This window comes from Pseudomonas fragi, assembly GCF_900105835.1.
In the GTDB taxonomy this organism is placed as follows: domain Bacteria; phylum Pseudomonadota; class Gammaproteobacteria; order Pseudomonadales; family Pseudomonadaceae; genus Aquipseudomonas; species Aquipseudomonas fragi.
In genome coordinates, this window is sequence record NZ_LT629783.1 from 3,050,597 (window position 1) to 3,107,513 (window position 56,917).

The following is a 56,917-nucleotide window of genomic DNA, read 5'->3' on the forward strand; positions in this document are numbered from 1 at the left end:
CGAATCTGGCTAGGCGAGACGTAGATATCGTCCGGGCCGGCCAGGTAAGAAGCGTCAGCGGAGCGCAGGAAGCCGAAGCCGTCCTGGAGAATCTCCAGCACGCCATCACCGGAGATTTCCTCGCCGCTTTTCGCGTGCTTCTTGAGCAGGGAGAAAATCACGTCCTGCTTGCGCGAACGGGCCATATTTTCTATGCCCATCTGTTCGGCCAATTCGAGCAGTTCGGTAATCGGCTTTTGCTTGAGTTCAGTCAGGTTCATATAGGAATGACGTAATCATTTATGGGGAGGGAAATTAAGCTTTGGGCTTAATGAGGCCGCGCCGCAGAGAAGGCGACAGGATCGCGTACTAATTCGATAAGGAGTGCGTCGGCGACGGCTTGCAGGGGGCAGTGGAGAAACCAGTGCGGGGCCGAATGTACCACTTGAGTTTCATAGCGTCTAGTCCTTGAGCCATGAAAAAGCCCCGCATTTAGCGGGGCTTTTATCGACGCTTAGATATTGGCGTCGAGGAATGCAGCCAACTGCGACTTCGACAGCGCACCGACCTTGGTGGCTTCAACGTTGCCGTTCTTGAACAGCATCAGCGTAGGAATACCGCGTACGCCGTGCTTGGCCGGGGTTTCCTGGTTTTCATCAATGTTCAGCTTGGCAACAGTCAGCTTGCCTTTGTAAGTCTCTGCGATCTCGTCCAGAACCGGCGCGATCATTTTGCAAGGGCCACACCATTCAGCCCAGTAGTCGACCAGTACAGCGCCTTCAGCCTTGAGAACATCGGCCTCAAAGCTAGCGTCGGTGACGTGTTTAATAAGATCGCTGCTCATGGAAGTCTCCGTGGTTGTAAGCAAAAACGTAGCACATCATAGCCGTCATCACCGCGTTCAGGAAGGTGAGGGGCGATTGACTCTCACTATAGTGGTGCATGAGAGCGGATATCGCCCGTTTCAGGTCACCTGAAAAGCCGGGTTGAGGGAGAACAGCTAACGTCATTGCTTTGATGCTCCATATCAATGCATCTGACATCGCGCGTTGGCGCGAGCCTTTGATCGTGGCACGATGATCAGGTTATCGACCGAGACCCCTCAACCATGCCCCAATCCCAAGCAAGGAATCCGTCCCTGATCGCCGCCATTGATCTGGGTTCTAACAGCTTTCACATGGTGGTGGCCAAGGCCCAGAACGGCGAAATCCGTATTCTCGAACGTCTTGGTGAAAAGGTGCAGTTAGCTGCCGGCATCGACGAAGAGCGCAAACTCACCGAAGAATCCATGCAGCGCGGGCTCGATTGCCTCAAGCGCTTCGCCCAGCTGATCAACGGTATGCCACTGGGTGCCGTGCGCATCGTGGGTACCAACGCCTTGCGTGAAGCACGCAACCGCAACGAATTTATCGTGCGGGCCGAGGAAATCCTGGGCCACACCGTTGAAGTGATTTCCGGTCGTGAAGAAGCGCGCCTGATCTACCTGGGTGTGTCCCACACCCTCGCCGACACGCCGGGCAAACGCCTGGTGGCCGATATCGGCGGCGGCAGTACCGAATTCATCATTGGCCAGCGCTTTGAACCGCTGCTGCGCGAAAGCCTGCAGATGGGCTGCGTCAGCTTCACCCAGCGCTACTTCCGTGACGGCAAGATCACCCCGGCGCGCTACGCCCAGGCCTACACGGCGGCGCGCCTTGAGATCATGAGCATCGAGCACGCCCTGCACCGCCTGACCTGGGATGAAGCCATCGGCTCCTCGGGCACCATCCGGGCCATTGGCCTGGCCCTCAAGGCCGGCGGGCATGGCAATGGCGAGGTTAACGCCGAAGGCCTGTCCTGGCTCAAGCGCAAACTGTTCAAGCTGGGTGAAGTGGACAAGATCGACTTTGAAGGCATCAAGCCTGACCGTCGCACCATCTTCCCGGCCGGGCTGGCGATTCTTGAAGCGGTGTTCGATGCCCTTGAACTGCAGCGCATGGACCACTGTGATGGCGCACTGCGCGAAGGCGTGCTCTACGACCTGCTGGGCCGTCATCACCATGAAGACGTGCGTGAGCGCACCTTGAGCTCGCTGATGGACCGCTACCACGTCGACCGCGAGCAGGCAGCCCGGGTTGAACGCAAGGCCTTGCGTGCCTTTGATCAAGTGGCCAAGTCCTGGGATCTCAAGGACGGCATCTGGCGTGAACTGCTCAGCTGGGCGGCCAAGGTGCATGAAGTGGGGCTGGACATTGCCCACTATCATTACCACAAGCACGGCGCCTATTTGATCGAGCACTCCGACCTTGCCGGCTTCTCACGCGAAGACCAGCTGATGCTCGCGCTGCTGGTGCGCGGCCATCGACGCAATATTCCCAAAGACAAGTTCGCCGAATTTGGCGCCGACGGCATCAAGCTGATCCGCCTGTGCGTGCTGTTGCGCTTTGCGATCCTGTTCTACCACATCCGTGGCAACCAGGAAGCCTCGCAGGTCAAGCTGCGCGCCGAGGGCGATCACCTTGACGTGATCTTCCCCGAAGGCTGGCTGGAACAAAACCCGCTGACCCAGGCCGACTTCGAGCAAGAAGCGCAATGGCTGACCCGGGTGGGTATCGTGCTGACGGTGTCCTGACCGGGCACCACTCAAACCACTTGTGGGAGCGGGCTTGCCCGCGATTCAAACGGTGCGGTGTTTCAGGAACACCGCATCGAACCAATCGCGGGCAAGCCCGCTCCCACAGTCGTTACCGCGTTATACCGAAGGCCCGGTGCTCACCGTCAGGACAGGCAGGCTCAGACGCTCCAGCAAGGTTGCCTGGGCGCTGCGCGGGTTCTGGTTGCCGGTTGGCGTGTTACGAATGTAACGACCGTCCGACTGCAGGCTCCAGCTGTGGGTGTTGTCGGTCAGGTAGCACTCCAGCTCTTTCTTGACCCGCAAAATCAGCTTTTTGCCCTCGACCGGGAAGCACGTTTCAACGCGCTTATCGAGGTTGCGCTCCATCCAGTCAGCACTGGACAGGAACATCTGCTCTTCGCCGCCATTGAGGAAGTAGAAGACCCGCGTGTGCTCCAGGAAGCGGCCAATGATCGAGCGCACATGAATATTGTGCGAAACCCCCGGAATACCCGGACGCAGGCAGCACATTCCGCGCACCACCAGATCGATACGCACGCCGGACTGGCTGGCCTTGTACAGCGCGCGAATGATTTTCGGGTCGGTCAGCGAGTTGAACTTGGCAATGATATGCGCCGGCTTGCCCTCAAGCGCAAACTGGGTCTCGCGGGCAATCATGTCGAGCATGCCCTTCTTCAACGTGAACGGTGCATGCAGCAGTTTTTTCATGCGCAGGGTTTTACCCATGCCGATCAACTGGCTGAACAGCTTGCCCACGTCTTCGCACAGCGCATCATCAGAAGTCAGCAGGCTGTAGTCGGTGTACAGGCGGGCGTTGCCGGCGTGGTAGTTACCGGTGCCCAGGTGGGCGTAACGCACGATCTCGCCCGCCTCACGGCGCAGAATCAGCATCATCTTAGCGTGGGTCTTGAAGCCGACCACACCATAGATCACCACCGCACCGGCCGCTTGCAGGCGGCTGGCCAGCTGCAGGTTGGACTCTTCGTCAAAACGCGCACGCAGCTCGATCACTGCAGTCACTTCCTTACCATTGCGCGCGGCATCCACCAGCGCATCAACGATCTCGGAGTTGGCACCGCTGCGGTACAGGGTCTGGCGCACGGCCAGTACATGCGGATCCTTGGCCGCCTGGCGCAGCAGGTCAACCACCGGGGTAAACGACTCGAACGGGTGCAGCAGCAAGATGTCCTGCTTGCTGACCACGCTAAAAATGTTCTCGCTGTTCTGCAACAGCTTGGGGATCGCCGGGGTGAACGGCGTGTATTGCAGCTCCGGGTGACTGTCGAGGCTAGTGATGCTGAACAGACGCGTCAGGTTGACCGGGCCATTGACCTGGTACAGCTCGGTCTCATGCAGGCTGAACTGCTTGAGCAGGTAGTCGGACAGGTGTTTAGGGCAGGTGTCGGCCACTTCCAGGCGCACGGCATCGCCGTAACGACGCGAGAACAACTCGCCACGCAGGGCACGGGCCAGGTCTTCTACATCTTCGGTATCGACCGCCAGATCGGCGTTACGGGTCAGGCGGAACTGATAGCAGCCCTTCACCTTCATGCCTTGAAACAGGTCATCGGCGTGGGCGTGAATCATCGACGACAGGAACACATAGTTGTCCCCTGCTCCGCCCACGTCTTCAGGCAGCTTGATCACACGCGGTAACAGGCGCGGTGCCGGGATGATCGCCAGGCCCGAATCGCGGCCAAAGGCATCGATGCCTTCCAGCTCGACGATAAAGTTCAGGCTCTTGTTCACCAGCAACGGGAACGGGTGCGTCGGGTCCAGGCCAATCGGGGTGATGATCGGCGCGATTTCGTCGCGGAAGAACTTGCGCACCCACGCCTTGATCTTGGTGTTCCAGTGCCGGCGGCGGATAAAGCGCACCTGATGCTTTTCAAGCTCGGGCAGCAGGATCTCGTTGAGGATCGCGTACTGGCGATCGACATGGCCGTGCACCAGCTCACTGATGCGGGCCAGCGCCTGGTGCGGCTGCAAGCCATCGGCACCGGCCTGTTCACGGGCGAAGGTGATTTGCTTCTTCAGGCCCGCGACACGAATTTCGAAAAACTCATCCAGGTTGCTGGAAAAGATCAGCAAAAATTTCAAGCGTTCAAGCAGCGGGTAGGACTCGTCCAGCGCCTGCTCCAGCACGCGAATATTGAACTGCAACTGCGACAGCTCGCGATGAATATACAAGCTGCTGTCATCAAGGCCAGGCACAACAATCGCCGGATGCGCCGCCGCGTGCGCCTCGGCCACGGCGGGCGCGGGCTCTTGCGATACAGGCGGGGTTTCTGGAACTGGCTCGGCAATCGGCTGAGCTTCAGTGGCAACGATTTCTGCAAGTCCTTCGGTATTCATTGATTGTTCCTGTAAGAGCGGGTTTGACTCTCGTAACAGTTAAGCGACACCAGCAGTCAAGTTGCCAGAATGCCATCAACGCCTGTGGGTTTAAACCGCTCCAAGGCGCTTTATGTGGGCCAGAGCTTGGTTAGAGGGCTATTTATTAAAATTGTTTCCAAAGGCACCGGCATGTGGGAGCGGGCTTGCTCGCGATGGCATCACCCGTGCTTGCCTGCCAGGTCGCGTAGCCCCCATCGCAGGCAAGCCAGCACCAACAGATTTTAGGCAATAATCTCCACGCGCACGGTTATAACGCCTCGTCATGAACACTAGATGACAACGCCAATGATGTAGGTCAAATAGACGTCAATTGTAGGAATTGTTAACGTCAAGACACATTTCGATACTTTCCCGAACGTCCCTTAAGGCGTAGGCTGCGCGTTCATTTCGCCAGCATCCAGACAATGCTCCAACAATTTCTTCAAGAATTTGGCTACTTCGCCCTGTTTCTAGGGACGTTCTTTGAAGGTGAGACCATTCTGGTTCTCGCAGGCTTCTTGGCGTTCCGCGGATACATGGACCTCAAACTGGTCATGATCGTGGCGTTCCTCGGCAGTTATGCCGGTGACCAGCTGTGGTATTTCCTGGGGCGCAAGCACGGCCGCAAACTGTTGGCGCGCAAACCGCGCTGGCAACTTATGGGCGACAAGGCACTGGAGCACATTCGCAGGCACCCGGATATCTGGGTCCTGAGCTTCCGCTTCGTCTACGGCCTGCGCACCGTCATGCCTGTGGCCATCGGCCTGTCGGGTTACCCGCCGGGTCGCTACTTGCTGCTCAACGGTATTGGTGCTGCGATCTGGGCCATTGCCCTGGCCACCGCCGCCTACCACTTTGGCGCCGTGCTCGAAGGCCTGCTGGGCAACGTCAAGAAGTATGAGCTGTGGGTACTCGGTGCCTTGCTGTTGATCGGCCTGTGCCTGTGGGCCAGACGCCGCTTCAAAAATGCGCGCCTGGCCAGACAGACCGCACTTGAAGAAAAGAACAAGCGCAGCATCGAGGTCAGCAACCCGCCAGCCGAGTGATGCGGTCTCTGCTCAAGTACAGGCCCATCACGCTCAACACCGTGTAGCTGAACAGGCCGACCCAGCCCAATGCGCTGGCCGGCCACAGCCCCGCCACAGGGGCCAGCCAAACCAGTGGCACGTTGAGCGCCAGGCGCAGCCACTCGAGTTTCAACGCCCAGGGCCGGTTCTCCAGGCCCGCCCCCAGCACAAACAACCCCAACGCCATATACCCCCAGCCCAGCATCAGCGCCTGGGGCGACAGGCTTTCGCCCAGATTCAGCAAATAACTGCCCAGCGCCACATAGACTGCAAATTGCGACGCGAGATACACCTGCTGGCGAAACGGCAAAGGTACTTCGAATTTCTCGAACCGGCTCAAATCCGGCTTGCTCATCGGGTACTTCGCTGCCACATCCGCCGGGCGCCAGCCTGTGGGCATAAACCAGATTCGCAGTTTGTCGCGCCAGCGTTCGGTGCGCTGTGCATCGGCCAGCAACTGCCCATAGAACTGCCAGTTGGCCCACAGCGGGTTCCAGCTGTGCAGCGGTGTGGTCACTCCGAAAATCACCGGCTCGGCATCGTCTTCTTCCTGAAAGGTGCCAAACAAACGGTCCCAGATAATGAACACTCCACCGTAATTGCGATCCATATACAGAGCATTCTGTGCATGGTGAGCGCGATGATTGGAAGGTGTCACAAAGCACCACTCGAACCAGCCCAGCTTGGGTACATGGCGGGTATGGACCCAGAACTGATAGAGCAGGTTGACGGTGGCCACCGTGACAAATACCAGCAGTGGCACCCCCAGCACTGCCATCGGCAGGTAAAAGACCCAGCAGAACACAAACCCGGTGCTGGTCTGGCGCAGGGCGGTGGACAGGTTGTAGTCCTCGCTCTGGTGATGCACCGAATGCGCGGCCCACAGCACGTTGCGCTCATGCCCCAGGCGATGGTGCCAGTAGTAGCAAAAGTCATAGAAGACAAACGCAAACAGCCACACCCACAGGCTGTTATCGGGCAGTTGCAACAGCGCCAAGTATTTCAGCGCCAGCGCGTAGGTGATCAGCCCCACGCCTTTGGTCAGCAAGCCGGTGGTGGTCGACAGCACACCGGCGCTCAGGCTGCTGATGGTGTCAGCCAGGCGATAGGTGCGCATCCCGCGCCAGCGGTCGACCAGCAGCTCGACAGCAATCAGCACAAAGAAAAACGGCACTGCATACAGAATCAGCTTCATGGCACACCCCGAGCGGCATTCCATCAAGCGTAGGCGCACTTGCAGCGAAACCCTATGGCATCAAGCGCCAAATCAGGCGACATTAACGCCATGTACAAGGAGAGCGATATGACCACAAAAAATGTTGCCGTGATTCTTTCCGGTTGCGGTGTCTATGACGGCGCCGAGATCCACGAAAGCGTGATCACCCTGCTACGCCTGGACCAGCGCGGCGCCAAAGTGCAGTGCTTTGCCCCCGACATTGCGCAACTGCACGTCATCAACCACCTGACCGGCGAGCCAATGCCCGAGACCCGCAACGTGCTGGTGGAATCAGCGCGTATTGCCCGGGGCGAGATCAAGGACATTCGTGAAGCCAGGGTCGAGGATTTTGACGCCCTGATCATTCCGGGCGGGTTTGGCGCCGCCAAAAACCTTTCCAGCTTTGCCACCGAAGGCGCTGCGTGCTCGGTCCAGGCGGATGTGCTGAACCTGGCCGAGGCCTTTGCCGAAGCGGGCAAGCCCATAGGCCTGATGTGCATCTCACCCGCCATCGCCGCCAAGATTTATGGCCCTGGCGTCATTTGCACCATCGGCACCGACGCAGACACCGCCGCGGCGGTCAGCAAAATGGGCGGCACCCACCAGGAGTGCGAAGTATCGGAAATTGTCGAAGACAAGGCCCGCAAACTGGTCAGCACCCCGGCCTACATGCTCGCCCAATCCATCAGCGAAGCGGCGTCGGGGATCAACAAGATGGTGGACCGGGTACTGGAGCTGACTCAAAAAAGTTGATCAGCCCCGCGCCAGTCGGGTCAGAATCCGGTCCAGGGCATTGGCGAACGCCTGCTTGTCGCGTTCGCCATAGGCACCCTGCCCGCCGCTGACCTGGCCCTGTTCGCGCAGATCGGTAAACAGATTGCGCACCGCCAGGCGCTCACCCATGTTCTGCGGGTCAAACTCCTTGCCCCGCGGATCCAGCGCCGCGACGCCCTTCTTGACCAAGCGGTCGGCCAGCGGCACATCGCTGCAAATCACCAGCTCGCCGGGCACGGCGTGTTCCACCAGATAATCATCCGCCGCATCCGGGCCGCTGGGCACCACAATCAGTTTGACCAGCGCATAGGTTGGCTTGATCTGGCTCTGCCCTGCCACCAGCACCACTTCAAACTGGCGCTTGAGGGCGAACTTGATAACCTGATCCTTCGCCGCCTTGGGGCATGCATCTGCGTCGATCCAGACACGCATAAAGAATAGCTCCTGAGGGTTGCCGATCCTGTGGGAGCGGGCTTGCTCGCGATGGCATCAGCGCGATGCTTCAGATGCACCGCGCCGCCTGTATCGCGAGCAAGCCCGCGCCCCCAAAGGGGAGGTGTATAACGATTTACGAAGCCTGCACCCGACGTTTTTCCGCCAGCTTGCTACGGCTGTACAACACGATGATCGCCATAATCGCTACAGCCTGCGCTGTCAGCGAGTACGCATCGGCGTGAATGCCCAGCCAGTCGAAGTCAAAGAACGCCACAGGCCTTGTGCCGAAGATACCCGCCTCTTGCAGCGCTTTCACACCATGCCCGGCGAAAACCACCGACAAGGCGCACAGCAGCGCGGCATTGATGCTGAAAAACAGCGCCAAAGGCAACTTGGCCGAGCCCCGCAGGATGATCCATGCCAGCCCCATCAGCAGCACCAGCGCCGTGGCACCACCCGCCAGTACTGCGTTGTGCCCGGCCGGGCCGGCTTGCAGCCACAGGGTTTCGTAGAACAGGATCACTTCGAACAGTTCGCGGTACACCGAGAAGAACGCCAGGATCGCAAAACCAAAACGCCCGCCTCCGCTGACCAAGCTGCTTTTGATGTAGTCCTGCCAGGCCGCCGCGTGGCGCCGGTCGTGCATCCACACACCCAGCCACAGCACCATGACGCTGGCAAACAAGGCCGTGCAGCCTTCCAGTAGCTCGCGCTGGGCACCGCTGACGTCAATCACATAGGCCGCCAGCGCCCAGGTCGCGAGCCCCGCCACCAATGCCAGGCCCCAGCCAATATTGACGCTGCGCACCGCCGATTGCTGGCCGGTATTGCGCAAGAAAGCCAGGATCGCAGCCAGCACCAGAATCGCTTCCAGACCTTCACGCAACAAAATCAGCAGGCCCGAGACGTAACTCAAGGTCCAGCTCAGGCCATCGCTGCCCAGCAGCCCGGCCGACTCTTTCAACAAGGCTTTGGCAGCCTCCAGGCGCTGCTCGACCTGCTCGATCGGCAAGCCGTCCTGCAACGATTGCCGATAGGCCATCAGGGCTTTTTCGGTGCTTTTGCGCACGTTGGCGTCGACGTTATCCAGCGAGCTTTCGACCAGTTCAAAACCTTCCAGATACGCTGCTACCGACAGGTCGTAGGCTTGTTCACGGTCGCCGGCGCGGTACGCCGCGAGGCTTTTGTCCAGGGTGGCGCTGGTGTAGTCGAGCAACTGCGCCGGGCCGCGTTTGACTTGCGGCGGTTGTGCCCGCTGGGCACGGAACGTGGCCGTCGCCTCGGGGCCTTCAGCCGCCAGCACTTCATTGGGGGTTTGACGGGCAAGGTCCGCCAGATTGTAGGTTTTGTCTGCCTTGGCGGCCTGTGGATTGGCACTCAGCCCGGCGATATAGGTGGCCAGGTCCCAACGCTGGCGTTCGTCCAGCTGGTCGGCAAACGACGGCATATCAGTGCCTTCAACGCCCAGGCCAAGGGTGTTGTAGATCGCGTAGAGGCTCAGGCGGTCCAGGCGCTGGGCATCGCGCAGGTTGGCTGGCGGTGGCGTCATGCCCACGCTTGCCGGGCCATCACCGGCGCCGGTTTCACCGTGGCACACCGAGCAATGCTGGGCGTACAGGGGTGCACCGCGGGTGGGATCGGGGGTAATGGCAGGCGCTTGGCTGACCTCGTAGGCCACGGCCAGTTTGGCCCCCAGCTGGCGCGCTTCACGCGCAACGGCGGTGCCGTCTTCGCGCTGTTCGATGGCGGTTTGCAGGGCATTTACGCCCTGCACCAGCTCGTCACGCTCAGGGCGTTGCGGCAAGTCCGCGATCAGGCCCTTGAGCACCGCCAGAAATTCGAGTTGCTCGCGGTATTCGGTCTCGTCGATGACCTTGCCGTTTTCAACCGTGGGCGGATAGTCCGCGCCAATGTAGTCAATCAGGTGCAGCGCTTGTGAGGCGCCTTCCGGGGTGTTGGCAGAAGCAACAAGGCTGCACAACGCGAGCACGGGCAGCAGTAGCCATGCCAAAAAACGCGAGCGGGAGGTCATCGATCAATCCGGATGGAAATGAGAAGTAACATATTGTTCACTTCCCATCATCCCGACTCAAGGCCTTTAGGTGGTGGCGCGATGCAACGTCGCCAGAAAACCCGCTGCACCGACAAACAGGCCAGCAAAGGTGCGGTTCATGCGCCGCTGTTGTTTGGGGGTACGCAGCAGGCGCAGGACCTTGGACGCCAGCCCGGTATAACCGGCCATGACGATCAGGTCGACGCAGATCATGGTCACGCCCAGCGTCAGGTATTGGGACACCAGCGGCGCGGCCGGGTTTACGAATTGCGGCAGTACCGCGAGCATGAACACCAGCGCCTTGGGGTTGCTGACATTGACCAGAAAGCCACGGAACACCAGGGCCAGCGGCTTGCCGATGGGGCGTACGGCCGCGTCATCGCTCAGGTCTGCTGGCAGCGCGCGCCACTGCTTGACCGCAAGGTAGATGAGGTAGGCGACGCCAAACCATTTGATCGCGTAGAAAGCGGTGGACGATGCGGCGAGGATGGCGCCAACACCGGCAGCGACAATGGCGATTTGCAACGCAAGGCCCAGTTGCAGGCCCAGGGCGTTCCAGTAACCACGCCAGAAACCGTACTGCAGACCGCACGACATCGAGGCAATCGCGCCGGCGCCGGGGGACAGGCTGATCACCCAACAGGCAGCAAAAAAGGCCAACCACGTTTCCAACGACATCGCACACCTCGGACAAGATCTGTAACAAGTCCCTTAAGCTAATGCGCTGGTTGAAAATTGACCACCGTTTTTTGAGGTGACGGCTGATTCTGTGGGAGCGGGCCTGCTCGCGATACAGGCGCCGCGGTGCATCTGGAGCATTGCGGTGATGCCATCGCGAGCAAGCCCGCTCCCACAGGATTGGCAACACTCAGGAGCTACTCTCTGCACAGTTACCGTTACAGGTCGCTTTCGCGCCAGCGGCGCACCGAGCGCTGGAAGAACAGGCTGTTGGGCACTTGTACCATGCTGCTGCCACTGCCCGATTCCGCAGGCTCGATCAGGGTGGTGTACAGCAGGTTGATGGCCACGACGCGGCCTTTGACCCCGGGCTTGTCCAGCGTGTCGAGCAGCTCCACCACATCGCCGATGCGAAACGGCCCCACGGTGAAGATCAGCACCGCGCAGAGCAGGTTGGAAAGCACGCTCCACATGGCGAAGAAGGCAATCGCCGCCACCGCCACAAAGCCCGACAGCGCCGTCCACAACACCGTGGCCGAAACACCCAGGCGCTCCAGCACCACGATCACTGCGCTGCCCATGATGAACCAGCGCAAGCCCCCGCGCAGCGGCATCATCAGTTGCGGCGGAAACGGGTAACGCTCGCTGAGGCGCGTCAGAAAACGCGCCACCACACGCTGGGAAAAGTAACCCGCCAGCAGGATCAGCAGAATCTGCACACCAATCCACAGGGGGGCGATCAGTTCTGCGGGCACAGGCAAGTGCAGGGCTTCCATCAGGACAGGGCTTCCAGTTCTGCTTGCATGGACTCAAGCAATTCCAGCGATTCCATCCAGCGCTCTTCCAGCTGGCTTTCGAGCACTTTGAGCTTGGCCTGTTCCGCCAGCAGATCACGCAACTCATCTTTGCGCGCCGCCTCGTAAACAGCGCTGTCGCCCAGACTGGTTTCGATTTTCGCCAGCTTTTCGTTGATCTTGCCCAGTTCGCTCTCAAGCTTGTCGGCTTCGCGCTTGTGCGGTGCCAGTTGCTGACGCAACGCCGCCGCGGCCTGACGCTGAGCCTTTTTATCGGTCTTGTCAGGGTTGACCGGCGTGTTGCTCACCGGCGCGTTGCGCAAGCGGTAGTCGGCCAGCCAGCGCGCGTAGTCTTCGAGGTCGCCGTCGAATTCCTGCACCTTGCCGTCAGCGACCAGCATGAACTCATCCGTGGTGCTTTTGAGCAAATGCCGATCGTGAGATACCACCAGCACCGCACCGCTGAACTCTTGCAAGGCCATGGTCAGCGCCAGACGCATTTCGAGGTCAAGGTGGTTGGTGGGTTCGTCGAGCAGCAGCAGGTTCGGCCGGCCCCAGGCGATCAACGCCAATGCCAGGCGAGCTTTTTCGCCGCCGGAGAAATTAAGTACCGGCTCGTCAATACGCGCACCACGGAAGTCGAAACCACCGAGGAAGTCGCGCAGGGTCTGTTCACGCTCGGTCGGCGCCAGGCGCTGCATATGCAGCAACGGGCTGGCCTTGGAGTCCAGTGAGTCAAGCTGGTGCTGGGCAAAGTAGCCCACCACCAGGTTCTCGCCACGGGCCAGGCGGCCCGACAGCGGCTCCAGCTCGCCTGCGAGGTTTTTGATCAGGGTCGATTTACCCGCGCCGTTTGGCCCGAGCAAGCCGATACGGGCGCCCGGAACCAGCTGCAGCTTGACCTTCTCCAGGATGGTTTTGTCGCCATAGCCCAGACGGGCATCGGACAAGTCCAGCAACGGGCTGGAGAGTTTGACCGCCTCGCGGAACACAAAGTCGAACGGCGAGTCCACATGGGCCGCACTCAGTTCTTCCATGCGCTCAAGGGCCTTGATCCGGCTTTGCGCCTGACGGGCCTTGGTGGCCTGAGCCTTGAAGCGGGCGATGTAACTTTCCATGTGCGCACGTTGCGCCTGCTGCTTCTCGTAGGCCTGCTGTTGCTGGGCCAGGCGTTCGGCACGGGCACGTTCGAATGCGCTGTAACCACCCCGGTAGAGGGTGATCTTGCGCTGGTCGACGTGGGCGATGTTGTCGACCACGGCATCGAGAAAGTCCCGGTCGTGGGAGATCAACAGCAGGGTGCCGGGGTAGTTCTTGAGGAAGTCTTCCAGCCACAGGATGGCGTCGAGGTCCAGGTGGTTGGTCGGCTCATCGAGCAACAACAGATCCGACGGGCACATCAGGGCCTGAGCGAGGTTAAGGCGCATCCGCCAGCCACCGGAGAAGTCGGCAACCGGGCGATCCATTTGCTCATTGGTAAAGCCCAGCCCGGCGAGCATTTTGCGTGCCCGTGCATCGGCGGTGTAGCCGTCGGCGCTGTCCAGCTCGGAATGCAGGCGCGCCTGTGCGGCACCGTCCTCGTCGGCTTCGGCCCTGGCCAGATCGGCCTGCACCTGGCGCAGGCGCTGGTCGCCATCGAGCACATAGTCGATGGCAATGCGGTCGAGGGTGTCGATTTCCTGGCGCATATGAGCGATCCGCCAGTCGGCCGGGAGCAGACAATCCCCGGAATCAGGCGTCAACTCACCCAGCAGCAAGGCGAACAAAGTGGATTTACCGGCGCCATTGGCGCCGACCAGACCGGCTTTGTGGCCGGCGTGCAGGGTCAGCTCGGCGTCTTCTAGCAGACGTTGCGGGCCACGCTGTAAAGTCAGGTTCTGAAGTCGGATCATAATGGCGGCGGAGTCTACCAGCTTCCCTCTCAACTGGCGCGAATTGCACTATGCAGACTGACCTGTGGAATTACTGTTTGAACCTCTACGCCCGGCCCGGGGTGGAGCAGGCCTGCCTTGACCTGCAGAGCCGGGGCATGGATGTGTGCCTGCTGTTGTGCGCCGCCTGGCTTGAAACGCGTGGCGTGGCCTGCGATGAATCGCGCCTGGGGCAGTTAAGCGCCTGTGCCGGGCCCTGGCAGCGCGAGGTGGTGCAGCCCTTGCGACAGCTGCGCACCCAATGGCGAGAAGCGGCCGCCCACGACGATGTACTGGCAGCGCTGCGCGTGCAGGTCAAGGCATTGGAGCTGGAGGCTGAACGGACATTGTTGCGACGCCTGGAGTCAGTGACTCAAAGCTGGGAGCAATCGCAAGGCGCTTGCGATTGGCTGCAGAGGATGGCCAGCGATGCCGGTCACCCTGATTGCGACGCGCTGCAGACGCTGCGCGTCGCAATCAATGGCGCTTAGGAAGCGCTGGCTGGGGTCGTAGCCGAGTTTGTTGCGGTGGCCGGGGTTGGCGCAGGGGCTGTAGCCGGTGCGGCGGCTGCGGATGCCACAGCGGGCTTGGCAGGTGTGGCAGCCGGTTTGGCGGCAGGTTTTGCGGCAGGTTTTGCGGCGGCGGGCCTTTTCACGGCAGGCTTGGCTGCTGGCTTGGCGGCAGGCTTGGCTGCTGGCTTGGCGGCAGGTTTGGCCGCGACAGGTTTAGCAGCAGGCTTGGCCGCTGCGGTTTTAGCTGCAGGTTTTGCCGCGACTTTTACCGGGGCTTTGACGGGCGCTTTTACCGCTGCCTTGACCGGTGCCTTGGCGGCTACCGGTTTGGCTGCTGCGGGCTTGGCGGCAGGTTTGGCCGCAGCCGTTCTGGCCGCTGCAGGCTTGGCTGCCGGCCGGGCTGCTGCAGGTTTTGCTGCCACGGGTTTGGCTGCAGGTTTAGCCGCAGCTACTTTGGTGGCGGGCTTGGCGGCGGCTTTTGCCGGAGCCTTGGCAGCCGCTTTGGCAGCCGGTTTTTTTGCCGCGGCTGCAGGCTTGGCATCACGGCTCGACAAAGCCTTGCCAACGGCTTCTTTCACTCGACCGATACCCTGGGCCAGCTTCAGGCTTTCTTGCGCATCGCGCTTGAGTTGCAGGATATAAGTGCGTGTTTCGGTCTGGCGATCCTTGAGCGAATCGAGCAATTGCTCAAGCTCTTTGACCCCGGCCTTGGCCTTGGCCTGAGCCTTGGATTTACCAGCATTGGCGGCGTCCTGCAGTTTGGCGCGGGACTTGTGCAGTTTTTCCTGTGCTTTGCCACGCTGTTTTTCAAGCTTGGCGAGCAGTTTCTCAGCATCAGCCAACGCTTGGGAGCAAGCGTTTTCCAAATGCTCAAGCAGGCTGCCTGAGAGCTGTTGGAGCAAGTGCAACGGCGTATTAACGGGCTTCTTATTGGCCGACATGGTTTACCTCCTGGCTGAAGTGAGTGCGGCTCATACTAGACCTCTGCAACTACCGCCGCTAGAGCATGTTGACACTAAGGATAGCTGCGCGTTGCATGACGTCGAAAAACTTGTGCTGGATCAATCTTTAACGGCCAATACCGCTAAATTCAATGAGTGCCCAAACGTCTTCCAGGCCCTCGAATTAAACCATCGGCGCCGCTCGGGCGCTGGCATAATCGCTCGCACATCACGCCGGAGAACCCCCATGCCGCGTTACTTGTTTTTGCCGTTGTTGTGCCTTGTGCCTTTGGCCCATGCCGCCCCGCCCTCGACCCCCGGCGACGCTCACGACCTGGCCTACAGCATGGGTGCAAGCCTGGGCGAACGCTTGCGCCAGGAAGTCCCCGAGCTGCAGATCCAGGCCTTGATCGATGGCCTGAATACCGCCTACCAAGGCAAACCGCTGGCCCTGACGAATGAACGCATCGGGCAGATTCTGGCGCTGCATCAGGCTCAGTCAGACCCCGGGCAGGCGCAGCCAGGCATCAATGCGGCCCTTAGCGCTGAAGATGTTTTCTTGATGGTCGAAAAACAGCAGCCGCAAGCTCGCGAATTGGCGGACGGCATCATCCTCACCGAACTCAAGCCCGGCAAAGGGGCCAAGCCCGGCCCGAAAGATTCGGTGTATGTGAGCTATGTGGGGCTACTGCCTGATGGCAGCGTGTTCGACCACAGCAGCCAACCTCAATGGTTTCGCCTGGACAGCGTGATCGCCGGCTGGCGCAGTGCCTTGGTGCAGATGCCAGTAGGCGCCAAATGGCGCCTGGCGATACCTTCCAGCCAAGCCTACGGCGCCCAGGGTGCCGGGGATTTGATTGCGCCCAATACGCCACTGGTATTTGAGATCGAACTGTTCGCTACGCGAAAATAACCGCTCAAAAACGAAAAACGGCGCGCCATTGCGCACCGTTTTTTAAATGGGTTGCGGCCTACGCCTGGGCGGCTTCTTTCTGCTTGTGCGCGCTGTGCAGCACTTCGATCAGGCAGTCCTCAAGCTCAAAGCGCTCATCGAGCAGAGCGCCCAACACCTTGATCTCTTCTGCCAGCTTGTCGCAGTCAGGGCGATGGGCCTTGCCGTCACAATGATCGTTGAACGCCAGGGCGGCTTCGGTAATCACATTGATACGCGGGTAAATGGTCTCGGCCAGGGCAAGCCCGCGCTCATCATTAAAGGCCTTGGCCTCCTGATTGAGCTGCTCGTAAATCTCGAAATGACCTGCGGAAACGTAGTCGACCAGCAACTGGCAAAATTCTTTTTGCGGCCCACGCTTGGGGTTGTTTTGCTGCTCTAGCAGAGCGGCATAAGCCTTCACAAGTTTACGACGCTCATGCAACCAGCGGTCTACCAGCTGGTGGACGCCGTTGAAACGTTCCTGAGCACTCTCGCATCTTTCGAGCATGATGATCTCTCTTCCCTTGTGGGCCCATGCCACCCGACATCAGCCGGGCCTGTGTGAACCAAAACCTGCGCGATGGCACGGGCATTGGGCGGCATAACTCCGTGATACGTGCGGGCCAGATTATGCCCGCTCGGCTACTGCTTCAAGGTACGCACGAGAGAAAATTCATACAAGTGTTTAATCCCAAGTGCTACTTCACGTCGCAGCCACGCGGTAATTTGTAGCAATTAAGCGAGCGACTTATCTGAAAGAGACCAAGAGCAATGAGCACGAGAAAGGCCAGCAGGCTCAACTCGGGAATACTCAAGTCAAATACAGTCCAGTGAACATGCGCACAGTCTTCACTGCCGCGATAAATCATCGAAATGATTTCCCACGCCGACATGTCGTGCCAACTGCACGCCACTTCCGGCGGGCAACCCACCAACTGATCGGGCTCCAGCTGTTGCAGCCATACCTGGCGCAAGGCACTCGCCGCGCCGCCCAGCGCAAACAACGAGGAGGCAAGGGAGTAACACCACAGGCCAACCCTTTTGGGGGCATGGGCATAAGCCATCAAGTTGACGAAACAGAAACCCAGCAAGAAAAAGCGCTGCACCTGACATAACCAACAAGGTTTAAGCCCCGGCCCGTACTCCAGGTAAAAAGTAGCGCCCAGCACCAAGGCACCGACTGCAAAGGCCAAAAAGAAAATGAAACGTGAGCCTGCCAAAAACATGGCTTTTCCGTAACAAAATAGACAGCTGGTTACGGTAGATGAAAGCCATTGACCCTTTCAAGGTGGCCTTAAGGGGATACGTCCTGAAGGAAGCGGGGAAAAACCTACAGAAGCGTGAAGTATTCAGAACTTGCAGAGTAGGAAATACCAACTCATGCAGCATTCACGGACGACTCAGCCCAGCCTGACGCGTGCCGAAACACACGCCAGGCTGACGCTGTCACAGGCTTGTGGCAGTGGCCGGCAAAGGCGAGGCCAGCAAACGCTCATCGAGCAAATTCAGACCCTCCTGGAACAATTGGTTGCTGCGCGCCGTATCACCCAACTGGGCAAGCAACCGCGCCAGCTCGGCACAGGTTTCCGGGTTGCGTTCAACCTTCAGGCTGCTTTCAAGGTAGTCCCGCGCCTTGCCCCACAAGCTGTTTTGCAGGCACAGGCGGCCCAAGGTCAAGAGCAGGCTGGCGTCGCCTTGATGGCTTTTGAGCCAGCCTTCGGCAGTCTGCAGCTGCTTGACCGGGTCGCTGCCGCGCAGCAGGCCGTAGAGGCGCACCAGGTGGCTGTCGTAACTGCGCTTGAGCGCCCCACGCAGTACTTCTTCGGCTTCGGCTTGTGCGCCCAGCTGGCGCAATTGCTCAGCATAGGCCAGCACCAGTGCGGGCTCCTGGCGCTGGGCCGAGGTAAGCTGTTGCCAGGCGCGCTGCAGCGACTGCAGCCCCGCCTCGCCCTCCGTTTCACGCTGGGCCGCCAGGCTCAGGTTCTGCCCCCAGGCGCGACGCTCCAGCTCTGCCAGTTCCTTGGCCGGCAATACCTTGTCCTTGCGCAGCTCCGGCAGCAGGCGGATCAACGCCGTCCAGTCGCCCCGCTGCTGGTGCAGGCGCTGCAACTGACGCAGTACCTGGACGTTATGCGGATGGCGCTCGTGCATGGCTTGCAAGGTCGCCAGCGCGCCATCTGTGTCGGCGCGGTCCACCTGCAACTGGGCATGGCTCAGGGCAATTGCCAGTTCGGCCTGGGGCTGACGCTCCAATGCACGCTCCAGCAGGTTGTCGCTTTCTTCGTAGTGCCCCTGCTCATTGGCCGCACGCGCAGCACCCAGGTAGTAGAGCAATGGCTGTGGTTCGGCTTCGGCGGCACGGGCCAGGTGCTTCTGTGCGCTGGCCCAACGGCCCTCGGCAAGGTCCATCTGGCCTTGCTCGATGGCGATCTGTACCCGACGGCTGCGGTTGCGCCGCGACCACGGGTTCACCAGCCCGGTAGACGCCGTAACCAGCTCCACCAGCAGCTTGATGCCCCATACCAGCAACCACAGCACGGCCAGCAGGGCGAGGGTTGCCCACACGCTGGATTCGTAGCGGAAGTTTTTATAGGCGATCAGCACATAGCCCGCGTCTTCAGCGATTGCCAGGCCGATGCAGGCCGCAGCTGCAATCAACAAAAACACAATCACATAGAAACGCTTCATGGATGGGCCTCCTGCGCAGGGCTGGCGGCCGCTTTGCCCGGCTCGTCGGCACTCACATGCCGACGTTCGAGGTAAGCCTGCACCGCACTCAAGGCCCCGGCGAGATCCGGGGTCTTGACCGTGACCGGCTGCTTGCTGAGCTCGATCACTTGCTCAAGGATTTTTTTGCTCTGCGGGTTATCCGCATTGAAGTTGCCCTTGAGGACGTCTTGCGCCTGCTCCAAAGCCCGGGTGTAAACCGGCTCCTGACCATTGAGCGCGGCCCACTGGGCTTGCTCCAGCGCCAGGCTCAAGGCCAGGCGAACCTGGGTCAGACTCTGGCCGGCCAATAGCGGGCGCACATTTTTATCGGCATTGAAATCAATGCGGATGTAATGCGAGATCTCCTCCCACCACTGGGCCCAACGGCTCGCGCCATCGCCATCAGCGGTGAGGCTTGCCAGCGAATCACCCTGGTTCTGATAGGCCGGGGCCAGGGCACTGAGCTGCGCCACTTGATCACGCAAGGCCGCCAGCTGCAAAAACAGGCCGGTACGGTCCGGTTGCTCAACGCTGCGCAGGGCCGTCAGGCTTTTGGCCAGTTGTTCACGGGCGGCATAAGAGCCCGGGTCGTTTTGCTCGCGCAAAATCGCGTCTGCGCCCTGCACCAGGGCCTGGGCGCTGCTGATGTCTTGCAGGGCCGACAAGCGCAAGGTGGCCAGGCGCAACAAGTGCTCGGCCTCGGCCAGACGCCAGTCCTTGCGGCTCTCGCCCAACACGGTTTCAAGGCGCTGGTTCAGGCGCTGCTGATCGCCTTGCAGTTGCACGACCAATTGGCGCTGATTATCCAGCTCACTGGCCGAAGGCAACTGGTTGAGCCGGGTCAGCAGTTGTTGCTCGCCCTGCTTGATCGACAGCGTTTGCGCGGCCAGGGCGGGTACGTCGCTCAGTTGCTCAGTGGTGGCAGCTTGCAGTTGACGCACCTGCCACACCCCCCAGCCACCCACGGCTACACCGGCAGCGCCCAGCAACAGAGCGACAACGGCCAGACCATTGCCCCGCCCTTGCGGTGCAGGTTCGGCTTGTTTAACCGGCGCTTCTGGCGCGGGCTGTACGGGTTCTTTGGACAAGACTGTTTCGCTCACGAATCCATCCTTTGCATTAGAAAGCAGGTGCGGGATGTTCCCGCAGCGCCGCCAGCAAAGCCGCAGCGCTCGCGCCACGACAATCCACAACATGTTGCGCCCCGGCGCTGCGTGCCAGCTCAGCAACCCGGGGGCTTGGAACAAACAATGGCAGGCGTGCAAGCTGCGGCCAGTCATCCCCTGCCAAGTGGTGTAAATGTTCAAGACCCTGCCCACTGCTGACCACCAGCGCGTTCAGGCGTTCCCCTGTAACCCGCTTATGCAGGGTCGCAGGCGGGTATGACGGCAGCTCGCGACGATAGAGTTCAAGGTAGTCGACCTGCGCGCCGAGGCTGCGTAGACGCTCAGCCAGCATCTCGCGACCGCCCTCCCCGCGCAGAATCAGCACCTTGGGCTGCACGCCCCTCACCGCCGAGGTGAACGCGGGCATTGCCAGCAGCGCCTCACTGTCATCGCCCCATTGAGGGTAGCTAACATCGAGGCCGTGGGCGGCGAGAATCTGCGCCGTCGCGGCGCCTACAGTGAACCACTTCTGCTGCGGCGCCTGCGGCCAGTACTGGCGCATCAGCTCAAGCCCCAGGCGCGCCGCCGGCTTGCTGACCACAATCACCGCGCAATAACGGTCAAGGCCGGCCATCAGCGCACGCTGGGCGTCGCTCATGGCCAACGGGGCAATCGCCAGCAATGGCAGGCTGCTGCTGAAGATACCGGCAGCCGCCAGCTCATCGGCCAGGGCTGCGGACTCCTCGGCAGGCCGGGTCAGCAGCAGGCGCCAACCGGTCACTCGTGACCTGCCTCACCATAAACGGCTTTGAGAATGTCTCCGGCACCCTGGGCCAGCAGCGCCTCGGCCACCTGCACCCCCAGCTCGCTGGCAGCCGCACGCGGCGCACGGGCGTCAGCACTGAGCAACACACCACCGCTCGGCTCACCGACCAGGCCACGCAACCAGAGCTGCTCGCCTTCAAGCACGGCATAACAGGCAATCGGTACTTGGCAGCCGCCATTGAGGTGCTTGTTCAGCGCACGTTCGGCCGTGACGCGCACGGCCGTATCGGCGTGATGCAACGGCGTCAACAAGGCATGAATTTCGCTGTCCGCGCTACGGCATTCGATGCCCACTGCGCCTTGGCCACCGGCGGGCAAGCTGTCTTCGATGCTGATCGCCGACGTGATGCGGTCTTCAAAACCGAGACGGATCAGGCCGGCAGCCGCGAGGATAATGGCGTCGTATTCACCGGCATCGAGCTTGGCCAGACGGGTATTGACGTTGCCACGCAGAAAACGGATTTGCAGGTCCGGGCGACGAGTCAGCAACTGGGCCTGACGGCGCAGGCTCGACGTGCCGACAATGCTGCCCCGGGGCAAATCGTCGAGGCTGGCATAGGTATTGGAAACGAAGGCGTCACGCGGATCTTCGCGCTCGCAAATGCAAAACAGACCCAGGCCTTCAGGGAAGTCCATCGGTACGTCTTTCATGGAGTGCACGGCGATATCTGCTTCGTTGTCGAGCAGGGCGGTTTCCAGCTCCTTGACGAACAGGCCCTTGCCGCCGATTTTTGACAGCGGCGAGTCCAGCAGCTTGTCACCACGGCTGACCATGGGCACCAGCGTCACCAAAATACCGGGGTGAGCCTGCTCTAAACGGGCTTTGACGTATTCGGCCTGCCACAGAGCCAGGGCGCTTTTACGGGTAGCGATGCGGATTTCGCGAGAGGACATGGATCAATCCGTACTGAAAAGATACGGCTGATAATAACAGCTCAGCCAAAACAGCTTTGACTTGTATCAGAAAGTCCTCGGCCTCCCTGGCCCAAAACGGCGCGCCCGCGCCTTTTTAGAACGCGAATTACAGCTGCTGCATCATCTTGCGCACACCCGCCACATGCCTGCGGCTGACGATCAGCGCATCACCGTTGAGCCCGCGCAGGAACAGCTGAAAATGCCCCAGCGGCGTGCGTTGCAAACGCTCGATACGATCACGCGCCACCAACGCATTGCGGTGGATACGCACAAAGCGCTCACCAAACTCGTCTTCAAGGGCTTTTAGCGGTTCATCCAGCAACACCTCACCGCCCGCGTGGCGCAAGGTCACGTATTTGTGGTCGGCAATAAAGTAGATCACCTGGTCGATGGGGATCAGTTCAATGCCTTTTCGGGTTCTGGCACTGATATGACTGCGCGGGCCACTACCGGTTTGCGCAGCCGGCCGGGTAAGTGCGGCCAGTTGCACGCGATTGGGCCGGTGCGCCTCCTTGAGGGCAGCACTCAGGGCCTGCGCGGTGACCGGCTTGAGCACATAGCTGACACCGCTGTCTTGCAGGGCCTGCACGGAAAACTCATCAGGGGCCACGCAAAACACCACCGAAGGCGGTAGCTCGCGCTCGCATAATTTGGCTGCAACCTGCAACCCGTCGAGGCCTGGCAGGCGAATATCGAGCAAAACGACATCCGGCTTCAGGTTTTCGATCAGGGTAAGTGCCTCTTCGCCATTGGTGGCGCCAGGCTCCAGCAACGTATAACCCCCGAGCGTGCTGAGCAAATGGCTCAAATGCTCGCGGGCCAGGGTTTCGTCATCAACGATCAGGACATTCATATAGCGCTGTATTCCTGCGTGAGTCTCGCACAAGGATAGCGTAGACAGGTGATGTGACGACTGTCACGGCGATCCACGCTAAGACTAGCGCGAAGGCCAAAAAGTGCCGCAAACCTGGCAGCTAAATTCACCCGTCTCGATTGCTCGATTTAATACCGGATACGTCTGGCAATCTACAAAGACCTGCTATGACTGATCCATACGACCAACTGTAGACGGTTGCCAAGGCGAAAGTATTCAAACGATACATTTCGTTTCGGAAATTTATTTATACCGCACTTCACACAAAAACCTGCCGAGCTGCGTCAACGCCATGAATGGCAACCCTGTTATGATCCGCGGTAACTATTTGTGTAACTCCCCTCAGCCGATTACGAGCGAATCCATGAGCACCGACAAGACCAATCAGTCCTGGGGCGGCCGCTTCAGTGAACCCGTCGACGCCTTCGTTGCGCGTTTCACCGCCTCCGTCACTTTCGACCAGCGCCTTTATCGCCACGACATCATGGGCTCCGTGGCTCACGCCACGATGCTGGCCAAGGTTGGCGTGCTGACCGATGCCGAGCGCGACAGCATCATCGACGGCCTCAAAACCATCCAGAGCGAAATCGAAGCCGGTCAATTCGACTGGCGCATCGACCTGGAAGACGTGCACATGAACATCGAAGCGCGTCTGACCGATCGCATCGGCGTGACCGGTAAAAAACTGCACACCGGGCGCAGCCGTAATGACCAGGTCGCGACCGATATCCGTTTGTGGCTGCGCGACGAAATCGACCTGATCCTGGCTGAAATCACCCGCCTGCAAAAAGGCCTGCTGGAACAGGCAGAGCGTGAAGCCGAGACCATCATGCCCGGCTTTACCCACCTGCAGACCGCACAGCCGGTGACGTTCGGTCACCATATGCTGGCCTGGTTCGAGATGCTCAGCCGCGATTACGAGCGCCTGGTCGACTGCCGCAAGCGCACCAACCGCATGCCCTTGGGCAGCGCGGCACTGGCGGGCACCACCTACCCGATCGACCGCGAATTCACCGCGCAACTGCTGGGCTTTGACGCCGTAGGCGGCAACTCGCTGGACAACGTGTCCGATCGCGACTTCGCCATCGAGTTCTGCGCCGCCGCCAGCATCGCGATGATGCACTTGTCGCGTTTCTCCGAAGAGCTGGTGCTGTGGACCAGCGCGCAATTCCAGTTTATCGACCTGCCCGACCGCTTCTGCACCGGCAGCTCGATCATGCCGCAAAAGAAAAACCCCGACGTGCCGGAGTTGGTGCGCGGCAAAAGCGGCCGTGTATTCGGCGCGCTGATGGGCCTGCTGACCTTGATGAAGGGCCAGCCTCTGGCCTACAACAAGGACAACCAGGAAGACAAGGAGCCGCTGTTCGACGCCGCTGACACCCTGCGTGACTCGCTGCGCGCCTTTGCCGACATGATCCCGGCGATCAAGCCCAAGCACGCGATCATGCGTGAAGCCGCCTTGCGCGGTTTCTCCACCGCGACCGATCTGGCCGACTACCTGGTTCGCCGTGGCCTGCCGTTCCGTGATTGCCACGAAATCGTTGGCCACGCCGTGAAGTATGGCGTTGAGACCGGCAAGGACCTGGCGGAAATGAGCCTTGAAGAACTGCGTCAGTTCAGCGATCAGATCGAAGACGATGTGTTTGCCGTGCTGACCCTTGAAGGTTCGGTCAATGCGCGTAATCACATCGGCGGCACCGCGCCGGCGCAAGTGAAAGCAGCAGTTGTGCGCGGCAAGGCGTTGCTGGCCAGCCGTTAAGCGTCAGGCAATACAAAAAACGGGCACCCTGGGGTGCCCGTTTTTTTATCCAGCGCCGACGCGAGGGTTATTTCTTGCTGCTGATCCAGGCCAGGAACTGTGGCATGGCGGCGTCTTTGTCCGCGGCGATTTTTTGCACATGCGGGTTTTGCTTCAGACGTTCCAGCAAGGCCGCGGCCCCCGGCATGTCTGCCAGCAGGTCGAGGCCAAACACCTTGTGCGCCACCGCACAGGCCAGGTCAACGCTGAAGGCGAAGTAGATATCCGCCACGCTCAGGGTGTCGCCCGCCACATAAGGCGCAAACTTGCCGTGACGGCCCAGCGAAGCAATACCCTCGAGCAGCTCGGTGCGCGCCTTTTCCTTGATCACGTCGGGCACTTGCATGCCGAAGAACGCCTCGGGGTAGCAAGCACGGGCCGGCAGTTCGATATACAGCTCGATTTCCTTGGCCAGCGCCAGCACCTGGGCGCGCTCGAACGGGTCAACCGGCAGCAGTTTCGGGCCTGTTTGCGTTTGCTCGATATATTCGAGGATCACGCTGGTTTCGTTGATAAAACCTTGCGCAACGCCCAGGGCCGGGACTTTGCCACGGGGGCTGATGGCCAGGGCCTCCGGGGTCTTGCCAGCGAAAAACGGCACCTCTTCAAAGGGCACGCCCTTTTCCAGCAGCGCCAGCTTGACCATGTTGTAGTAGTTGCTGACTGCGAATCCATAAAGCTTGAGCATTACAAAGCCTCCAGGCCGTGTTGGGGTTGGCTGCAGCTGTTATAGAGCTTCGCCGTCAGGCTGGCTAGCAGCATCACTGGCTTGAATGCAGTTAGACTGGCCGCCTTTACTTGAGGAGCCTGCCATGAGCGAGCCAACCGATATCGACAACGAAGAAGAAGAATTCGCCGAATCCACCCTGATCCAGGCGATTGAAAACCAGATTGAAAGCGACAACCCGCCTGCCGCCAAGGCCACGTTCAACAAACTGACCCTGGTTGGCTACGAGCGCGACGATATCCTGCAGATGATGGCCCATGTGCTGGCCGTGGAAATTGACGCGATCCTCGAAGAAGACCGCGCCTTTAACACCGAGTGGTACGAAGCCGCCCTGCGCGCGCTGCCGACCCTGCCGCCAGAAAAGGACTGAACCCGGTTCAGGGGCGAATCGCCGGCGCCCTTTGCCAGTCCAGATCCTGGGCAGGCATCGGGCGCCCGAACCAGTAGCCCTGGCCCAGGTCGCAGTCAAGGTCGAGCAGGAACTGCGCCTGCCCGACCTGCTCTATGCCTTCGGCATGCACCTGCAAGCCCATGCTTTGACCCAAAGCGATAACGGCACGCACGATTGCCACATCATCATTGTCCCCGGGCAAGCCGGCGACAAAGCCCTGATCGATTTTCAGCTTCTGCACGGGCAAGCGCTTGAGGCGCAGCAGCGATGAAAAGCCGGTGCCGAAATCATCGATAGCCAGGCGCAAACCCAGAGCCCGCAGGCGATGCATCTGCTCCAGGGCCACTTGCGAGTTGTCCATCACCGCACTTTCGGTCACTTCCAGTTCCAGCAGGGCCGGGTCCAGGCCGGTATCCGCCAGCACCGTGGACACCAGCGCGAACAGCTCGGGCCGGGCAAACAGGCGGCTGGAAATGTTCACCGCCACAAACGCCAGCTCCACGCCCGCCCCCTGCCACTGCACCATCTGCCAACAGGCCTGCTCCAGCACCCAGGCGTCAATTTCGGCAATCAGCCCGGTGCGTTCCGCGATCGGGATAAACTCTCCCGGCGCCAACAGCCCGCGCTGCGGGTGCTCCCAGCGCACCAGAGCCTCAACGCCAATCAAGCGGCTGGTTTTAAGTTCATGCACCGGTTGGTAATACACGCGCAGCTCTTGCTGCTCCAGGGCACGGCGCAAATCGCTGGCCACCTCGACCCGGTACTGGGCGTGGGCCGTCAGCTCTTCGGTGTACAAGGCATACCCCTCGCGCCCCGAGCTTTTGGCCTTGAACAGCGCCGAGTCGGCATTGCGCAGCAATTGCTCGGCGTTCAACGCATCGCCGGGGAACACGCTGATGCCAACGCTGGCGCTGATAAACAGCTGATGCTTGTCGACATCAAACGGGCCTTTCATGATCTCCAGCACCTGCTGCGCAAGCCCGGCGGCCTGGCTCGCTTGCGCACAGCTGTCGATCAGCACGGCGAACTCATCGCCGCCCAGCCGGGCCACGGTAAAGCCCTTGCCAAACACCCTGAGCAAACGCTCGGCCACCGCCTTGAGCAGCAGGTCGCCGACGTTGTGGCCCAGGCTGTCATTGATGATCTTGAAGTGGTCGAGATCAATCATCAGCAGCGCGCAGCCGGTCTGGTGGCGTTGTGCAGAAGCCAGAGCCTGCTCGGTACGGTCGGTGAACAGCAGGCGGTTGGGCAGGTCGGTCAGGGGGTCATGGTGAACCAGGCGCGCCAGCTCGGTCTGGGAGTTCTTGATCGCGGAGATATCCGAAAAAACCGCGACATAGTGGCTAACCAGGCCCTTGTCATCGGTAATCGCACGCACGGTTTGCCACTGCGGGTAAACCTCGCCACTTTTGCGCCGGTTCCAGATTTCGCCGTGCCACTCGCCGTGCTCGTCGATGGTCTTGAACATTGCCTGGTAGAACTCGGGGCCGTGACGGCCCGACTTGAACATGTTCGGGCGGCGACCAAGCACCTCTTCGGCCGGGTAGCCCGTGATCTCCACCAGGGCACGATTAACGTGAACGATCACCCCGCGGCTGTCGCTGACCAGCACCCCTTCACGGGTGCAGTCAAACACCACTGCCGCCTGGCGCAAGCGCTCCTGATCCTGACGCTGGCGCTTCAGGCCGGGGTTCATGCCCAGAAAATCGAATAAACGGGCCCGGGCGAAAAAAATCAGTACGGCGCTGAACAAGGCAAAAACATAGCCATTTATCTGCTGCCACCTCACCAATTGTGCTGAATCATCGAAATAACTGCTCAATAAATGATCAGTTACCAGCAGCCAGAAAACCGCTAGCAGCCCGTATAACAAGGCCGTACGCAAGGCATCGCGAGAAGAAACAGACATAAGAAAGTTAATGCACCTACAAAAAAATGGGAATTATAGTGTAAGAAACATCCCGGCACTCTTATCTGAAAGGCCGACTGGTTTTATCTGGCTGCATGGTGATAATGCGTGTTGCAGTTTTTTTCATCTTCCCGAGGGCCAAACAGCCTATGTGGTACAACGGTTTTCTCGACTTGTCAGCCTGGCAACTGGTGGCAGTCACTCTGTTGATGACCCACGTGACCATTATCGGTGTCACGGTTTATCTACACCGCTACTCAGCCCACCGCTCATTGGAGCTCAATGGTGGCCTGAAACACTTTTTCCGCTTCTGGCTGTGGCTCACCACCGCGCAGAACACCCGCGAGTGGACAGCCATCCACCGCAAACACCACGCCAAATGCGAAACCGTCGATGACCCGCACAGCCCGGTGATCAAAGGGTTATCGACCGTTTTGCGAAAAGGTGCAGAGCTGTATCGCGAAGAAGCGCAAAATCCTGAAACACTGCGCATTTACGGCAAAAACTGCCCTGAAGACTGGATTGAGCGAAATCTTTATTCGCGTTACAAAATGCTCGGCGTGGCCCTTATGCTGGTCATCGACCTGCTGCTGTTCGGTGCCATCGGCCTGACCATCTGGGCCATCCAGATGATGTGGATCCCGGTGTGGGCGGCAGGCGTGGTCAACGGTTTGGGTCACGCGGTGGGTTATCGCAACTTCGAGTGCCGCGACGCGGCCACCAACCTGGTGCCGTGGGGCATCATCATTGGCGGTGAAGAGCTGCACAACAACCATCACACTTACCCCAACTCGGCCAAGCTGTCGGTCAAGAAGTGGGAGTTCGACCTGGGTTGGGCCTGGATCAAGGTCTTCAGCTTTTTGCGTCTGGCCAAGGTTCAGCGTGTTGCGCCGATTGCCCACCGGGTGGAAGGCAAGGGCAACCTGGACATGGACACCGCGATGGCGATCCTCAACAACCGTTTCCAGATCATGGCCCAGTACCGCAAGCTGGTGATCGCGCCGCTGGTGCAGCAAGAGCTGGCCAAGGTCGATCATTCGGTGCGCCACCAGTTCCGCCGCGCCAAGCGCCTGCTGTCGCGCGAGACCAGCCTGCTTGAAGATCGCCATCATCAGCGGATCGAGAAGATGCTGGAGCACAGCCAGTCGCTGAAAGTGATTTACGAGAAGCGCCTGGCCCTGCAACAGATCTGGGTCAAGACCAGCACCAACGGTCACGACATGCTGGCGGCGATCAAGGAATGGGTACACGAGGCAGAGGCCAGCGGGATCCAGTCGCTGCGCGACTTTGCCCACCAGCTCAAGACCTATTCGCTGAGGCCTGCAGCGGTTTAAAGACGGGCCTCGCCTCCACCGATCAGGTGGGAGCGGGCTTGCTCGCGATGCAACCACCGCGGTTTGCCTGACCACCCGCGGCGCCTGAATCGCGAGCAAGCCCGCTCCCACCTTTACGGTTTATCGATCAGTTGCAAGAGCTGCGACATACCCACCCGCAAAAAGCGCGCGGTCTTCCCGCCCGCCACCTCGGCAATCCCCTCTTCTGTTTCCAGATTGGCCACTTGCGCCGCCAGGTTCATCACCAGCGCTTCACGCGAATACACCCCGCCGCCCAAGTGATACATGGCCGCAATCAGCTCCCGCAGCTCCAACGGCAAGCGCCAGCGCGTGCGTAACGCCGAGCCATAGGCTGCGCCAAACTCGGCCAGAGAGGCATCGATCGCCGGCGTATCCAGCTCACCACCCGCCTGGCGCCATTCCTGCAAGCAACGCAACACGGCCAGATCACCCAGGCAGTGCAACAACCCGGCGCAGTAACAACGCTCCTGATCCAGATTGAGCATGCCTGCCAATGTGCGGCCGTAGTCTGCTGCCCGCTGTGACAAGGCCCAATAACCCTCGGCGTAGTCCGCCAGGCACGCATCGCTTAACTGCGCGCCGGGCTTTAGGGTCAGCCCCTGTATCAAGTTCATGCTTTGCGCAGGCCCCAGCCGCTGCATGGCTTGTGCAAGGGTCTGGGCCGGGCTCGCAAGGTGCTGCGCCGCGCTGTTGGCGGCCGCAATCAGCACCGCAGTAATGTGTGGATCGGTACGCATCTGCTGCTCAAGCTGCGCAAGATCAAGCCCATCAGGACCCAGGCTGTTCCTGAGCGCCGACTGCGCATCAACCTTGAGCGGCGCGCCATCTGAAGACGCACGGTGCTGTTCCAGATAACGCTTGAGGGTCATGCCGGGCGCCAGCGCCGGCACGTCACACAAGATCTCTTGCCCCGCCTCAAGCAATAACCCCGTGAGGCGCTTGGTCAGCCCGGCAATGTCCAGTGGCATGGTCAGGTAGGCCGTAGGCGCCAGGGGCAATGCTTCACGCACACTGGCGCTGTCATTGCGTGCACTCAGCAAAATAAAGGGCTGCGCGGCAACTGCGCGACGCTGGCGAACACTGCGCAGCAGATCCAGGCCACCGATGCCCGGCAGATCACGGTCAGCAATCACCAGGCCGTAGGTTTGCTTGCCCAACTGTGCAAGCGCCTGCTGGCCGTCGCCACAGACATCCAGTTGAGCGTCGCAACGTACAGTCAGCACCACTTGCTTGAGCAAGTCCCGGGTCCAGGGGTCGGCCTCGGCAATCAATACAGTGGGTGCTGCTTTTAAATCTACAACCGTCATCCAATTTGCTCCCCGTGCGATACAGGCACCTTAGTCAAAGGGCGCACGCGGATACAGGCAAAAACACCCATTTCGATGGATCAGACGCAAAAAAACCGCCGAAGCGGTTTTTTTGTCTATCAGGTCACAGCGTCAAGCGCGGGGCTTACACCAGTTCGGCGAAGCACTCTTCGATGATAGCCAGGCCTTTGTCCAGCTGCTCGTTTGGCGAGGTCAGCGGCACCAGCACGCGCAGGACGTTGCCGTAAGTGCCGCATGACAGCAGGATCAAACCCTTGTCGCGCGCCTTGGCAACCACTTGGGCCACGGCTGTCGGGTTCGGCTTGTGCGAGTCGCCGCCTTCGAACAGCTCGACCGCGATCATCGCGCCCAGCGCACGCACATCACCAATCACCGGGTGCTTGGCCTGGATAGCCTTGAGGCCTGTTACCAGGCGCTCGCCGACTTCCTTGCAACGGTCCAGCAGGTGCTCTTCTTCGAACACATCCAGTACCGCCAGCGCTGCTGCGCAAGCAATCGGGCTACCGGCATAGGTGCCGCCCAGGCCGCCTGGAGCGATGGCGTCCATGTACTCGGCCTTGCCGCACACACCGGCCAGCGGGAAGCCGCCAGCGATGGATTTGGCGAAGGTGGTCAGGTCGGCAGTCACGCCCATCTGTTCCATGGCGAAGAAGGTGCCAGTACGGCCAGCGCCGGTTTGCACTTCGTCCGCGATCAGCAGGATGCCGTGCTTGTCACACAGCTCGCGCAGGCGGGCCATAAACGCTTTCGGTGCCACATAGAAGCCACCTTCGCCCTGTACCGGCTCGATGATGATGGCGGCGATGTCTTTAGGCTCGGCGTCGTTCTTGAAGATGCGCTCGATGCTGGCGATGGAATCGTCAACGCTCACGCCGTGCAGCTCGCACGGGTACAGGGCACGGAAGATACCGCCCGGCATCAGGCCCATGCCGGCCGAGTACGGCACGACTTTGCCGGTCAGGCCCAGGGTCATCATGGTGCGACCGTGGTACGCGCCGGTGAAGGCGATCACGCCAGCACGGCCAGTCGCGGCACGGGCGATTTTCACGGCGTTTTCAACGGCTTCGGAACCGGTGGTGACCAGCAGGGTTTTCTTGTCGAAATTGCCCGGGACCTTGGCGTTGATCTTTTCGCACAGCTCAACGTAAGGCTCGTACGCCAGCACCTGGAAGCAGGTGTGGGTCAGCTTGGTCAGTTGCTCTTGCACCGCGGCAATGATTTTCGGGTGCAGGTGACCGGTGTTCAGTACCGCGATACCGCCTGCGAAGTCAATGAACTCACGACCTTCAACGTCGGTAACGGTGGCGTTTTTCGCCGATTCGGCAAAGATCGGGTGGATCTGGCCAACACCGCGCGGAACAGCGGCTTCACGGCGTTTCATCAGGGATGCGTTGGTCTTGTTGCTCATGGTGTTCCTCATTCGCCGCTGATCAAGCGGCGTGGTTCAAGGCTGACGCGCCAGGCAGACACCCATGCCAGCATGCGATGATCGACTGGCATGGCGCTCCCGGCCACAAAAATTAACAGTTTGAAACGCAGGGGAAGCATCGCTCTCGTGCCCCCTCTGCTTGAACCACCCGCCGGGTTAGATACCCAGGCAGAGATATTTGATTTCCAGGTAGTCTTCGATGCCGTACTTGGAGCCTTCACGGCCCAGGCCCGACGCCTTGATCCCGCCAAACGGCGCGACTTCGTTGGAGATCAGGCCGGTGTTGACGCCCACCATGCCGTACTCCAGCGCCTCAGCCACACGGAACACACGGCTCAGGTCGCGGGCATAGAAGTACGACGCCAGGCCGAACTCGGTGTCGTTGGCCATCGCGATCACTTCGGCTTCGTCTTTGAAGCGGAACAGTGGCGCCAGCGGGCCGAAGGTTTCTTCCTTCGCCACGGCGGCGTTTTTCGGCACGTTCACCAGGATGGTCGGTTCGAAGAAGCTGCCTTCCAGGCTGTTGCCACCGGTCAGCAGGGTCGCGCCCTTGCTCAGTGCGTCAGCGATGTGCTCCTTGACCTTGGCCACGGCCTTGTCGTCGATCAACGGGCCAGTGGTGGTGCCTTCATCCAGACCGTTGCCGATCTTGAGCTTGCCCACCGCCACTTTGAGTTTTTCAGCGAAGGCATCGTAGACCGAGTCCTGAATGTACAGGCGGTTGGCACATACGCAGGTCTGACCGTTGTTACGGTATTTGGAGATGATTGCGCCTTCGACGGCCTTATCCAGGTCCGCGTCGTCGAACACGATGAACGGCGCGTTGCCGCCCAGTTCCAGCGACACTTTCTTGATGTCCTTGGCGCATTCGGCCATCAGCTGGCGACCGATTTCGGTCGAGCCGGTGAAGGACAGTTTGCGCACGATCGGGTTGCTGGTCAGCTCGCCACCGATATCGCCGGCACTGCCGGTTACAACGCTCAACACGCCTTTAGGGATGCCAGCACGGTGGGCCAGTTCAACCAGGGCCAGGGCCGAGAACGGGGTTTGCGAAGCTGGCTTGATCACCATGGTGCAACCGGCGGCCAGGGCCGGGCCAGCTTTACGGGTGATCATGGCCGCCGGGAAGTTCCACGGGGTAATGGCAGCGGTTACGCCGATCGGCTGCTTGATCACGATCAGGCGCTTGTCCGGCTGATGGCCCGGGATCACGTCGCCGTAGATACGCTTGGCTTCTTCGGCAAACCACTCGATAAACGAAGCGGCGTAGACGATTTCGCCCTTGGCCTCGGTCAGCGGCTTGCCCTGCTCCAGGGTCATCAGGCGGCCGAGGTCGTCCTGGTTTTCGATCAGCAGCTCAAACCAGCGACGCAGCTTGGTTGCACGCTCTTTGGCGGTCAGGGCACGCCAGGCCGGCAACGCTTTGTCTGCGGCTTCAATGGCACGACGGGTTTCCACCGCGCCCATTTTTGGCACGGTACCGATGATTTCACCGGTCGCCGGGTTGTTGACCTTGATGGTCTGGCCACCGTCGGCATCAACCCAGGCACCATCGATATAGGCTTGCTGGCGGAACAACTGTGCGTCTTTGAGCTGCATGTGGGCTTTCCTTAACAGCACCGCGCAGGCGCGGAGCGAATTATTTAAGTAGAAAGGCGCCGTAGAAGGCTGCCGTCAGGAAGTCATTCACTGCCAAAGTATCTAAATGACGCACAAAAAACAGGACGTGCGATTCAGCACTCAGACAAGAGCGTTTGAAATCTCAAACGAATCCTAGGGTCAAAGGGGGTAAAGGACAATAGTCTGTTCGAAAAAAAGAACAAGGCATCAGACTTCACCGTTTTATCACCCGGCCCCCATTAATAGCCCATAACGCGCCAGGAAACACCTGACGAATCAGCGGCATGGACGGCTGACACGCAGATGAGTATGATGGCGCCGCGCTGCACCAGTAGCTCAGCTGGATAGAGTACTGCCCTCCGAAGGCAGGGGTCGTGGGTTCGAATCCCGCCTGGTGCGCCATCTCCTGTAACTGCTTGTCCGGTATACATTTATCGACAAGCAGAGGGTCTGAAAGGCTAGTGGGGCATTTCACAGTGCCTTCAGGTGGGGCATCGCAAAGGTGCCAGCAATGCCAGCCCAACCCTCTTACATCACACTCAATCGCCACCGCACCTACTATTTCCGCATAGTAGTACCACTTCGACTGCGCGCCGCATTCGGTCTTCAGCGGGAGATTCGTCGTTCGCTCAAAACCGACAGCTTACGGCTGGCGCTTCGCCGCGCCCGGCAATACGCTGCACGTTTCGAAGCTGCTTTTGACAAGGTGCTAGTTGTGGCCGAACAAGACGATTACGAGCCTACTGATGAAGATTACGAAATCTACCTCAGCGAAATAGCGAAAGCTGAAGCCCCAGGCATTTGGGCTTCTCACTCTGTAGATGCCAAGAAACCGCAAAGCTCTCCGTCCGCCCTTTCCGACGACGAATGGCTTGAAATCGATGAGCAGCAGCGCCGAAATCTCATAACGACGGCTCTGACAGGTAACAGCGCAAGGACCATCCCCGTAAGTATGCAAAGGCTCGCTGAGCAGCTTCAAGCTCAAGGCAGTATTTTGCCGTTACCTCAGTTCAAAAAGCTTTTACCAGTGCTCATAGAGCGGCTGACGCTGCAACCGATCCAAAGCACCGGCGTATTGGCTGAAGTAGTTATGGCGACTCAACCTGACGGACCAACGCTGCACAAACTATGGGAACTGCACTGGGAAGCCCTCGCAAAGCTTGCCAAAAACAACAGAAAGTCGGAGCGCACCAAAGAGGATGAGCAGGGGCATGCTTGCAGGCTGAACATCTTGAGTGGCAATAAACCAATCAATCGCCTGACGCTTGAAGATTTCGAGCGTATCTACTCGCAGATTTTTGATATCCGAGTCAGCCGAGGCGCAAAACTCCCAAGTCCCGACTCCCCGAGCGAGTCAATCCTTGCAAATAAGGGCGAGCCGCGAATTGGATCTGGAACAATTGAAAAAATAACTATTAGGCTCGGAGCTCTCCACAACTTCGCATTTCGAAAGGGGATGACCAAAATCCACCCCAACTCACCGGACAGACCGCCAATTAACCATCACCCCGCAGGCGAGAAAACTGTCGAGAAGGCATTCTCCAAGAACGATCTGAAAGCGATCTTCTCTGGTTATCTGTACACCGGCATTGCTTTAGATCGAAGTAATGCCATTTATCCGTATCAATTCTGGCTCCCCATGCTGGGTCTTTTCACCGGAGGGCGACTTAACGAACTTTGTCAGCTCGACACAGAAGACGTAAGCAAAACAAGGGCTGAAGGCATATGGACTATCAGCATGATGGACGACGAATTGGATCGACCACTACCTAAGTCATTGAAGAATCAGTCCAGCCGTAGGGTTTTACCCATTCACAGCGAGCTTATTCGCATGGGCTTTCTCTCTTTCGTAGATCAAGCTGTCAAGGAAGGACGCGAAAAGTTGTTCTCAGACGGCCTGACCTACAACCCCAAAAAGGGGTGGGCTAGCAATGCCACTCATTTCTTCTGCCGCTTCCCTAGCGCGAGCACCCCAGCATCCGGATACTTTTTTAAGTGCGGTATCCGCGAAAGAGATACTGACGGCAAGACCGACCGGAAGAATTTTCATAGCTTTCGTCACACCTTTACCGATCTTGCCCGTGAAGCTGGGGGAGAGGCGTATCTCGTACTACCCGACCTTACGGGACATTCAAGAGGCAAGGAAGGTCAGGTAGCTAAGTACGGCAACGGGTTTAGCCAATTGAAGAAGCAGGAAATCTTGGAAAGTCTTACCATTCCTGTCGATTTCTCTAACGTCACATACGAGGACTTTGAGGCGCGCCTTGGATACAAGCTCAAGCCATCTATTCAGCGACATCGAGAGGCCTACAACCTTAACCAAACTGAACGGCCAGCCTGATTTGAGCGAGACGTTCCAAGTCTGCCCTTCACACGGCAAGAGTAAGAGATAGCTCAGAAAGAGTATATTTTGAGAGCGAGTGGGCACTGCCAACTGTATAAAAAGAGCTGGCTGTGCCTGTTGCACCTTTTAGGAGTTACTTATGCAGATGTCACGAGTATTTATAAACAAAGATGAAAAGCGATATTGAGCAGCACCGTGCGAACCATGGACTTGTCAGAAAACAATCATAGTTAGATAGGATGCAGCCAGTGGGGCCTAGGATCCTAGGCCCCACTATGCTAATGGTCTTCTAGCGGAGGCAATGGTGCCAATAAGGAAAACTGATCCCCTTTTGCAAGCCCGTCGAAACGCGGCTCCTCGCTTTGATCAGATGTTGCATCCTGAGCGGTCGCTAGCAATCCGATAATGGCGCGAGAGAATCCGATATCGAGAGAATTGCTTTTCACGAACAAAGCAAGGATATCTGATGCCATCTTCGCAGAAAGCTTAGAGTCACTACCACTCAAGTGGCGAGGTAATGTCCCGGCACCAGCAGCAAAGTAGTGCAATGCTAGATCAGTGATTCGGATTGCGTCGTTAAGAGCATATCGCCTGATTAGAAGTCGGTTTACCTCTTCGAGAAGACTTGAGAAGTCTTTGTGATCAAGCGCTTGATCATTATCGCTTTCGCCGGTCAAACGCTGAATCGCAGACGCAAAGCGTTCTTTTTGCGCAAGAGATTCAGCGCCCCCATGGAGTTCTTCGCGTAATCGCTCCTCAACTCTCAATACATCCACAACATTCAAATTACTAACCAGAAGACCAAGGCTTATTGCAAGAGCTCTTGCTGCCAACAGAACTAGACACGTATGCGCTGGATCATCAGGCCTCAGTTTCTGATATAGGTTTTTTTGATGCCCTACACTCAGCAGAGTCAAAACCCGGTTAGCCGGCTTTAGCATCCAGATGCCAGTAGTAAGGAACTGGGTTAAGGCGCGATACTCGCTGCCCTTCGAGAAAGCCAGCAGTGATTCGATACTTTTATAACCAGTACCATCAAAATAGGGTCCCTTCAGACGACTCAGCCCTAGCCTGGCATCGAGCTCGTTAAGCTCTGCTTCGTCAACACAGTTTACTGTCAGCTCATGGGCTAGCCAGCGAGCGCTGTTAGGGATTTTCTTTTTAAATAGGTAAAGTTCCTCAACGTTCAATACACTTTGCAGCCCTTTCACCCACAGCACGCGATCAACCGCGCGACCACTGGTAGTTTTGCAGTCAATCAGCAGCCGAGAGACACTTCCGCTTGCACTGAAACGAAAGCCAAAAACGTCCGCATCGGTCAGATCTGTTCCAGCTCGTGAACTCGTATCCGCTGGGAGGGTGACTGGAACGTTAATCAATGGCACATAACCTAATGCCCATGCCATCCGCTTACCTAAAAGCTTATAGGAATGATCTTTATCATTAGATGACACGATGAATTCCTCGCAAGTCGTCAAGTAATGCCCGCCCGAGTCTGGCGGCGGTTTGCGTATTTGGATCGAGCTTGCGAGTTGCAATCACATCGCGTGCCCGAACCCTATTCGCCTCTGGCAGCAATAACCCTCCTGGTTCAGATCGCGAGAAATGCTGCCTCACTTCATTAGGTAAAAGTATCGAAGACGCAACATCCTCACTCCGGCCCGCACACATCGCAATAGCCAAATCAACCGCAGCGAGATTATCTTCGGTGTCATATAGTCTGAAGCGAAAACGGCCTCCCTCAGGCTCGATCCAACCAACCCCCATATTCGCCGCCGCAGCATACTGAGATTGAATATTAGAATGCGGTGTTCGGCCAATCATCTTACGGTCTCGCAATCCTTTGAGAATCGCACTTGGATCTGCAATTTGGGTGATGGATGAATAGCCTTCACCGTAACGAACACACGCTAATATAATCCGAGCTTTTTCAAGAATGGCTCGCGGTTGGGTAGTTTTGTAGGGTGCGAACGCGAAAGACTGTGCGCCACCTGACGAGATGATCGCAGGTGCTCGAAGTATATTTTCATTCACCAACTCAAGAACTAAAGGGTTGCTTACCTCTAATGCACTAATCGGCGCGCCCGGATGAGACCTAGCGGCCTGAAAAACTGACTCGATAGCGCTGTGGCTACCTGGATTTTTGGCGATAAAATTCAACAGCGTTTCGGGATTTTCTTCAGTGAAGAGAGGAGCGTACAAAATAGGAATGTTGTCCTTGGGCGAATCATACTGCCTTAGGTAGCCGCCAAGATCACCAATATCTATAACCGTCTGAATATCAACGGGCTTTAATCCGAGTTCCAACGCTAGTGTTTCAAGCGGCACGGGGGCGACCGTCAGTCGGTCGATGATTGCCATAGTCGCTTGTTCCAGCTCACCAGGCTTACGCTCACTCCATTGCTCACCAAGCAAGCCATAGAGTTCCTGAAAAAAAGGAATGTTTTCTTCAATTCGCTTAGGAGCAAACACGTTTGGCACAACGCGAATCCACCCGATCTGTTCCAAAGTCCCCAGTACTGTCGGCAACGAGTCAGAGGTAATCCCGAGGTTGTTGCAAAAATGGTGGAAGCCAACGATGTTTTCTATGGTATCCAAACCACGAATGTGTACAGCAAGCTGCGCAGCCATACCGATCTGCCGCGTGACCGGTATCGTAGCCGAAACGCGCAAGTCCGAAACATCACGCAAGCCTGACTGCACATCTTGCGAGCGTCGGCCGATAATTTCACGATCCATAATTGCTCCAGTTTTTGTGTCCATTTTCTTCCTAGAATTTCCAACGGCGATATCGGCTTGCGCAGCCTAACTCCCTGCTGGTGCTGTAGCGCTCTCTACCTTGAACGCACTGAAGCAATAACCTCAAATAGATAGCTTTGGTCAAGAGAGATAGCCTTTAGCCACTAAAAAATTTTTGGAACACACCATCAGCGACATGACAGAAGCCTATAGCTCTAGCAAGCATCCCTCCTACGCCACACCCCCCTACCACTATCAAAAAAGTAGACAAGTCTGATAGCTCGACGACCTCCACCCGAGCACTATCAAATACCTATTGTTAATAGCTATAGAATAGAATTATCATAGATCTATCGAATTTAACTTAAAAGGATAGATCGCAATGAAAGCCCACCTTTATCTGCGAGCGTCTACCAAGGATCAGGACGCGAATAGAGCCAAGATCGCACTGGAAACATTCGCAGCTGAAAAAGGGCTAACCGTCGCGGGTATCTACGCAGAGAACATCAGCGGGACAAAGCTTAATCGACCCCGATTACTTGCCATGCTTGAAGCCGCAGAACCAGGTGATATTTGCCTATGCGAATCCGTGGATAGACTCACGCGACTCTCTCAGTCCGACTGGAAGTCCCTGAAAGCTACGATTGAAGCCAAAGGTTTACGACTGGTCATTGCCGACCTGCCAACCAGCCACCTACTGGTGCAAGATACCGGCATCACTGGCCAAGTCATGGAGGTTGTCAACGGCATGCTGATTGACCTGATGGCGACAATGGCGCGCCTCGACCAGGAAAAACGCGTGGAGCGTATCCGGCAAGGTATCCAGAACAAGCAAGCGGCTGAACCTGGCTGGAAACCCACCGGCAAGAGCAAGGACGCGGATAAATGGAAGAGGGTTGAAAGCATTCTGACAAAGTATCCACAGGCTTCCGCTGATGAGGTTGCCAAAATGGCCGAGTGCGGCGTCGCGACTGTCTACCGTATCAAACGCACACTTAGCGCCTGATAAATATTTTCGAACACATGAGCCCGCCTAAACGCGGGCTTTTTGCTTCCTGCCATGTACCCGGACGCCTTACCTCTACCGCCGACAACTGGATTCAGTCCTTAGGACGCCGAACTACCTGAGCGCGACCAGAACCATCTGAACCATAGAAAAATCTAGGCAAACGCTTGCACATTTACAAAATGTATGAATCTAACTCTAGGCGCTAAATATTCAACTCCATATGATCCTCCTGCTGCTCGTAGAAGCAGATCAACCATAAACAAACGAGAGAAGTACCTATGAACATTTACCAACGATCCAAAAGAAGGAAAAGCCGTAATGAGTACCTTAGAAGAGAACGCTCGTGACTATCTCAGAAATCCCATCAGCTCCTACAGACGCCTAGCGCAGCATCTGAACAACAGTAATCCTCGGACTGACGGTGTTCGCTGGACGAAAGACTCTGCTTATCATCTGTGCCGCAAGAATGGCATCAGTTCTCCTAGGCCTTGCAGGAGCCAACCCGCAGCAAGCATCACCCAACGTAGCCATACGCGCCAAGCCATCACCTTGGCCCTGAGAGACGCCTTGATAGCATCCGGCACCATGCTGGACACGCTTGCCCCGTTTAAAATCAACGACATCGCCTACTTGTCCGGCTTCCCTCTTGCCACAGTTGCAGGTAACTGGGAGAGACTAGAAAGCGAGTTGCTTGCTATAGCTAAACTTCCGCCAAAACCGCGAGCACTTCGCATCCTTGAAGACGAGGTGTGAGATGCCCGGTAAAAAAGCCACTCCAAACCAAAGTGCTCAAGCAGTCATTCTCAGAGAAGCTGGGTATAGCATTCCCGCGATTGCACTTCAGCTAGAGATCAGCGTGAGCACTGCTCAACGCATTTTGAAAACGAATAAGGCAGTCGCTGGCGCTACCCAGCAGAAGCTAATCACAAAGGCCAGGGAGGACATGCTAAACACAGCGTTCGCTCTGGATAAGGTTCAATTGATTGCAGCGTCCCACGTGATAGACGACCTCGCAATCAGCCAGCAAATAAGAAACAAGCTCTCGATGGCTGTCGAGCAACTTGATTTGACTGATCCCACATCTTTTAGAGCCCTAGCTGCAAGCGCCACCACTCTCAAGCTAACCCAAGATGTCCAGCGCCGAGCACTCCCTTTAGAAAAGATGAACATGGCCCTCGACGTAGAGGAGATGCCTGTACTCCAGATCCATCTCATGACGGACTTTGACGTCGCCAAACTCAGAGCAGAGCAACGCCGACAGGATGCGGAGCAAAAAGGAGATACAGAAGGCATGGAAGGAGAACTCGAAACATTGCGCTACCTCGAGTCAAAAGAGGAAGAAGCCTGGAATGAAACGCTAGCAAATGAAGAGGATGACATCGTCCTCCTAGGCTTTGACAGTGAGATGACCTGATGATGACCGGCCAAGTGTCAAACTCTTAGATCGTCGCGTAAGTAGCGAACACCATCGCGGCATCCAGGATGCCGCAAATATGAAAATAGGCCCGACCTCATAGCTCGGGCTTTCGAGCCCGCCATGACAGCCCATCAAGAAACCTCAGCCAGAGCAACATCAAACCCGGAGCGCCTCGCAACCGAGCAGCAGGAGTCGCACAGGGTAGTGCCTACAGAAGCCGTCAATGCAAGTAACGGCGATCCAGCATCTGATCGAGATTTCTCAACCGCTAGGAAAAAACCCGTAAAAAAGCCACCCATAAAAAAGCCTTCAAGCGTAGTTGGGGCGGCCTATGCAAAGGTATTAGCCATATCAAAGAGAAGTATATTAGGTAAACACACTTCCTCCTTCCCAGGATCTGTATACAGGCGGAAGACCCTACTGAATCAATCTGTACCCAACGAAGAACAACTGAAACCATGGAAGCACACGAGTGAGTTTACAAAGCTCGCAGTCGCCGCCACACCACTGTACCGGATGGCTCTTGCTCGATCTTGGGAGTTGAAAACTTTCACACTGGTGCTCAGCAAGGAGCTCAGCGACCGAATCGACAATGGTGATCGTCAAGCGCTTGAATACATCCGCGATCAGATGACAAGGATCGTTCGCTGCACGGTGGATAAACGAGCAGAGTTTCTCTACGCGGTAGAAAAAGCGCCAGCAGCACTTGCTGACGAATCCAGCCGGAGACGCTGGCACCTTCACGGCTTGATGATTGGACCGGAGGGCTTTTCTAAATCTGGAAAAACAAAGCTTCGACTAAAACTTCGCACCATCAAAGGCGAAGCTGACTCAGACTTTATGTTTAAGTCACCAGGCGAAAAAATCGGAGCAGACCCTCAGTCTTCCGCCAGGACATGGTGTGTGTATTCGGTAAAAAATGGGCTCACGGTGGAGCTCGACCCGTTGCTCGCTAAAGAATACGAACTCCCTACCGGAAAGCAGACGTTCATATCCTCCGCCCTAAGGCAGGAGACTGAGAGATGGCACAAGGGGCGGATGAGCGGCTTAACTGCCCTAGATCTCATTGCAGGAGCTCCTGACCGGCTGTTCCAGCCCTAGTAATAACGATGCTGCCCAGAGAAGCCTGCGAATCCACTCTCAGCTTTTGAATATGAAGTCATCGAGGGTATTAAGGTGCTTCAAAGCTTGGCCAACATTGAATTTACAGTCGTCATCAATATCCTTTTGATCCAAAAAATTCCAAAGACTGCTTTGCAGCTGCACACGAGAATCCGCTCTGCGCTCAATATCTCTTATTAGCGCCCGGATTTTTTTGGGATCTCTGTTCGGGTATGCAGCGCCAGCGTCGTGCATGGACTGAAGATATTGATTGCGGAGTGCAGGCTTTCCACAGGCCTCTAAATAGGCAAGATCATCAGAGGCGTTGTAGTCAAAAACCATTTGTACGGCCTCAAGATCCTGCTTGGTTGGTGCTGCCCCAACTACACAGGAGAAAGACAACGCTAGGGCAACGCAGGCCGAAAGCCTTTTCCGAATAACCACAAATCACTCCTTGATCACTAATAGGCATTGGCCAGACAATCCAGATGACAGTCTATGCTAATCATAGTATGTCGAATTGTAGTATGCAAAAAGCGAAATTTGGTGAATGCCTATCTCACCAAAGCAATGCGAGCTTGTCGCAGTTTTTGCCAACAACGTCCGCCGGAAACGACTGGAGCTTGGGCTCTCGCAGGAAGAATTAGCGGAGCTAGCTGGCGTCCATCGGACTTACATAGGGATGCTGGAAAGGAGCGAAAAAAATGTCACGATATACAATATCTGGCGCCTCGCATCGGCGCTCCAAATAGAGCCGTCACAGCTGCTGATCGAGCAAAAGTGATGTACAACTCAGCTTGCGCGTCATCACCCTAAAGCACGGTTTTCTTTGAACCTCAGTGCTCTGCTGAACCTGCTCCAGGAGAATAGAGCTCCATGTAGCCTCCGTTGAACAGGAGGTTGCGCGAAGGCCGCAAAGCAAACTCATTGCAGGGCCCAGAGCGCTATTTATGACTAAGCCCTTCCACCGACCTCACCACGGATAATTAGCTTTAGTTCAATCGAAGTCAGGCACAGAGGCCGTATGCACTAGAGGTCGAGGTGGACCTTCGTTGGCAATTGAGCTATTTCTAACCTATGCCTCATTAGCCTCAATTATATGTTTCGCTCGTTCGTAAAGCTCATCATAGGTGATGATTTCAGGCTGAACTGTATTTCGACGAAATAGCTCAAAGCTCCTTAATTGCTCACGGTTGACCCCGTGCTCACCGATCAGCTGTTCGAGAGAACCAACGACTACAAACGCTTTGGGTGAGAAATTGAAAATCTCTTCGTCCGTGGGATACCCATCGTCATCGGTCAGTCGAACAGCGCCCATTAAAGTCTGGGCGGCAAAGGCTACGGTGCCCTGCACTTGACAAACAGCTCCGGCGAGCTCATCAGAAGGCGCCCAGCACCCCGCTCGATAACTCTTTGTTTTCAACAGCAGTGTTTTATGCGTTTTTATCTCAACGAAGCATAAACTCGAGGCCCGAGCCCTAGTTTTGAGAAGCGCATCAACTCTTTTGCCGGGCTGCGCAACATCGTTGCCTTTAACCACTTGCTCCAACCTTTTGTTGTCCAGCCCAGTGGTATATATGTAGCTAAGACCGTAGCCAAAAATCCATGCGTTTTTCTCAAAAAACTGCTGCCAAAGACCTTCCGCCGTACAACCCTTGCTGCTTTTTAACCTCTGAAAATATTCTTCATCCTCGAGTAATCTCCGAAAGACCCCCAACTGCTTTTTTCGATAGCCTATGGCTACAACGTCCTGCTTGGTGAGCGAGTGTTTGACTATCTCTGAGATAAGATCCTCGTTCTCTTTGACCATCCGTTCGGCTTGAGGTGAAGTCAGAACAATGCGCCTCAGCTCATCATCAGTGATGTTTATCTGGCTACCATTTTCAAAAGCGACAGCCTGGATGTTGGCCAGAAACTCACAAAACTTACCTATCTCCTCCCCAACAAATGAGAAACCCGATCCGTACGGTTGACCAGTACCGGAGCTAAACTTTTGCACAGTCAAAACACGGACTCGTCGGTCGTCCTCCAAAAACTTTGCTGTTATGTAGGTGGCAGCATCTGGTTTGTGACGAACAACGGTTTCATCTCTCTCACGAACATATTCATAACCATCTGCCGATGGCAGCACCTTAGACGCGATGCGCAGAAGTCGTGTTTTGTCCCCAAAGGACTGGAGGGCGGGACTGATGTAGGTCTTTCCTGGCTTCGGATTCTGGTAGCTGTCCATACGTCGATCTCCCTGGGTTGATCCGATCGTATGTCGCTTAGCCCTTTGCATCAAGATGAAGCCTGTGACGTCCTGAAACAGCAGTCAAAGCTACTATTGCTGCGCTGAAGGCAGGCCTATTGCGGGTGAGGTAAAAGCCCTGAGTTTTTTTGCACGACAGCCGTAAGCTTCTAAGAGAGGCTCCTGGTAGAAAAACAAAGTCAAAAGAGCGTTTGCCATCACGAGTGAGGGTGAAATACTCTGGATACCAGAGACATCAACCAGTCCCACGAAGGTGTGACACTGCCCCTCCTAAGCTGTCTTCAAGACCCCAAAAACTTGGTGCTTCGCCGGTCGTGGGTTCGAATCCCGCCTGGTGCACCATTCTTCTTTCCCTTGTCCAAGGGAATCGCGTCAAATCCCTGTATCCCAAAGCATTTTTGCCTCTCATCGAGTACCCGGTGAGCGATCGCACGCCTGTATTTTGAGCTTTTGCGGGTAAAACGCAGATCAGGTTAAATTTTCTATGGGCAACTGACGAAAGGCTGGTTACTATACGCGGCGTTTCGCGGAGAGCTGGCCGAGTGGCCGAAGGCGCTCCCCTGCTAAGGGAGTACACCTCAAAAGGGTGTCGGGGGTTCGAATCCCCCGTTCTCCGCCATTATTTGTGGCACCTGAATGCGTTCCCTTGTTCAAGGGAACCGCGTTTTCCCCCCTTAAAATCAAACCCGATGTGCATATGCGCAGGGCTTTTTCGCGTCTGCAGAAAGCTGTGGGAGCGGGCTTGCCCGCGATTCAGGCGGGCGGTCGTCCTGTCAGACCGCGTTGATGCCATCGCGGGCAAGCCACGCTCCCACACCGCTATAACCCAATGCTCCCCCCCACAAGAGCCGTTGCACCCGCGCACGCAATCGTTAATGATACGGCTTCTCATTAACACCCGAGCCCATGCTCCATGACCCCGCCTTCCCCCTCCAGCCTGCTGGCCAGTTTTCAGGAGCATTACGACGACCTGTTGTCGTTCCTGACCCGGCGCCTGCGTGACCGACATCGGGCGGCGGATGTGGCGCAGGAAACCTGGATCAAGCTGGCGAAAATCGACCCCAGGACGGTCACGGTACTTAATGACCGGCACTTTATTTTCAAGGTGGCGGGCAATCTGGCCATTGATGCCTTGCGCGTGGACCAACGCCAGACCCGTAACCTGAGTGCCGAGCCGCCATCGCTGGAAATCGCCGACCCCGGGCTGCCGCCCGAAGGCCTGCTGCTGGCCACCGAGCGTATCGGCATCCTCGACGACGCCCTGCAACAGCTGTCGCCCAATGCCCGCCAGGCGTTGCTGCTGAGTCGTATCGACGGCATGACCCAGGCGCAGATCGCCGTCGAACTGGGCGTGTCGCCAAGTATGGTGGCAAAATATATCGGCCAGGCCTTGCGCCACTGCCGTGACTGGCTCAAACACAACCATGCCTGAGCTTGCCGTGATGCTTTCTACGCCTACCCCTGAAGATCTCGACGATCAGGCCATCGACTGGCAGACGCTGCTGCACTCGGGCACAGCCACGGCCCGTCAGCGCCTGGACTACCAGCGCTGGCAACAGTTGAGCCCGGCGCACAAAAACGCCGCCCAGGAGGCCGAAGCGCTGTGGGCGGATATCGGCCTTACCGCCAGCGCCGAGCAACATCGCGCAAGGCCGCGCCGCCGGGCTTATCGCTGGGCCAGCGGGCTGGCGGCGGGGCTGGTGCTGGCCGTACTCGGGTATGGCGCTACGGACTATGTACCCAGCTGGTCCGACACTCATCACACCGGGGTCGGTCAGCGCCAGCAATGGCTGTTGAGCGATGGCACGCGGGTCACGCTCAATAGCGCGACGGCGCTATCGGTGGATTTCACCGGCACTCAGCGCAGCGTCACCTTGCGCAAGGGCGAAGCTCTGTTCGAGCTGGCCGATGACCCGTCGCGCCCCTTTGTTGTCCAGGCCGGGCAAGACCGCGTGGCGGCTAAAAACGGGGTCTTCAGCGTGCGTCGCGATGCGGGGCAGACTCGCATCCTGGTCGCCTCCGGCGCGGCGCAAGTGCAGCACCAGGCGCAAACCCTGGAGCTGCAACCCAACCAGCAGGCGCTGTACCAAGCAGGCCAGGCTGTCGCTGAGCGCCAGCAGGTCGATGCCAATGCCCTCACTGCCTGGCAGCGCGGCAAGCTGATCTTCAACCGCAAGCCCCTGCAGGAGGTCCTGGCCGAGCTGGAGCGCTATCAATACGGGCGCATCGTGCTGCCCGATGCCACCCTCGGCGCGATGCAGATCAGCGGCGTGTTCGACCTCAATGATCCGCAGAACCTGCTGCACACGCTGGAGCAGCGTTACGGCCTCAACATCACCTATCTGCCGTTTGTGGCGTGGGTCCACTGAAAATAATTTCACACAGCCACTGCAAGATCCTCTCGGGCATATCGTCGTAGTAAGACCAGGAACGAATCCGTTCCCATTCGCGATATAAAAACCCGGACAAGGATCAAACACGCAATGGTCGAGCACGTCAAAAAGCCACGCGGCGCACACCTCAACGAACAGCGACTGCGCCAGGTACTTGTGGCCACAACCTTGCTGGCCAGCCTGGGCGGCACGCTGCACGCCAGTGCCCAGGCAGCGTCTGCGACCGCCCCCGGTGCCTCTGTAAGCGCCCGCCAGGTCAGCCTGGACGTCCCGGCCCAGGAACTCGACCAGGCCCTTACCCAATTTGCCGACCAGGCCGATCTGCATCTGCTGTTCACCTCTGCCGAAGTGGCCGGGCTACACAGCCCGGGGCTCAAAGGGCAGATGAGCATTGAACAGGCACTGCACACCCTGCTGGAAGGCAGCGGCCTGGACTGGCAATTCAGCGATGCCCGCACCGTCATCTTGCGCAAACCTCAAGCCCCCGCGCAGAGCCTGCAACTCAAGGCCCTGGAAGTCAGCGTCGGCGCCCGTACCAGCACCGCCATCAGTGAAATCCCGGGCACCGTGTGGGTGGTCGACCAGGTGCAGTTGCAGGAGCAACTGGACACCGGTGTCACCCTCAAGGAAGCCATCGGCAAACTGGTGCCGGGGCTCGACCTGGCACCCGAAGGGCGCAGCAACTACGGCCAGAACATGCGCGGGCGCAACGTGCTGGTGATGATCGACGGCGTCAGCCAGAACAGCTCGCGGGGGCTGTCGCGCCAGTTCGACAGCATCTCGCCGTTCAACGTCGAACGGGTCGAAGTGTTGTCCGGCGCCAGCGCGCTATACGGCGGCGGCGCCACAGGCGGGATCATCAATATCGTGACCAAAAAGGGCACGCCCGGCCCCGCGCAATTCGAGACCGAGCTGTCGGCCACCAGCGGTTTCAACAACAGCGACGACCTCTCCAGCCGCATTTCGCAATCAGTCAGCGGCGGCACAGATCGGGTCTATGGTCGCCTGGGGATTTCCGGCGAACAGAACGAAGCCTTTTACGATGGCAAGGGCGATCAGGTGTTTATCGACAACACCCAGACCGACCTGCAATACAACCGCACCCTCGACCTGATGGGCAGCCTGGCGATCAAGCTCGATGACGTGCAGGACCTGGACTTGCTGGCTCAGTACTACGATTCGGGCAATAACGGCAGCGTCGGCATCTACTTCCCCAACCTGCACGACAAGGCGCCGTCCAACCTCGAAGACGCCGAGATCCGCAGCGGCTACGACACCGACCTGGAGCCGCGTTCCAAGCGCCTGCTGTTCAACGCCAACTATCACCACGCCGACTTGCTGGGCCAGGACTTCTACTTGCAGGGCTCGTACCGCAAGGAAGACAACAATTTCTATCCGTTCCCGTACTACAACGCCGGTAAACCGCAGGGTTCCAAGGGCGTGTACTTCGCCGCTTCGCAGCAAAACTTCGAGGTCACCAGCCTCAAGGCACTGTTTGCCAAGCAATGGGACAGCCTGAAGCTGACCTATGGCGTGGACCTTGACCGCGAGCGCTTCAACGCCGAGCAAAGCGTGTTCGATTCGGCCATCTCGTCCGAAAGCGGCGGCCTGGACCTGGTCACCCAAAGCAAAGCCCCGCGCTACCCAAGTTACCGGGTTGATGGGCATTCGGCCTACGCCCAGCTTGACTGGAAACTTACCGATGCCCTGACCCTGTCTGGCGGCGCGCGGCGACAACAAATGGACGTCGATGTCGGTGTGTTCAAGGGCATTGCCGGTGGCAGCAATGATTACGCGGTCAACCTGTTCAACCTCGGTGCCATCTACGACTTTAAAAATGGCCATCAAACCTGGGTCAACTACAGCGAAGGCTTTGATTTGCCGGACCCGGCCAAGTACTACGGCAAGGCGGGCCTGAGCGTCAAAGACAACCCGCTGGCCGGGATCAAGAGCCGTCAGGTCGAGACCGGCTGGCGTTTTGCAGATGTGGATTGGGACGCGCAGGCGGCGATTTATTACATCTGGTCGGACAAGGTCATCACCACGGACGCTGCCACGCTGACCATTGATGTAACCGACAAGAAAAGCCGCGACTTTGGCTTTGAAGGCGCGCTGACCCGTCACTTCAATAACGGTTGGGACGCAGGCGGCACCTTGCATCTGGTGCGTTCAGAGGAAGAGGACGCGCAAGGCGACTGGATGAAACGTGACGCTCGTTATGCGTCATTGTCCAAGTCCACCGCGTTTGTGGGCTGGCACGGTGACGGGCGCAATGTGCGCTTGCAGGGTAACCATGCCTTTACACTTAAAGACGATTCCGACCACAAGATCAGCGGTTACACCACGTTCGACTTGATGGGCAGCCAGGAGACTGAATTCGGCACGTTCAGCGCCGGTATCCAGAACCTGCTGGACAAGGAGTACAGCACCGTCTGGGGCCAGCGTGCGGCGCTGTTCTACTCGCCGACCTACGGCCCGGAGTATCTGTATGACTATCAGGGCCGTGGCCGCACTTACACCATGACCTGGTCATTGGCGTACTGAGGACTGTGGGAGCGGGCTTGCTCGCGATTGGAGCAATGCGGTTTACCTGAAAAACCGTAGCGCCTGCATCGCGAGCAAGCCCGCTCCCACATGGGCCATTACTGGCTGGCCACACCACCAAAGCGGGTGCTCATTGCCGTGATGAAGTCTTCAAGGCTCATTTTCTGGCCATTGAGATCCACCTGGCCATCCGCGTAATTGAGCGAGGCCAGGATGTTGCTGCCCTCCACTTTGGCCAGCCCGGTCTGCACCGCCATCACACCCGCCATTTCGCTGTTCATGCTGGCCATCTTGGCAATGGCTTGCGGGTCGGTCTGGCCCACCAGTTGTGCCTGCACTGCCGACAAATCAGCAATCATCGGCTTGGACAGCAGCAGCTTGGCCTCAAGCGCGGTCAGCATCTGCTTGGTGACCTCAACCGGCGGCTGCTCAAATGAAGTCGGTTTGGCCAAGCCCATCGCAACGCTGAGCTGGCTTTCGCCATTGGCGGTCTTGATGGTGAATTTCTCTAGCGCCAGCTGCGGTTTGGAGGCCAGTATCTTTTCCACCTGAAGCTGCATCTGCACTTGCTCCGCCGGGGTCAGCGGGGTTTGCGGCAAAGTGCCCTCGGCCTGGGGCTGGAACTTGTTCTGATAAATCTGCAGCAGCGCCTGCATGGCCGGGATATCCAGGCTGTTGGCGGTCAGGACCATTTGCGCACTGCCCACCGGTTTACCGTCCAGGGTGACATCACCCACGTTGTAGGACAGCCGCCCGGACATCAGGTTGCCATTAGCAGAAGCAGAATCCGCGTACTCGAAGCTCTTGAGCTTGATCACCGATTGCTTCACGCCATAGGTCAACTGGCCTTCACTCAGCGCCATCACGCTCTGCCCGAGATAGAAGCCAAAGTCGGTTTTCTTCAGGTCACTGGCCAGGGTCAGGCCATTGAGCTCGACCGTTACCGGCGGGTTCTCAATCGTGATTGCATTGAGCTTGAGGTGGTCCATGTAGCCTTTGGCCTTGAGGTTCTGGCCGTCGGCATCGGTCTGGGCCTGCATGGTCATGCCCGAGAAACTCAAGGTCGAGTGCTCGTCCAGCTGGGTCTGCAGGGCCGTCAGCTCCATATGACCGTCAATCGAGCGGTCGTAACCCAGGGTGACCTGGCCTTTGAGCGGGGTCTGATCCTTGGTGGCGGCAAACCATTTTTCGCTAAATGGGGTTTTTTCCAGCGAATAATTGCTGACCGCCATCACCGGCATCCACTTGAACGTCTTGATACGCGACCACGGCAACGGGCCATGCTCGATATTATCGACAAACAGCAATTCCACCGGCTGTGCATCCGCGCCGGCCTTGTCGTCCTGGAGCTTGAGACGATAGTGCGCGGTGCTGCTGTAGAGGTTGCGCTCAATGGAAACCAGCTCAATAGTGCCGTGTGTGGTCGTGCCTTGCAGTTGCTTGGCCAGCTCCTGGTTGGTCTGTGCAATCGACGTCTGCAGCACGCCCTCGATTTTGCTGCCGGTGTACCACGCGCCAGCGGTGTTCAGCGCCCCGGCGACAACAACGATCCCTACCAGCACAGCTAATGGTTTATTCATCAATTGACCCGTTCAATGTCCGTTGTGTTGAAAGTAAAGCGGTCTTTGCCAAGCCCTTCATGGGCCGAAAAGTACAAGCAGGTTAACACCGGCAACAGAACTGACGCTGCTCTTGCGTCACACCGCCTTCATGCCGGTTGGGCGTAACGCCGGTCAATTTCGTCGAGTTGATGGTCGAAACTCTTGAGGCTGGCACTCCAGGTGTACACCAGCACTTCCAGATCATGGTCTATGCAGGTTTCTCCTACAGAATTAAAAGAAACGTCTGAGTAATCTAGCTGGTAACGCTCACGCGCCATCGCTGCCGCCACATCAGCAAGTTCACGCGCAGTTTCGAGCCATTGGCGGTCATCGGAGGGCAACGCCTTGTCGAGTTTCAGGCACTGGATTTTCAGGGCTTCGAGGCTTTTTTCCAGCGGGGTACCGGTGAGTTCGCCCATGAACTCCTGAAAGGTGCGGCCCGGCTGCCAGTAACTGCCCCAGAAATAGCGGTCAAATACCGTCTCTACCCGGCGCAGGGCGACCTTGGTATCCCAGATCAGCACACGGGTCTGGCCCTGGTTGATCTGGCGCTTCTTGATTTGCCGGGTTTGCACTGAGGCGCAGGCCACCACTGCTATGGCCATCACGGCGATCAGTGCGCTGGCGCTGTCGAGGAAGATCAACGCCTTGTCGATCTGGTGCGCCAGCATGATGCCGTAGAAATAGGTAGCCGAGAGCAGCACCAATGCGGCCACTGCACACCAGAAACCGGGAGCGTAAGGGTTTTTCATTATTAGTATCCCCATCAGGCAGGGTCTGCACGATGAGGAGGGCTACAGACCGCAAACGCCCTGAACCATCGTTCTGATACCGATAATTCAGAGCATAGCAACGCTCTCAGGGTTTGGCGTTTGCCGCAGCTTGCGTTCGTCCACTTTCCCAGCCACCACCCAGGGCCAGGAACAGGTCGATCTGGCTCATGGCGACCTGAGTATTGGCTGCCGACAATTGCGCGCGCATGTCGGTGTAGGTGCGGGTCGCCTGCAAGTCGGCCAGAAACGACTCGCGCCCGGCCTGGAAGAACTGATGGGTCTGGTCGGCCGCCGTTTTGGCCGACGCCTCGGCTTCAGCCAGTGCTTCGCGGCGCTGCAACAAGGCGGTGTATTGCACCAGGCTGGTCTGGGTTTCGCGGATGGCGTTGAGCACCACACCGTCGAATTTGGCCAATGCCCCCTGGGTAACAGCCTCGGCTTCACGGATGCGCGCCCGCGAGCCGTTGGTCGGAATTGTCCAGCTCAACATCGGGCCGAAGCCCCAGCGGTTGGTAGGGGCCGTACCCAGATTGTCGATAATCCCCACCGTGCCAATGCTGGCACCGATGCTGATGTCCGGGTACAGCGAGCCTGTGGCTACGCCGATTTCGGCGGTGGCTGCAGCCAGATGGCGCTCGGCCTGACGCACGTCGGGGCGGCGCTTGAGCAGCGCTGCGCCGTCACCCACCGGCAACAGCTGGGCGATATGCGGCAGCTCGGCGCAGGTGGCAACACCGGCGGGGAGTTGATCCAGCGGCCTGGCCAGCAACATAGACAAACGGAACAGGCCGGACTGGCGCATGGCCTCGTAGCGCGGCAATTCTGCGCGCAACGACTTGAACTGGGTTTCAGAACGGGTGACCTGGGTTTCATCACCGCGCCCGGCGTCACGCAGGCGCTGGGTCAGGCTGGTGCTTTGCGCTTGCAGCTTGAGGGACTCTTCAGCGATATGGTGCTCTTCATTGGCGGCGCAGACCTGGGTGTAGGCCCGCACCACATCCGCCACCAGGGTGATGCGTGCAGTATCCGCCGCGGCCTGGGTCGCATCGGCGTTGGCCTGCGCGGCTTCGATCCCGCGCTGCAAGGTGCCCCACAAGTCGAACTGGTACGAGGTACTGATACCCAGATCACCGACATTGGCTACCGGTACCTTATCGGCCAGCAGAAAGGCTTCGCCGGACTCTTGCAAGCGCTGGGCGCCCGCCTTGACCGAGCCACTCCAGCCCCCGGCCGATTGCGCCTGCTCCACCTGGGCCCGGGCCCGCGACAGGTTCGCCGCAGCGACCCGCAAATCTGTGTTGGAGGCCAGCGCCTGACGCACCAGCTCGTTGAGCTTGGGGTCCTGATAGAGCTTCCACCAGTCATCGGGGACCGGCGCGGACACCACATTGGCGCCCTCGCCCGCCAATTGGCCCTGCAAGTCGGGGCGCTGCATGGCCGCGTCCTTGGGCAACTGGTAATCGGGGCCCAGCAACTGGCAGCCCGACAACAGCAGACCCAGCCCTACGGCTGCCAGGCGAACGGCTTTCATTGCGCGCGCTCCGGGGCAGGCTGGGCTTTGGCCGAGTCTTCGATAATGGACACGGTCGCGGTGCGCCCGGCGATCATGCGAAAGTCTTCAGGCACGTCGTCAAACACGATACGCACCGGAATCCGTTGCGCCAGCCGCACCCAGCTGAACGCCGGGTTGACATTGGGCAGCAGGTTCTGGCCGCTGGTGCGGTCACGGTCTTCGATACCCGCCACGATGCTTTCGACATGCCCGCGCAAACGTGCATTGTCGCCAATCACGCGGATATCGACGCTTTGGCCGACATGGATGCCATCCAGCTTGGTTTCTTCAAAATAGCCATCGATATGGAACGAGCTGCTGTCGACAATCGACAGCACCGGCCGCCCTGCGGTGACGAACTCATTGACCCGTGGAGCCCGGTCGTTGACGTAGCCATCGACCGGGCTGCGCACCACGGTGCGGTCCAGATTGAGCTGGGCGCTGTCCACGGCCACTTGGGCCTCAATCAGTGCGGCCTGGGCACGCAGCTCACGGGACTGGCTTTCTTCGAGCTGTTCACGGGCCACCAGGTTACCCAGGCCCTTGTTACGGCGGCTTTCACGCTGAGCCTGGGCCAGGGTTTCCTTGCGGTCGGCCACGGTGGCCTCGGCCTGACGCAGTGCCAGCTTGAAGCGTTCCTGGTCAATCACAAACAGCACCTGATCACGGCTGACGGGCTGGTTGTCACGCACATCCACCTGCTTGATCAGGCCCGACACGTCGGGGGCGATTTGCACAATGTCGGCGCGGATATGGGCATCACGGGTCCAGGGAGCAAACATGTAATACATGGTCATGCGCCAGACCACGACGCAGGCAAACGTCACCACCAGCAAGGTGAGAACGACACGGCCCAGGGTCAGTAAAGGTTTTTTCATGTCATCAGATATCGACTGAACGAATCCACAACGCCGAGTAACAGAGCGTAGAGACCGACGTTGAACAAAGCCCGGTGCCAGACCAGACGGTAAAAGTGCACACGGGTAAGTAATCCGTGAACCACCAGAAACAACAAGTAGGTAATGCCCATCAATACCAGAAGCGTGGGCAGGAAGACCCCGCTGATATCTACGTCACCAATCATAGCGGCGCTCCATCAATGCCCTGGACCCGGGGATGTGGCAGGTCGTCGTTATCGACGATAAATTCAACGCCGGGCAGCAGGGCCAGGCGCAGGCCGCTGAGGGCGTGCAGCAGATGCACCCGGGCCTCGCCTTCGTCTTGCAGGTCATTGGCGTTGAGGGCGCGACGGGTGCGGTCCATGGTCATCTGCAGGCCCATTGGCATTGGCAAACGCTCACCCGCCTTGAGACAGGCACAAAAGTAGTCGCCCACATCACTGACCACCTGGCGCAGTAACAGTTGCGGCCCGCCCGTGACCCGGGGCGCATAAGCCAGCAGGTCGAGCAGGTTGAGCGCCACTCGCAAGTCACGCAGGGCGCTGCCCGTGTCCTGCCCGGTCAAGGCCAGGCGCGGCAAGTGCTGCATCAGGCGGTCGAGCATTTGCGCGCCCATCTGCCGGTGCTCGGCCAGGGTGGCGGGCTGGGTCAGGCTGACAATGTCACGCCAGCTGAAACGGGTCAGGCGCTTGGCCGCCAGCTCGGCACCGAAGGGGCGTGCGATCAGGGTCCAGACGAAGGCAAACAGCAGGCCGACAGGCCCTGCCAGGTTGGCATTCATAAACACCATGAAGTCCGCGTCGTAAGCGCCCTGGATGCTGATAAACGAGGCGGTGTTGACGATGGTCAGCAAGGTGCCCAGATAAAAACGCGGCTGTACGGTCAGGGTGCCCACGCAGATAAACGGCACCGCAAACGCCAGCACCAGCATCGGGAAGTCGTGCAGGTTGGGCAGGATCACAAACAGATACAGACTGGCGAACAGCACCGACAGCGAAGTCCAGAAAAAGAACCGGTAGATCTGCGGCGCCGGGTCATCCATTGCGGCAAAGAAGCTACAAGCCACGGCGGCCAGAATCACCGCACTGGCGCCATCGGTCCAGCCAAGCAGGATCCACAGCACCGAGGCGACAACAATTGCGGTGACGGTTGAGAACGCCGAATAAAGCATCAGCCCGCGATCGAGAAACGGCGTCAACCGGCCCAGGCGCCAATGCCGGTAGACCGCACGCCAGACCTCACGGTTACCGGTGGAGATGGCTTCCTGCAGGCTGCGGCAGTCTTGCCACAGATCGATCCATTCACCCAGCCGGTACAGCACGTTGGAAAGCACCAGTTGGCGGCGATCATCCAGGGCGGCGGCGCTGGGCTGCAATGCTTCGAGCTCATGGCGCAGGGCTTGCCACTGCTGGACCGGCGCGCCATCGCGGGTGTTTTCAAGCCAGGCCCTGGCGTGATCAAGCAACGGCGTGACCTTGTCCAGCAGCTCCGGGGCGCGGCGCTCCAGGGCATAGAGCGCGTCATCCAGAGCATCGACCACCGGCAGCAGGTGGATCATGCGCCCGCGCAGTTCCTTGGTATTGCGCACGGTCTGCGGGTGCGCGCCTTCATGGGGCAACTGGCCAATCATCATTTCAAGGCTGTTGAACGTGGTGACCATCGACGAACGCAGGCCGCTGACTGTGCTCGGCTCAATATCGCGGGCCAGGTAGTGCTTGCTGTAATTGCTTGCATCGGCAAACCACTTGGCGGCTGCGTCAATAAACACCGGGGTCAGGCGTCGGGGCCAGAACATGCTGCCGACCACGGCGGCGCAGACGATGCCAAGCATGATTTCTTCGGTACGCGACACGGCGATATCAAAGACATTCAGCGGGTTATCCACAATCGGCAAGGCGATCATGGGCATGGTGTAGCCGGCCAGCATGAACACATAACTGTTGGCGGTGCGCAGGTGCAGCGACAGAAACAGCAAAATGCCGGTCCACAGGGCGATCACCAGCACCAGTAAAAAGGGTGTCTGTACAAACAGCGGCACAAAAAACACTGCCGCTGCAGCCCCTATCAGCGTGCCCAGGGCACGGTACACGGCCTTGGAGCTGGTAGGCCCGACAAAGGGGCTGGAGACGATATAGACCGTGGCCATTGCCCAGTAAGGACGGGGCATTTCCATTAGCAGGGCGATATACAGCGCGATCATCGATGCGGCGAAGGTGCGCACCCCGTAGAACCAGTCACGCGCAGGCGGCATGCTGCTGAAAAAACCGTTCAAGAGGCAGCTCCGTCAGGCAATTGTCCGGCCGCTTCAAAGGCTTTGATCACACGCAATGCCGCTTCCTGGTCAGCCACCGGGATATCGGCCAGAGCGGCCCTTCTCAGTTGTACCAGCTGGGCCTCAATCGATTGCACCAGAGCACGCCCGGTGTCAGTCAGGCTCAGGGTTTTGGCACGTCGGTCGCTGGCATCTTCACAGCGGCGCACATAACCGGCCTTGCACAGTTGATCAAGCAAGCGCACCAGCGACGGGCTTTCCATCCCGGCAGCATGGGCCACGGTGACTTGCCGCACCCCCTCACCCAGGCGGCCGATAATCAGCAGCGGCATGGCGCAGGCTTCGGAAATACCGTAGTTGACCAGCGTGGCCTGGCAGACACGACGCCAATGGCGAGTCGCAACCACCATGCCGGTGCTGATGCTCATTTGCAGTGGATCGAGAGTGTCAGGCAAGGGGCGTCACATAAAGTTAGTTTGCTAACTATTAATATTGCTCGGCCAGAGGATCACAGTCAAGTGTTGCTATTTATTTCTGCTTACCTGCGATCGGTTTTTGCCGCAGCATCAGGTTCAACTGGTCGACGACTTCTGCCCAGTCAGCGTCTTCAAGATGCTCTTCGCGCAAAAAAGCCGCTTGGGCGGGCGTCCAGAAAAAAGCATCTTCAAGCTTGAGGTCCGGCTTGAGTGGCGAGTGGGTGGTGACAAATTTTTCGATATCTTCCGGGCTGGACGGCAGGCCCAGCTGTTTGAA

At 58.3% G+C, this 56,917-nt stretch carries 51 protein-coding genes, 2 tRNA genes and 1 pseudogene (2 of these 54 cut by a window edge); 19 read left to right on the top strand and 35 right to left on the bottom strand.

Annotation, left to right across the window (positions count from 1 at the left end; translation table 11 throughout):
• Together rho and trxA are read right to left on the bottom strand one after the other, a co-directional pair.
• Positions 1-260 carry the 5' portion of a transcription termination factor Rho gene (gene rho / locus BLU25_RS13875; protein ID WP_016783019.1) on the bottom strand. 1,000 nt of this gene lie to the left of the window's left edge, so only the first 260 of its 1,260 coding nucleotides appear in the window; its start codon is at positions 258-260; its stop codon lies beyond the left edge, outside the window.
• A 233-nt stretch (positions 261-493) separates the two neighbouring features.
• A complete protein-coding gene (gene trxA / locus BLU25_RS13880; RefSeq protein WP_016783018.1) occupies positions 494-823 on the bottom strand; it encodes a thioredoxin TrxA in 330 nt (109 codons plus the stop codon).
• 264 nt (positions 824-1,087) lie between these two features.
• On the opposite strand from trxA, the gene ppx reads away from it, so the two are divergent.
• The gene (gene ppx / locus BLU25_RS13890) at positions 1,088-2,590 is read left to right on the top strand and encodes an exopolyphosphatase (RefSeq protein ID WP_083369687.1); all 1,503 of its coding nucleotides are present in this window, start codon (positions 1,088-1,090) and stop codon (positions 2,588-2,590) included.
• A 120-nt stretch (positions 2,591-2,710) separates the two neighbouring features.
• On the opposite strand, the gene ppk1 is transcribed toward ppx, so the two are convergent.
• Positions 2,711-4,948, bottom strand: a complete 2,238-nt coding sequence (ppk1, locus tag BLU25_RS13895) for a polyphosphate kinase 1 (RefSeq protein ID WP_083369688.1) — start codon at positions 4,946-4,948, stop codon at positions 2,711-2,713.
• A 446-nt stretch (positions 4,949-5,394) separates the two neighbouring features.
• Between ppk1 and BLU25_RS13900 the strand changes: the two genes are divergently transcribed.
• The gene (locus BLU25_RS13900; RefSeq protein ID WP_016783014.1) at positions 5,395-6,015 is read left to right on the top strand and encodes a DedA family protein; all 621 of its coding nucleotides are present in this window, start codon (positions 5,395-5,397) and stop codon (positions 6,013-6,015) included.
• Here the strand turns inward: BLU25_RS13900 and BLU25_RS13905 are convergent.
• Positions 5,993-7,231 (bottom strand): sterol desaturase family protein, encoded by a 1,239-nt coding sequence (locus tag BLU25_RS13905; protein ID WP_016783013.1) that lies wholly within the window; start codon positions 7,229-7,231, stop codon positions 5,993-5,995. The genes BLU25_RS13900 and BLU25_RS13905 overlap by 23 nt on opposite strands.
• Positions 7,232-7,339: 108 nt before the next feature.
• Between BLU25_RS13905 and elbB the strand changes: the two genes are divergently transcribed.
• Complete coding sequence (gene elbB, locus BLU25_RS13910; RefSeq protein WP_016783012.1) at positions 7,340-8,005, top strand: isoprenoid biosynthesis glyoxalase ElbB; 666 nt, start codon at positions 7,340-7,342, stop codon at positions 8,003-8,005.
• On the opposite strand, the gene BLU25_RS13915 is transcribed toward elbB, so the two are convergent.
• From BLU25_RS13915 to BLU25_RS13935, 5 genes are all read right to left on the bottom strand, one after another.
• Entirely contained in the window at positions 8,006-8,458 is a 453-nt protein-coding gene (locus tag BLU25_RS13915; RefSeq protein ID WP_016783011.1) for a YaiI/YqxD family protein, read from the bottom strand.
• A 136-nt stretch (positions 8,459-8,594) separates the two neighbouring features.
• Positions 8,595-10,493 (bottom strand): cytochrome c/FTR1 family iron permease, encoded by a 1,899-nt coding sequence (locus BLU25_RS13920; protein ID WP_016783010.1) that lies wholly within the window; start codon positions 10,491-10,493, stop codon positions 8,595-8,597.
• A 66-nt stretch (positions 10,494-10,559) separates the two neighbouring features.
• Positions 10,560-11,192, bottom strand: coding sequence for a LysE family transporter (locus BLU25_RS13925; protein WP_016783009.1), 633 nt, complete (start codon positions 11,190-11,192; stop codon positions 10,560-10,562).
• A 218-nt stretch (positions 11,193-11,410) separates the two neighbouring features.
• On the bottom strand, positions 11,411-11,968 hold the full coding sequence (locus BLU25_RS13930; protein WP_016783008.1) for a mechanosensitive ion channel family protein: 558 nt from the start codon (positions 11,966-11,968) through the stop codon (positions 11,411-11,413).
• The gene (locus BLU25_RS13935; RefSeq protein ID WP_016783007.1) at positions 11,968-13,878 is read right to left on the bottom strand and encodes an ATP-binding cassette domain-containing protein; all 1,911 of its coding nucleotides are present in this window, start codon (positions 13,876-13,878) and stop codon (positions 11,968-11,970) included. Before BLU25_RS13935 ends, BLU25_RS13930 begins: the two co-directional genes overlap by 1 nt.
• Before the next feature lie 50 nt (positions 13,879-13,928).
• Here BLU25_RS13935 and BLU25_RS13940 point away from each other — a divergent pair, with 50 nt between their 5' ends.
• Positions 13,929-14,387 carry a TIGR02444 family protein gene (locus tag BLU25_RS13940; RefSeq protein WP_016783006.1) on the top strand — a complete coding sequence of 153 codons (459 nt, stop codon included), beginning with the start codon at positions 13,929-13,931 and terminating at the stop codon, positions 14,385-14,387.
• Here BLU25_RS13940 and BLU25_RS13945 read toward each other — a convergent pair.
• On the bottom strand, positions 14,384-15,349 hold the full coding sequence (locus BLU25_RS13945) for an AlgP family protein (RefSeq protein ID WP_083369689.1): 966 nt from the start codon (positions 15,347-15,349) through the stop codon (positions 14,384-14,386). The genes BLU25_RS13940 and BLU25_RS13945 overlap by 4 nt on opposite strands.
• A 247-nt stretch (positions 15,350-15,596) precedes the next feature.
• On the opposite strand from BLU25_RS13945, the gene BLU25_RS13950 reads away from it, so the two are divergent.
• Positions 15,597-16,262 carry an FKBP-type peptidyl-prolyl cis-trans isomerase gene (locus tag BLU25_RS13950; protein WP_016783004.1) on the top strand — a complete coding sequence of 222 codons (666 nt, stop codon included), beginning with the start codon at positions 15,597-15,599 and terminating at the stop codon, positions 16,260-16,262.
• Positions 16,263-16,320: 58 nt separating this feature from the next.
• On the opposite strand, the gene BLU25_RS13955 is transcribed toward BLU25_RS13950, so the two are convergent.
• The 8 genes and pseudogenes from BLU25_RS13955 to BLU25_RS23430 form a co-directional block, all read right to left on the bottom strand.
• Entirely contained in the window at positions 16,321-16,791 is a 471-nt protein-coding gene (locus BLU25_RS13955; protein ID WP_016783003.1) for an Rsd/AlgQ family anti-sigma factor, read from the bottom strand.
• Positions 16,792-16,981: 190 nt separating this feature from the next.
• A complete protein-coding gene (locus tag BLU25_RS13960) occupies positions 16,982-17,509 on the bottom strand; it encodes a disulfide bond formation protein B (protein WP_016783002.1) in 528 nt (175 codons plus the stop codon).
• Positions 17,510-17,729: 220 nt separating this feature from the next.
• Positions 17,730-18,971, bottom strand: a complete 1,242-nt coding sequence (locus BLU25_RS13965) for a heme biosynthesis protein HemY (RefSeq protein WP_016783001.1) — start codon at positions 18,969-18,971, stop codon at positions 17,730-17,732.
• Positions 18,968-20,095: a uroporphyrinogen-III C-methyltransferase gene (locus BLU25_RS13970; RefSeq protein ID WP_016783000.1), complete on the bottom strand. Its 1,128-nt coding sequence runs from the start codon at positions 20,093-20,095 to the stop codon at positions 18,968-18,970. The genes BLU25_RS13965 and BLU25_RS13970 overlap by 4 nt, the downstream gene beginning before the upstream one ends.
• 16 nt (positions 20,096-20,111) lie before the next feature.
• Positions 20,112-20,879, bottom strand: coding sequence for a uroporphyrinogen-III synthase (locus BLU25_RS13975; RefSeq protein WP_016782999.1), 768 nt, complete (start codon positions 20,877-20,879; stop codon positions 20,112-20,114).
• The gene (gene hemC / locus BLU25_RS13980) at positions 20,876-21,817 is read right to left on the bottom strand and encodes a hydroxymethylbilane synthase (protein ID WP_016782998.1); all 942 of its coding nucleotides are present in this window, start codon (positions 21,815-21,817) and stop codon (positions 20,876-20,878) included. Before hemC ends, BLU25_RS13975 begins: the two co-directional genes overlap by 4 nt.
• A gap of 127 nt (positions 21,818-21,944) precedes the next feature.
• Entirely contained in the window at positions 21,945-22,691 is a 747-nt protein-coding gene (locus BLU25_RS13985) for a LytR/AlgR family response regulator transcription factor (RefSeq protein ID WP_016782997.1), read from the bottom strand.
• Positions 22,688-22,819 (bottom strand): annotated as a pseudogene (locus BLU25_RS23430) (sensor histidine kinase); the annotation flags it as partial. The gene BLU25_RS13985 and the pseudogene BLU25_RS23430, both read right to left, overlap by 4 nt.
• A gap of 257 nt (positions 22,820-23,076) precedes the next feature.
• Here BLU25_RS23430 and argH point away from each other — a divergent pair.
• Positions 23,077-24,471, top strand: coding sequence for an argininosuccinate lyase (gene argH / locus BLU25_RS13990; protein WP_083369690.1), 1,395 nt, complete (start codon positions 23,077-23,079; stop codon positions 24,469-24,471).
• Between the two features lie 67 nt (positions 24,472-24,538).
• On the opposite strand, the gene BLU25_RS13995 is transcribed toward argH, so the two are convergent.
• Positions 24,539-25,198 carry a glutathione S-transferase family protein gene (locus BLU25_RS13995; protein WP_016782996.1) on the bottom strand — a complete coding sequence of 220 codons (660 nt, stop codon included), beginning with the start codon at positions 25,196-25,198 and terminating at the stop codon, positions 24,539-24,541.
• Positions 25,199-25,322: 124 nt separating this feature from the next.
• Between BLU25_RS13995 and BLU25_RS14000 the strand changes: the two genes are divergently transcribed.
• Entirely contained in the window at positions 25,323-25,607 is a 285-nt protein-coding gene (locus BLU25_RS14000; RefSeq protein WP_016782995.1) for a hypothetical protein, read from the top strand.
• Positions 25,608-25,614: 7 nt separating this feature from the next.
• Here BLU25_RS14000 and dibA read toward each other — a convergent pair whose 3' ends face one another.
• Entirely contained in the window at positions 25,615-27,537 is a 1,923-nt protein-coding gene (dibA, locus tag BLU25_RS14005; RefSeq protein WP_029611669.1) for a phosphodiesterase DibA, read from the bottom strand.
• A 149-nt stretch (positions 27,538-27,686) separates the two neighbouring features.
• Between dibA and desA the strand changes: the two genes are divergently transcribed.
• A complete protein-coding gene (gene desA, locus BLU25_RS14010) occupies positions 27,687-28,871 on the top strand; it encodes a delta-9 fatty acid desaturase DesA (RefSeq protein WP_029611668.1) in 1,185 nt (394 codons plus the stop codon).
• Positions 28,872-28,984: 113 nt separating this feature from the next.
• Here desA and BLU25_RS14015 read toward each other — a convergent pair whose 3' ends face one another.
• The 3 genes from BLU25_RS14015 to gabD form a co-directional block, all read right to left on the bottom strand.
• The gene (locus BLU25_RS14015; RefSeq protein ID WP_016782992.1) at positions 28,985-30,199 is read right to left on the bottom strand and encodes an HDOD domain-containing protein; all 1,215 of its coding nucleotides are present in this window, start codon (positions 30,197-30,199) and stop codon (positions 28,985-28,987) included.
• Positions 30,200-30,344: 145 nt separating this feature from the next.
• Positions 30,345-31,628, bottom strand: a complete 1,284-nt coding sequence (gene gabT / locus BLU25_RS14020; protein ID WP_016782991.1) for a 4-aminobutyrate--2-oxoglutarate transaminase — start codon at positions 31,626-31,628, stop codon at positions 30,345-30,347.
• Between the two features lie 177 nt (positions 31,629-31,805).
• On the bottom strand, positions 31,806-33,248 hold the full coding sequence (gene gabD, locus BLU25_RS14025; RefSeq protein WP_016782989.1) for an NADP-dependent succinate-semialdehyde dehydrogenase: 1,443 nt from the start codon (positions 33,246-33,248) through the stop codon (positions 31,806-31,808).
• A gap of 346 nt (positions 33,249-33,594) precedes the next feature.
• On the opposite strand from gabD, the gene BLU25_RS14030 reads away from it, so the two are divergent.
• Both BLU25_RS14030 and BLU25_RS14035 read left to right on the top strand, forming a co-directional pair.
• Positions 33,595-33,671: transfer RNA gene (locus tag BLU25_RS14030), tRNA-Arg, on the top strand.
• Between the two features lie 109 nt (positions 33,672-33,780).
• Complete coding sequence (locus BLU25_RS14035) at positions 33,781-35,610, top strand: site-specific integrase (protein ID WP_016782988.1); 1,830 nt, start codon at positions 33,781-33,783, stop codon at positions 35,608-35,610.
• Between the two features lie 281 nt (positions 35,611-35,891).
• Here the strand turns inward: BLU25_RS14035 and BLU25_RS14040 are convergent, their stop codons facing one another.
• Positions 35,892-37,067, bottom strand: a complete 1,176-nt coding sequence (locus tag BLU25_RS14040) for a hypothetical protein (protein WP_139803965.1) — start codon at positions 37,065-37,067, stop codon at positions 35,892-35,894.
• Positions 37,057-38,352 carry a hypothetical protein gene (locus tag BLU25_RS14045; protein WP_016782986.1) on the bottom strand — a complete coding sequence of 432 codons (1,296 nt, stop codon included), beginning with the start codon at positions 38,350-38,352 and terminating at the stop codon, positions 37,057-37,059. The genes BLU25_RS14040 and BLU25_RS14045 overlap by 11 nt, the downstream gene beginning before the upstream one ends.
• A 382-nt stretch (positions 38,353-38,734) precedes the next feature.
• Between BLU25_RS14045 and BLU25_RS14050 the strand changes: the two genes are divergently transcribed.
• From BLU25_RS14050 to BLU25_RS23435, 4 genes are all read left to right on the top strand, one after another.
• Complete coding sequence (locus BLU25_RS14050) at positions 38,735-39,358, top strand: recombinase family protein (RefSeq protein WP_016782985.1); 624 nt, start codon at positions 38,735-38,737, stop codon at positions 39,356-39,358.
• A 321-nt stretch (positions 39,359-39,679) separates the two neighbouring features.
• Entirely contained in the window at positions 39,680-40,114 is a 435-nt protein-coding gene (locus tag BLU25_RS14055; RefSeq protein ID WP_016782984.1) for a hypothetical protein, read from the top strand.
• A gap of 1 nt (position 40,115) precedes the next feature.
• Complete coding sequence (locus tag BLU25_RS14060) at positions 40,116-40,775, top strand: helix-turn-helix domain-containing protein (RefSeq protein ID WP_016782983.1); 660 nt, start codon at positions 40,116-40,118, stop codon at positions 40,773-40,775.
• A gap of 123 nt (positions 40,776-40,898) precedes the next feature.
• On the top strand, positions 40,899-41,879 hold the full coding sequence (locus BLU25_RS23435; protein ID WP_139803964.1) for a hypothetical protein: 981 nt from the start codon (positions 40,899-40,901) through the stop codon (positions 41,877-41,879).
• Positions 41,880-41,918: 39 nt separating this feature from the next.
• Here BLU25_RS23435 and BLU25_RS14070 read toward each other — a convergent pair whose 3' ends face one another.
• Positions 41,919-42,323 carry a hypothetical protein gene (locus BLU25_RS14070; RefSeq protein ID WP_016782981.1) on the bottom strand — a complete coding sequence of 135 codons (405 nt, stop codon included), beginning with the start codon at positions 42,321-42,323 and terminating at the stop codon, positions 41,919-41,921.
• Between the two features lie 106 nt (positions 42,324-42,429).
• Between BLU25_RS14070 and BLU25_RS14075 the strand changes: the two genes are divergently transcribed.
• Entirely contained in the window at positions 42,430-42,663 is a 234-nt protein-coding gene (locus tag BLU25_RS14075) for a helix-turn-helix domain-containing protein (RefSeq protein ID WP_016782980.1), read from the top strand.
• A gap of 291 nt (positions 42,664-42,954) precedes the next feature.
• Here BLU25_RS14075 and BLU25_RS14080 read toward each other — a convergent pair whose 3' ends face one another.
• Positions 42,955-44,109, bottom strand: a complete 1,155-nt coding sequence (locus tag BLU25_RS14080; RefSeq protein ID WP_016782979.1) for a Shedu immune nuclease family protein — start codon at positions 44,107-44,109, stop codon at positions 42,955-42,957.
• Between the two features lie 549 nt (positions 44,110-44,658).
• On the opposite strand from BLU25_RS14080, the gene BLU25_RS14085 reads away from it, so the two are divergent.
• The 4 genes from BLU25_RS14085 (at position 44,659) to BLU25_RS14100 (ending at position 49,067) form a co-directional block, all read left to right on the top strand.
• Positions 44,659-44,749, top strand: a tRNA-Ser gene (locus BLU25_RS14085).
• 294 nt (positions 44,750-45,043) lie between these two features.
• Complete coding sequence (locus tag BLU25_RS14090) at positions 45,044-45,562, top strand: RNA polymerase sigma factor (protein ID WP_029611667.1); 519 nt, start codon at positions 45,044-45,046, stop codon at positions 45,560-45,562.
• Positions 45,555-46,499, top strand: a complete 945-nt coding sequence (locus tag BLU25_RS14095) for a FecR family protein (RefSeq protein WP_050901298.1) — start codon at positions 45,555-45,557, stop codon at positions 46,497-46,499. Before BLU25_RS14090 ends, BLU25_RS14095 begins: the two co-directional genes overlap by 8 nt.
• 114 nt (positions 46,500-46,613) lie before the next feature.
• Positions 46,614-49,067, top strand: a complete 2,454-nt coding sequence (locus BLU25_RS14100; protein ID WP_016782978.1) for a TonB-dependent receptor — start codon at positions 46,614-46,616, stop codon at positions 49,065-49,067.
• Between the two features lie 98 nt (positions 49,068-49,165).
• On the opposite strand, the gene BLU25_RS14105 is transcribed toward BLU25_RS14100, so the two are convergent.
• From BLU25_RS14105 to BLU25_RS14140, 8 genes are all read right to left on the bottom strand, one after another.
• On the bottom strand, positions 49,166-50,647 hold the full coding sequence (locus BLU25_RS14105; RefSeq protein ID WP_016782977.1) for a YdgA family protein: 1,482 nt from the start codon (positions 50,645-50,647) through the stop codon (positions 49,166-49,168).
• A gap of 128 nt (positions 50,648-50,775) precedes the next feature.
• Positions 50,776-51,420, bottom strand: coding sequence for a hypothetical protein (locus BLU25_RS14110; protein WP_029611664.1), 645 nt, complete (start codon positions 51,418-51,420; stop codon positions 50,776-50,778).
• Between the two features lie 106 nt (positions 51,421-51,526).
• Positions 51,527-52,972 carry an efflux transporter outer membrane subunit gene (locus BLU25_RS14115; protein WP_083369691.1) on the bottom strand — a complete coding sequence of 482 codons (1,446 nt, stop codon included), beginning with the start codon at positions 52,970-52,972 and terminating at the stop codon, positions 51,527-51,529.
• Positions 52,969-53,871, bottom strand: coding sequence for an efflux RND transporter periplasmic adaptor subunit (locus tag BLU25_RS14120; protein WP_016782974.1), 903 nt, complete (start codon positions 53,869-53,871; stop codon positions 52,969-52,971). The genes BLU25_RS14115 and BLU25_RS14120 overlap by 4 nt, the downstream gene beginning before the upstream one ends.
• On the bottom strand, positions 53,868-54,077 hold the full coding sequence (locus tag BLU25_RS14125; protein WP_016782973.1) for a DUF1656 domain-containing protein: 210 nt from the start codon (positions 54,075-54,077) through the stop codon (positions 53,868-53,870). The genes BLU25_RS14120 and BLU25_RS14125 overlap by 4 nt, the downstream gene beginning before the upstream one ends.
• Positions 54,074-56,164 carry an FUSC family protein gene (locus tag BLU25_RS14130; protein ID WP_016782971.1) on the bottom strand — a complete coding sequence of 697 codons (2,091 nt, stop codon included), beginning with the start codon at positions 56,162-56,164 and terminating at the stop codon, positions 54,074-54,076. Before BLU25_RS14130 ends, BLU25_RS14125 begins: the two co-directional genes overlap by 4 nt.
• The gene (locus BLU25_RS14135) at positions 56,161-56,592 is read right to left on the bottom strand and encodes a MarR family winged helix-turn-helix transcriptional regulator (protein WP_016782970.1); all 432 of its coding nucleotides are present in this window, start codon (positions 56,590-56,592) and stop codon (positions 56,161-56,163) included. Before BLU25_RS14135 ends, BLU25_RS14130 begins: the two co-directional genes overlap by 4 nt.
• A gap of 100 nt (positions 56,593-56,692) precedes the next feature.
• On the bottom strand, positions 56,693-56,917 hold the 3' portion of the coding sequence (locus BLU25_RS14140) for a DUF2789 domain-containing protein (protein ID WP_016782968.1). It continues 33 nt past the right edge of the window; only the last 225 of its 258 coding nucleotides appear in the window; its start codon lies off the right edge, out of view; its stop codon occupies positions 56,693-56,695.

What these genes read in the sequence shown, in the direction of transcription:
- ppx (WP_083369687.1), top strand. Translation starts at nt 1,088, where the DNA reads ATGCCCCAATCCCAAGCAAGGAATCCGTCCCTGATCGCCGCCATTGAT.
- trxA (WP_016783018.1), bottom strand. Translation starts at nt 823, where the DNA reads ATGAGCAGCGATCTTATTAAACACGTCACCGACGCTAGCTTTGAGGCC.
- BLU25_RS13920 (WP_016783010.1), bottom strand. Translation starts at nt 10,493, where the DNA reads ATGACCTCCCGCTCGCGTTTTTTGGCATGGCTACTGCTGCCCGTGCTC.
- BLU25_RS14045 (WP_016782986.1), bottom strand. Translation starts at nt 38,352, where the DNA reads ATGGATCGTGAAATTATCGGCCGACGCTCGCAAGATGTGCAGTCAGGC.
- BLU25_RS14100 (WP_016782978.1), top strand. Translation starts at nt 46,614, where the DNA reads ATGGTCGAGCACGTCAAAAAGCCACGCGGCGCACACCTCAACGAACAG.
- BLU25_RS14060 (WP_016782983.1), top strand. Translation starts at nt 40,116, where the DNA reads ATGCCCGGTAAAAAAGCCACTCCAAACCAAAGTGCTCAAGCAGTCATT.
- BLU25_RS14120 (WP_016782974.1), bottom strand. Translation starts at nt 53,871, where the DNA reads ATGAAAAAACCTTTACTGACCCTGGGCCGTGTCGTTCTCACCTTGCTG.
- BLU25_RS13985 (WP_016782997.1), bottom strand. Translation starts at nt 22,691, where the DNA reads ATGAATGTCCTGATCGTTGATGACGAAACCCTGGCCCGCGAGCATTTG.
- argH (WP_083369690.1), top strand. Translation starts at nt 23,077, where the DNA reads ATGAGCACCGACAAGACCAATCAGTCCTGGGGCGGCCGCTTCAGTGAA.
- BLU25_RS14015 (WP_016782992.1), bottom strand. Translation starts at nt 30,199, where the DNA reads ATGACGGTTGTAGATTTAAAAGCAGCACCCACTGTATTGATTGCCGAG.
- BLU25_RS14035 (WP_016782988.1), top strand. Translation starts at nt 33,781, where the DNA reads ATGCCAGCCCAACCCTCTTACATCACACTCAATCGCCACCGCACCTAC.
- BLU25_RS13905 (WP_016783013.1), bottom strand. Translation starts at nt 7,231, where the DNA reads ATGAAGCTGATTCTGTATGCAGTGCCGTTTTTCTTTGTGCTGATTGCT.
- hemC (WP_016782998.1), bottom strand. Translation starts at nt 21,817, where the DNA reads ATGTCCTCTCGCGAAATCCGCATCGCTACCCGTAAAAGCGCCCTGGCT.
- BLU25_RS23435 (WP_139803964.1), top strand. Translation starts at nt 40,899, where the DNA reads ATGACAGCCCATCAAGAAACCTCAGCCAGAGCAACATCAAACCCGGAG.
- BLU25_RS14110 (WP_029611664.1), bottom strand. Translation starts at nt 51,420, where the DNA reads ATGAAAAACCCTTACGCTCCCGGTTTCTGGTGTGCAGTGGCCGCATTG.
- BLU25_RS14050 (WP_016782985.1), top strand. Translation starts at nt 38,735, where the DNA reads ATGAAAGCCCACCTTTATCTGCGAGCGTCTACCAAGGATCAGGACGCG.
- dibA (WP_029611669.1), bottom strand. Translation starts at nt 27,537, where the DNA reads ATGTCTGTTTCTTCTCGCGATGCCTTGCGTACGGCCTTGTTATACGGG.
- BLU25_RS13925 (WP_016783009.1), bottom strand. Translation starts at nt 11,192, where the DNA reads ATGTCGTTGGAAACGTGGTTGGCCTTTTTTGCTGCCTGTTGGGTGATC.
- elbB (WP_016783012.1), top strand. Translation starts at nt 7,340, where the DNA reads ATGACCACAAAAAATGTTGCCGTGATTCTTTCCGGTTGCGGTGTCTAT.
- BLU25_RS14115 (WP_083369691.1), bottom strand. Translation starts at nt 52,972, where the DNA reads ATGAAAGCCGTTCGCCTGGCAGCCGTAGGGCTGGGTCTGCTGTTGTCG.
- BLU25_RS14075 (WP_016782980.1), top strand. Translation starts at nt 42,430, where the DNA reads ATGCCTATCTCACCAAAGCAATGCGAGCTTGTCGCAGTTTTTGCCAAC.
- gabT (WP_016782991.1), bottom strand. Translation starts at nt 31,628, where the DNA reads ATGAGCAACAAGACCAACGCATCCCTGATGAAACGCCGTGAAGCCGCT.
- BLU25_RS14055 (WP_016782984.1), top strand. Translation starts at nt 39,680, where the DNA reads ATGAGTACCTTAGAAGAGAACGCTCGTGACTATCTCAGAAATCCCATC.
- BLU25_RS14135 (WP_016782970.1), bottom strand. Translation starts at nt 56,592, where the DNA reads ATGAGCATCAGCACCGGCATGGTGGTTGCGACTCGCCATTGGCGTCGT.
- BLU25_RS13930 (WP_016783008.1), bottom strand. Translation starts at nt 11,968, where the DNA reads ATGGAAGCCCTGCACTTGCCTGTGCCCGCAGAACTGATCGCCCCCCTG.
- BLU25_RS13915 (WP_016783011.1), bottom strand. Translation starts at nt 8,458, where the DNA reads ATGCGTGTCTGGATCGACGCAGATGCATGCCCCAAGGCGGCGAAGGAT.
- gabD (WP_016782989.1), bottom strand. Translation starts at nt 33,248, where the DNA reads ATGCAGCTCAAAGACGCACAGTTGTTCCGCCAGCAAGCCTATATCGAT.
- BLU25_RS14080 (WP_016782979.1), bottom strand. Translation starts at nt 44,109, where the DNA reads ATGGACAGCTACCAGAATCCGAAGCCAGGAAAGACCTACATCAGTCCC.
- desA (WP_029611668.1), top strand. Translation starts at nt 27,687, where the DNA reads ATGTGGTACAACGGTTTTCTCGACTTGTCAGCCTGGCAACTGGTGGCA.
- BLU25_RS14105 (WP_016782977.1), bottom strand. Translation starts at nt 50,647, where the DNA reads ATGAATAAACCATTAGCTGTGCTGGTAGGGATCGTTGTTGTCGCCGGG.
- BLU25_RS14095 (WP_050901298.1), top strand. Translation starts at nt 45,555, where the DNA reads ATGCCTGAGCTTGCCGTGATGCTTTCTACGCCTACCCCTGAAGATCTC.
- BLU25_RS13965 (WP_016783001.1), bottom strand. Translation starts at nt 18,971, where the DNA reads ATGAAGCGTTTCTATGTGATTGTGTTTTTGTTGATTGCAGCTGCGGCC.
- BLU25_RS13960 (WP_016783002.1), bottom strand. Translation starts at nt 17,509, where the DNA reads ATGTTTTTGGCAGGCTCACGTTTCATTTTCTTTTTGGCCTTTGCAGTC.
- BLU25_RS13945 (WP_083369689.1), bottom strand. Translation starts at nt 15,349, where the DNA reads ATGTCGGCCAATAAGAAGCCCGTTAATACGCCGTTGCACTTGCTCCAA.
- BLU25_RS13950 (WP_016783004.1), top strand. Translation starts at nt 15,597, where the DNA reads ATGCCGCGTTACTTGTTTTTGCCGTTGTTGTGCCTTGTGCCTTTGGCC.
- BLU25_RS14125 (WP_016782973.1), bottom strand. Translation starts at nt 54,077, where the DNA reads ATGATTGGTGACGTAGATATCAGCGGGGTCTTCCTGCCCACGCTTCTG.
- BLU25_RS13940 (WP_016783006.1), top strand. Translation starts at nt 13,929, where the DNA reads ATGCAGACTGACCTGTGGAATTACTGTTTGAACCTCTACGCCCGGCCC.
- ppk1 (WP_083369688.1), bottom strand. Translation starts at nt 4,948, where the DNA reads ATGAATACCGAAGGACTTGCAGAAATCGTTGCCACTGAAGCTCAGCCG.
- BLU25_RS13955 (WP_016783003.1), bottom strand. Translation starts at nt 16,791, where the DNA reads ATGCTCGAAAGATGCGAGAGTGCTCAGGAACGTTTCAACGGCGTCCAC.
- BLU25_RS13995 (WP_016782996.1), bottom strand. Translation starts at nt 25,198, where the DNA reads ATGCTCAAGCTTTATGGATTCGCAGTCAGCAACTACTACAACATGGTC.
- BLU25_RS14090 (WP_029611667.1), top strand. Translation starts at nt 45,044, where the DNA reads ATGACCCCGCCTTCCCCCTCCAGCCTGCTGGCCAGTTTTCAGGAGCAT.
- BLU25_RS13900 (WP_016783014.1), top strand. Translation starts at nt 5,395, where the DNA reads ATGCTCCAACAATTTCTTCAAGAATTTGGCTACTTCGCCCTGTTTCTA.
- BLU25_RS13935 (WP_016783007.1), bottom strand. Translation starts at nt 13,878, where the DNA reads ATGATCCGACTTCAGAACCTGACTTTACAGCGTGGCCCGCAACGTCTG.
- BLU25_RS14000 (WP_016782995.1), top strand. Translation starts at nt 25,323, where the DNA reads ATGAGCGAGCCAACCGATATCGACAACGAAGAAGAAGAATTCGCCGAA.